The following is a 56,428-nucleotide window of genomic DNA, read 5'->3' as shown; positions in this document are numbered from 1 at the left end:
ACCGGCATGGTCGACCGGGCGGTGGCACCCAGCAGCTGGGGAGCGACCGGCACCTCGCGCCAGCCGAGGACGGTCAGGCCCTCGTCGGCGGCGATCGTCTCGATCTGCGAGACGGCGTCGGCGGTGGAGTCCTCCGGAAGGAAGGCGATGCCGACGGCGTAGGAACCGGCGTCGGGCAGTTCGAATCCGGCCACGTCACGGAAGAAGGCGTCCGGCACCTGCGACAGGATGCCGGCGCCGTCGCCGGAGTCGGGCTCGGAGCCGGTGGCGCCGCGGTGCTCGAGGTTGCGCAGGACGGTCAGAGCCTGCTCGACCAGGGTGTGGGACGCCTCGCCGGTGAGGGTGGCGACGAAGCCGACGCCGCAGGCGTCGTGCTCGTTGCGGGGGTCGTACATACCCTGCGCAGCAGGGCGAGCATCCATGAAGGACCAGTTCTGGCCATTCGCGGAATGCTGGGACGGCTGGCGCGGCGTACGCATCGGCTCTCCCGTCGTCGTCTGTGGCATATGCAAAAAGTGCCGAGGGACGACGTTGGCCCTCGCGTGATCGCAAAATTTCGTGCAGGTTACATGATGGAGCGGTTCTCGGGAACCGGGATAATCCGTTCCAGCATGCGGACACTGCGGGTTCGCGGCGGGGGTACCGCGCCAGCAGCGGAAGCTATGGAGGGACCGCACGAAACGATCGGGTCAGATCGGTTCTCGTCGGCCCGGGGAGCGGGACAGGCGTCTTCACCCACCCCGCTGGGGGTGCGCGGCGAGCGTCGTTGCCCGCAGCGCTTACGGCTCATGCCCGGTGATTGCGCATTCGAAACCAGTGAGTAACGGCTACCTATGCAGTCCCGTGCATAAGTCCGAGCCGCGCTATCCTACGGCCGTTCCGAACAAGGTGCCCAGGGCGTACGTCACACCGGCCGCCGCGCCTCCCAGGACCAGCTGCCGCAGCCCGCTGTACCACCAGGTGCGCGCCGTCACCTTGGCCACCAGCGCACCGCACAGGAAGAGCCCGAGCAGCGCCAGCATCACGGCCGGCCACATGCTGCCGGCGCCCAGCAGATAGGGCAGGACGGGAATCAGCGCGCCGAGCGCGAAGGAGCCGAAACTCGACACCGCGGCCACGGTCGGCGAGGGCAGATCGCCGGGGTCGATGCCCAGCTCCTCCCGGGCATGGATCTCCAGCGCCTGCTCGGGATCCCGCGACAGCTGCCGGGCCACCTCGCGGGCCAGTCGCGGCTCGACGCCCCTCGACTCGTAGAGCGCGGCGAGCTCGGCCTCCTCGTCCTTGGGGTGCTTGCGCAGCTGACGCCGCTCCACGTCCAGCTCGGCCTCGACGAGCTCACGCTGCGAGGCGACGGAGGTGTACTCGCCGGCGGCCATGGAGAAGGCACCGGCGGCCAGGCCCGCGAGCCCGCTGAGGACCACGGTCTGCTGGCCGACCGCTCCGCCCGCGACACCGGTCATCAGGGCGAGGTTGGAGACGAGGCCGTCCATCGCACCGAACACCGCGGGGCGCAGCCAGCCGCCGTTCACATCCCGGTGCGTGTGATTGTCCCGGTGCGCCTCGTGCAGCGTCGCCTCGGTCTCGATGATGGCCATGAAAGGAACCCCGCTCCCCGTCTGTCCGACCCGCGTTTTGGACGCGTTCCAGAGTTTTACAGCAACAAAACTACGCCTCGCATTCCGACCTCGCCAGCAAGGAAAGGCTGCGCTAACCTGCGGGTTTACCGTTTCGCGCTCACATGATCATCAGTCCGCGCAGATGTCGACCGGGTGATGCTGGGGCTCGCGAGGCTCGGCGGAGTCACCGGAGTGGGACACATGCCGTATGGCATCGATCGCCTGCATCCCCTCCGTCCCGGCGCCCGGGGACGCCACCGAACTCCGCGCACGGGCACGGGGCGCACTGCTGGGCCTGGCCGTCGGTGACGCCCTCGGGGCCCCGGCCGAGAACCTGAAGCCCTCCGAGATCCGCGCCCGGTGGGGCCGGATCACCGGGTACGTCGCCGAGAACCCGGCGGGCACGGACGACACCGAGTACGCGATCTTCTCCGGCCTCCTGCTGGCCCGGCACGGCTCCGCACTCACCCCCGCCCACGTGGAGGCGGCCTGGCACGAGTGGATCGCCGACCGCGACGAGGGCCCCTTCCGGGGCGCCGGGTTCAGCGAACGCGGCACCCTGGAGAACCTGCGCCGGGGCCTGGCCGCCCCGATCTCCGCGCAGCACCGGCACGCCTGGAGCGACGGCCTGGCCATGCGCGCGGCCCCTTTCGGGGTGTTCGCGGCGGGCCGCCCGGCGGAGGCGGCACGGCTGGTGGCGATCGACGGCTCGGTGAGCCACGACGGCGAGGGCATCTACGGCGGCCAGGCGGTGGCGGCCGGCGTCGCGGCGGCGATGGCCGGCGCCCCGTCGGTCGCGGTCGTGGCCGCGGCCCTCGCGGTGGTCCCCGACGACTCCTGGACGGCCCGCAGCCTGCGCCGCGCGGTGACCGTCGCCCACCGCGGCGAACGCGCGGTCCGCTCCGCGGTCGTCATCGGCGGCTACCCCTGGACCGACCTGGCCCCCGAGGCGGTCGCCCTCGCCTTCGGCGCGTACGCGGCGGCCGACGGCGACTTCGAGCAGTCCGTCCTGACAGCGGTGAACATGGGCCGCGACGCGGACACGACGGCGGCGGTGGCGGGAGCGCTGGCGGGTGCGACGCGGGGGGTGTCGGCGATCCCGGCGGCGTGGGCCACGGCCATCACCCCGGCCCGCGGGTCATGCCTCCCGGCGATGGCGGGCTACCACGTCCTGGACGTGGCGGACCTGCTGACACCTGCGGGGCCCGGCTCGACGGACTTCATCCTGGGGGGCGACGGACCGGAGGCCCCCGCATGACGACCCACGCACCCGCGGCCGCCGACGGCGAACGCGCCCCACGGGAGACCATGACCTCTCGGGTGACAGTTACGGGCGGTGCGCGGGCGGGAGACAAAAGGGCCGAAGGCGAAGCCGAGGCCAAGAGAAGGACCGAAGGCCTCCTGCTCGGGCTCGCCGCCGGCGACGCCGCCGGCTGGCCCGCCGCCCGCCACCGAGCCGCCCGGATGCCCGACTGGACCCGCCGCCTCACCCGCGAACTGGACACCTTCGCCGAGCACAACGCGACGACCACCCTCCCCGTCCCCATCGCCCTGAACCAGCCCCCCGAACCCCTGCGCCTCGGCCCCTCCGACGACGCCGAGTGGGCGGCCTTCGCCGCGGAAGCCCTCCTGCGCGCCGGCGACGACTCCGCCCTGGGCGACCTCAGCCGGGAACGCCGCACCCGGGCCGCGATCGACCTCACCTGGAACGCCATCGCCGGCGAGGTCGCCGCGGCAGCACAACGCGCCCCCGAGATCGAGTCCGCCGTCCTGCCCCTGCGGGCCCGCATCTCCGTACGTGCCGGCCTCGGCAACCTCGCCACCGGCCTGCGCCCGCCCGCCACCGGCCACGACAACCCGCACTACTTCGACGACGCCGCCTGCGTACGCGCCTGCGTCCTGGCCGTGGCCCACCCAGGGGACCCCCGCAGCGCCGCCGACCTCGCCGAGTTCGACGCCCGCTACACCCAGGACGGCGACGGCGTCCACGGCGCCCGCGCCATGGCGGCCGCGCTCGCCCTCGCCCTGGCCGGCGCCCACGTCGACGCCTGCGTCACGGCGGCCCTGGCCGAACTCCCCGAGGAGACGGAGATCGGCCGCAACGCCCGGCACGCCCTGCGGCTCGCCGCCGACGCCGGCAGCGCCTTCGCCCTGGTCCCGCCCCTGGAGCACCAGATCGTCGACCACGTCTACAGCTACGGCATCGCCGCCGCCGAGACGGTCCCGGTCGCCCTCGCCCTGGCCACCGCCGCCCGCGGCCGCGTCGCGGAGGCGATCCCCGCGGCGGCCTGCCTGTCCCGCGTCGCGGACTCCGCCCCCGCCCTGGTGGGCGCCCTGACCGGCGCCGTGGGAGGCGGCGCGTCGATCCCCGAGTCCTGGCGGGAGACCTGCCGCACCCTCTCCGGCTGTGTCCTCCCCCGTCTCACCGGCACCGACCTCGTCGAACTCGCCGGGCTCCTGGAAGCCGTACAACCGACCCGCCCGGGTGGATGATGCGGCCATGCAGCCCAAACCACACCAAAACGCCCCCCTGGACGAGCGGATCACCGGCGCCCTGGTCGGGGCCGCGGTCGGCGACGCGCTCGGCGGCCCCGTCGAGGGCTACTCGCCCGAGCAGATCCTCGAACGCCACGGCGGCCGCGTCCACGGCATCGTCGGCCCCTGGCACGGCGACGACTGGCGCACGGCCCGCCCTCTCGCCCCGTACCACAAGGGCGACGGCCACGTCACCGACGACACCTTGATGACGCACGCCCTGGTCCGCGTCTACGCCCGGGTCCGCGACCACCTCGACGCCTACGCGATCGCCGACCACCTGGTCCCGGACCTGATGACCGAGCCGCGCTGGATCCCGGAACTGGAGTCCGAGGCCCTCCCCCTCCAGCGGATCTTCCTGGCGGAGAAGTGGCTGGCGACGAGGATCCACTACGGCCATGCCGACCCGCGCGAGGCCGGCACCGGCAACATCGTCAACTGCGGTGCGGCGATGTACATGGCCCCGGTCGGCCTGGTCAACGCGGCCGGCCCGCGGGCGGCGTACGCCGAGGCCCTCGACATCGCCGGCGCACACCAGTCGTCGTACGGCCGCGAGGCGGCGGGCGTCCTGGCCGCGGCGGTGGCTGCGGCGTGCACCCCCGGCGCGACCCCGGACTCGGTCGTCTCGACGTGCCTCTCCCTCGCGAAGGACGGCACCCGGGCCTCGATCGAGCGGGTCTGCGAGGAGGCGTCCCGCCACCCGGACTTCGAGTCGGCACTCGGCCCGTTGCGCGAGGCGGTGACCCCCTACGACACGGTGGGACCCGACTACCGCGCCCCTTCGCTCGGCGCCCGCCGCCCTTCGCGCCTGCACGCGATCGAGGAACTGCCCATCGCGCTGGGCATGTTGCTCGTGGCACGGGGCGACTACCGCCACGCGGTCCTCGGCGCGGTGAACTACGGCCGCGACTGCGACTCCATCGCCACGATGGCCGGCGCCCTGGCGGGTGCCCTCGGCTCGCCGGTCCCGGAGGACTGGGCCAAGACGGTCGCGGAGGCCAGCCGCCTGGACCTCTGGGAACCGGCGACCACCCTCACGGCCGTGACCCGCGAGATCTTCGCCCGGGACGTGGCCCGCCGCCGCACCCACGAACACGCCTTCGCGTCCCTCGGAGGCCAGGAATGCTCCGACTGACCTGGGTCCAGCCGGAGGACCTGATCGGCCACGAGCTCCGCCAGGCGGCCCAGGACGGCCGCGAGCCGAAGGCGATCGCAGCCCGCTGGCGAGCGGCAGGCGGCCCGCAGGCTCCGGCCACCGCGGGCGCGTCCCCCACCCCGGCGTCCCGCTACCTCCGCCGACTGGCGGAAGACCTGCTGGACGAACTGGCCGATCTCCCGAGCGCCTTGGCGGACGACGAACCGACCGGCCTGGAGAGGATCAGGTCCGCCTGCCCCGAGTGGCCGGAGCCCGTCGGCACCCCGGTGACCACCCCGCACCACCTCGAAGCCGCCTGGCTCGGTCGAGCCACCGGCTGCCTCCTGGGCAAACCGGTCGAGAAGCTCCCCCTCACAGCCATCCGCCAACTCGCCCGGTCCACCGGCAACTGGCCCCTCACCACGTACTTCACCGCCCGGGGCGTCCCCGAGGACCTCCTCCGGCAGCACCCCTGGAACCGCCGCTCGGCACCCACCTCCCTCGCCGAGAACATCGACGGCATGCCCGAGGACGACGACCTCAACTACCCCCTGCTCAACCTCGTCCTCCTGCAGCGTCACGGCAGAACCTTCACCACCACGGACGTGGCCGGCACCTGGCTCGACGAACTCCCCGCCGGCCGCACGTTCACCGCCGAACGCATCGCCTACCGCAACCTCCTCACCGGCCTGGAACCCCCGCACACCGCCCGCCACCGCAACCCGTTCCGCGAATGGATCGGCGCCCTGATCCGCGCCGACGTCCACGGCTGGACCAACCCCGGTGACCCGCCCGCCGCCGCGGAACAGGCCCACCGCGACGCCACCCTCACCCACACCGCCAACGGCGTCTACGCGGCGATGTTCACGGCGGCCACCATCGCGACCGCCGCGACAGGCGAACACGACGTCCACACCTGCCTGCGCACCGGCCTCACCGTCGTCCCGCCACGCTCCCGCCTCGCCCGAGCCGTCCACCACGCCATCGAACTGGCCCGGGACCACGCCGACTTCGACACGGTCGTCGACGAACTGCACGCCACCCACGCCCCTACCCACCACTGGGTGCACGCCGTCCCCAACACCGCCCTGATCGCCGCCGCCCTCACCCACGCCGACGGCGACTTCTCCGGCTCGATCTGCCGGGCCGTGAGCGGCGGCTGGGACACCGACTCCAACGGCGCGACCGCCGGCAGCATCGCCGGCCTGCTGACCGGAGACCCCGCGGCCCTCCCCGACCGCTGGACGGCCCCCCTGAAGAACCGCCTGTCCACCTCCATCGGCGACTTCAACGGCATCGGCTTCGACACCCTCGCCCACCTCACGCACCGGGAGGCACACCGCCCATGACCGCGCCCACGACCGCGCCCCTCACCGGCCTCCGCGTCCTCGACCTCGCCACCCTCTTCGCCGGTCCGATGGCCGCCACCCTGCTCGGCGACTTCGGCGCCGAGGTCGTCAAGATCGAGCACCCGAGAAAGCCGGACCCCTCCCGCGGCCACGGCCCGTCGAAGGACGGCGTGGGCCTGTGGTGGAAGATGCTCGGCCGCAACAAGCGGACCATGACCCTGGACCTGTCGAAGCCCGGCGGCCGCGCCACCCTGCTGCGCCTGGCCGCCACCACCGACGTGATCATCGAGAACTTCCGCCCCGGCACCCTGGAGAAGTGGGACCTGGGCTGGCCCGAGCTGTCGGCCGTCAACCCCGGCCTGGTGCTGGCCCGCGTCACCGGCTTCGGCCAGTTCGGCCCCTACGCGCACCGCCCCGGCTTCGGCACCCTCGCCGAGGCGATGAGCGGCTTCGCCGCGATCACCGGCGAACCCGACGCGCCCCCGACCCTGCCGCCGTTCGGTCTGGCCGACTCCATCGCGGGCATGACGACGGCGTACGCGGTGATGACGGCGCTCGCCGCCCGCGACCGCACCGGCGAGGGCCAGGTCGTCGACATGGCCCTGATCGAACCGATCCTGGCCGCCCTCGGCCCCCAGCCCCTCTGGTACGACCAGCTCGGACACGTCCAGCCCCGCACCGGCAACCGCTCCCCCAACAACGCCCCGCGCGGCGTCTACCGCACCGCGGACGGCACCTGGGTCGCTGTCTCCACCTCGGCCCAGTCGGTCGCGGAACGCGTGATGCACCTGGTGGGCCGCCCGGAACTGATCGACGAGCCCTGGTTCGCCACGGGCGCCGACCGGGCCCGCCACGCCGACGTCCTGGACGAGGCGGTCGGCGGCTGGATCGCCGCGCGCACCCGCACCGACGTCATGGCCGCCTTCGAGAAGGCAGAGGCGGCGGTGGCCCCGGTCCAGGACGTCCGGGACGTGATGGCGGACCCGCAGTACCAGGCCCTGGACACCATCACCACCGTCGACGACCCCGAACTCGGCCCGCTGCGCATGCAGAACGTCCTCTTCCGGCTCTCCGCCACGCCCGGCGCGATCCGCTGGGCCGGCCGCCCGCACGGCGCGGACACCGAGGAGGTCCTGACCGAGCTGGGCCTGTCCCCGGACGACCTCACCGCACTGCGCGCGGAGGGCGCCCTGTGACGGCGTACCCGCTCACCTGGCTCTACGCCCCGGGCGACCGCCCCAAGGTGGTGGCGAAGGCCCTCACCTGCGGCGCCGACGTCGTCGTCATCGATCTGGAGGACGCGGTCGCCGCCGACCGCAAGGCCTACGCCCGCGCCATCACCGCCGACCTGCTCGAAGACCCGCCGGCCGTCCCGGTCCACGTCCGCGTCAACGCCCTGGAGGGCCCCTGGGGCGAGCAGGACCTCGCGGCCCTGGCCCCGGCTCCCGGGCTGTCCGGCCTCCGCCTCCCCAAGATCACCTCACCCGCCGAGGTCCACCACGTCGCACGCCGAGCCGCCCGGGCCGATCTGTACGCCCTCCTGGAGACGGCCCTCGCCGTGGAACAGGCGTACGCCATCGCCGGCGCCCACCCGAACCTGCGCGGCATCGCACTCGGCGAGGCCGACCTGCGGGCCGACCTCGGCGTGCGCGACGACACGGGCCTCGACTGGCCCCGCTCCCGGGTGGTCGTGGCCGCCAGGGCCGCCGGTCTGCCCCCACCGCCCCAGTCCGTCCACGCCGACACGCGCGACCTGGACGGGCTCGCCGCCTCCTGCGCCCACGGCCGCGCGCTGGGCTTCCTCGGCCGCGCCGCGATCCATCCCCGCCAGCTTCCGGTGATCGAACGCGCCTACCTGCCCACCGGGGCGGAGATCGAGCAGGCGGAGACGGTTCTCAAGGCGGCCGCCACGGAGCAGGGCGCCCAGGCCCTCCCGGACGGCCGTTTCATCGACGCGGCGGTGGTGACGGCGGCCCAGCGCACCCTGTCCCTGGCGCGCCGCCGCTGACACGCCGAGAGCGCCCGGGGGAATCCTCCCGGGCGCTCTCGGCGTGTCACTCAGGGCAGGCGTCAGGTCTTCTTGCCCGACCCGGCCTCGTCCTTGGCCGCGTTCTCGGCCGGGTCCTCGGCCGTGTCCGCCTCGGTCTCGGCCTCGTCCGCGACCTCGTCGTCCTTGCCGGCGTCCTCGGACTTCTCGCCGCTGTCGGCCGCGTCACCGGAGGCCACGGCAGCCGGCTCCACGACCTCTTCCCGGCCGGGCCGCTTCTTCGACGACACCACCAGGTACGCCACCGCGAGCAGGAACACCAGGATCGCGGTCCAGACGTTCAGCCGGAGACCCAGGATGTGGTGGGCGTCGTCGACCCGCATGTACTCGATCCACGCCCGGCCCGTGCAGTACGCGGCGACGTACAGCGCGAACGCCCGGCCGTGTCCGAGGCGGAAGCGGCGGTCCGCCCAGATGACCAGGAACGCCACGCCGATGCACCAGAGCGACTCGTACAGGAACGTCGGGTGGTACGTGCCCGGCACGCGCCCGTCCGACGAGGAGGTGATCTCCAGGGCCCACGGCAGATCGGTGGGCTTGCCGTACAGCTCCTGGTTGAACCAGTTGCCCCAGCGGCCGATCGCCTGGGCGAGGGCGATGCCCGGCGCGACGGCGTCGGCGTAGGCGGGCATCGGGATGCCCCGGCGCCGGCAGCCGATCCAGGCGCCCAGCGCGCCGAACGCGATCGCGCCCCAGATACCGAGGCCGCCCTCCCAGATCTTGAGGGCGTCCACCCAGTCGCGGCCCTCACTGAAGTACAGCTGGTAGTCCGTGATCACGTGGTAGAGACGGCCGCCGATCAGGCCGAAGGGAACGGCCCAGACAGCGATGTCGGCCACCGTGCCGGTCCGCCCGCCCCGGGCGATCCAGCGCTTGTTGCCGAGCCAGACCGCGACGAAGACGCCGATGATGATGCAGAACGCGTAGCCGCGCAGCGGAATGGGGCCGAGGTACAGCACCCCGCGCGACGGGCTGGGAATGAAGGCAAGTTCCATGGCAAGGTCGACGCTACCGTGCCGCACCGGGCCCGCGGCAGGCAGCCCGGCTACGGGTCCATAACGGGGGCGTGAGAATCACTCTTACCCCTTGTTCGCCTCCTGCACCATCTGCTTCAGCTTGTCCGGGGTCATCGTGCGGTCCTGGTAGATGTTCTTGCCGTCGAACAGCACGGTCGGCGTGCCCGAGAAGCCGCCCTTGTTGAAGGCCTGGTGGGACTTGGCGACCCAGCCGTTGTGCGTGCCGTCCTCGACGCAGGTGCGGAAGGCGGGGGTGTCCAGGCCGTCGACCTTGCCGGCCAGCTCGATCAGCTTGGCGTTGTCCGCGAAGGCGTCGTCGACTTCCGGGGGCTGGTTGTCGAAGAGCACGTCGTGGTACGCGGGGAACTTCCCGGCGTCCTGGGCGCAGGCCGCGGCGTTGGCCGCGTTGCGGGAGCCGGTGCCGCGCATGTTGCCGTCGATGAGAGTGACCAGGTGGTACTCGGTCTTCAGCTGGCCGGCGTTCGTCAGCTCGTGGATCACCGGCCGGTAGGCCGTCTCGAAGGACTTGCACGCGGGGCAGCGGAAGTCCTCCCACACCGTGAGCGTGGACTTGGCGCTGTCCTTGCCGACCGGGATGGCCAGGCTGTCCTTGCCCTGGGCTCCCGAGGGCGCCACGACCGGGCCCGAGGCCTCACTGTCGTCGTCCTTGCCGGCGTTGGCCGCGACGACGCCGATCACCGCCGCGAGTCCCAGGACGGCGACGACGGCCCCGCCCACGATCATCGCGCGCCGGCGCTTGTCCGCGGACTTCTGCTTCTCGCGCTCGGCCGCCAGCTTCTCCCGGGCGGTGCGCTTTTCCTCACGGTTCTTCTCGCTCACACCCCGGAAACGAACCGGGGAGGCGCACCGCGCCTCCCCGGCCCCAGGTCCACCCGTACGAGGGACCTGTATGACTTCCCGGCTTCTCACACCTGTCGGCGCACGCCCCTGGCGAGGTCGCCCGCGAGCGCGCGCACGGCTTCCAGACCGGCCGCGTCGTCCGGGGCGTCCAGCATCGCCTTGACGAAGGCCGAGCCGACGATCACGCCGTCGGCGAAGCCGGCGACCTCGGCGGCCTGGGTGGCGTTGGAGACACCGAGCCCGACGCAGACGGGCAGGCCGGTGCCGGTGGCCCGGGTGCGTTCCACCAGGTTCTCGGCCTGCGAGCTGACGGTCGCGCGGGTGCCGGTGACGCCCATGAGGGAGGCGGCGTAGACGAAGCCGCTGCCGGCCGCGGTGATCTGCGCGAGCCGCTCGTCCTTGCTGCTGGGCGCGACGACGAAGACGGTGGCGAGGCCGTGCTTCTCCGCGTGCTCCCGCCACAGCGCCGACTCCTGCACCGGCAGGTCGGGCAGGATGCACCCGGCGCCACCCGCCTCGGCGAGCTCGGCGGTGAACCGCTCGACGCCGTAGCGGTCGATGGGGTTCCAGTACGTCATGACGAGGATCGGCTTGCCGGTGGCGGCGTGGGCCTCGCGGACCGTGCGCATCACGTCGGCGATCCTGACGCCGCCGCGCAGGGCGATGTCGTCGGCGGTCTGGATGACGGGGCCGTCGAGGACCGGGTCGCTGTGCGGCAGGCCCACCTCGACGACGTCGGCGCCGCCGTCGATGACGGCCTTGATCGCCTCGATGCCGCCGTCCACGGTCGGGAACCCGGCCGGGAGGTAGGCGATGAGGGCGGAGCGTCCTTCGGACTTCGCCGCGGCGAGGGCGTCGCCCAACAGCTCGATGTTGCCGCTCACTTGGCGTCCCCCTCGATCTCGGCGGTGTCGGTGTCCGCGTCGGCGGCGACCTCGGCGTCGGTGTCGTACAGACCGAAGTAGCGGGCGGCGGTGTCCATGTCCTTGTCGCCGCGGCCGGACAGGTTGACCACGATCAGCCCGTCCTTGCCCAGCTCCTTGCCGACCTCCAGGGCACCGGCCAGCGCGTGGGCGCTCTCGATGGCCGGGATGATGCCCTCGGTGCGCGACAGCAGGCGCAGGGCCTGCATCGCCGCGTCGTCGGTGACCGCGCGGTACTCGCCCCGGCCGGAGTCCTTCAGGTACGAGTGCTCCGGGCCGATGCCCGGGTAGTCCAGACCGGCCGAGATCGAGTAGGGCTCGGTGATCTGGCCCTCGTCGTCCTGGAGGACGTAGGAGCGCGAGCCGTGCAGGATGCCGGGCTCGCCCGCGGTGAGGGTCGCGGCGTGCTCGCCGGTCTCGACGCCGTGCCCGGCCGGCTCGCAGCCGATGAGGCGGACGCCGGTGTCCGGGATGAAGGCGTGGAAGAGGCCGATGGCGTTGGATCCGCCGCCGACGCAGGCGACGGCCGCGTCGGGCAGGCGCCCGGCGCGCTCCAGCAGCTGGCGGCGGGTCTCGACGCCGATGACCCGGTGGAAGTCGCGGACCATCGCCGGGAAGGGGTGCGGTCCGGCGACGGTGCCGAAGAGGTAGTGGGTGTGGTCGACGTTGGCGACCCAGTCGCGGAAGGCCTCGTTGATGGCGTCCTTCAGCGTGCGGCTGCCGGACTTCACGGCGACGACCTCGGCGCCGAGCATGCGCATCCGGGCCACGTTGAGGGCCTGGCGCTGGGTGTCGATCTCGCCCATGTAGATCGTGCACTCGAGGCCGAAGAGGGCACAGGCGGTGGCCGTGGCGACGCCGTGCTGGCCGGCGCCCGTCTCGGCGATGACCCGGGTCTTGCCCATGCGCTTGGTGAGCAGGGCCTGGCCGAGGACGTTGTTGATCTTGTGGGAGCCGGTGTGGTTGAGGTCCTCCCGCTTCAGGAAGATCCGTGCACCGCCCGCGTGTTCGGCGAACCTCGGCACCTCGGTGAGGGAGCTGGGGCGGCCGGTGTAGTTGACCAGGAGGTCGTCGAGTTCCCTCGCGAACTCGGGGTCGTGCTTGGCCTTGTCGTACTCGACGGCCACCTCGTCGACCGCGGCGACGAGGGCCTCCGGGATGAACTTGCCGCCGAATGCCCCGAAGTAACCTTCGGGGTTGGGCGATTGACCCTCGGGGTCGGGGATGAAGAACTGACTGGGCATGCGGATACCTCACGGTGAGTGTGTGTTGATCACTAATCGCCGTGGGGGCGAGGATTGCCTGTCGGCTGCGGGCCCGTTGGGGCTGGTCGCGCAGTTCCCCGCGCCCCTAAAGGGCGCGCTGCCATCGCATGCCGTTGACCTGACCGGGTTCGTCACCGATGACGTACCGGACGCGGCGGCCGTGGACCCGGCGGGCCGGGGCGCGGCAGCCGCGGGGGCGGCAGCCGCGCGCGAGGCGGGCGTACCGGTCCACGGTCGTCAGGGTGAGAGTCATCGGGGCAAGCCTAGCGGGTGATCAGCTCCGGCCGTGCCGGAGTGCGGGGTGTTCGCCGGCCGCCACCAGGTCCGAGACCGCCGTCCTGGGGTCCTTGCCGGTGACGAGGGACTCGCCGACCAGGACCGCGTCGGCGCCGACGTTGGCGTAGGCGATGAGGTCGTGCGGGCCTCGGACACCGGACTCGGCGATCTTGATGATGTGGTCGGGGATCTCCGGTGCCACGCGCTCAAAGGTGCCGCGGTCGACCTCGAGGGTCTTGAGGTTGCGCGCGTTGACGCCGATCACACGGGCGCCGGCGTCGACCGCGCGCTCCACCTCGTCCTCGTCGTGCACCTCGACGAGCGGCGTGAGCCCGATGGACTCGGCGCGCTCGATGAGGGACTCCAGGGCGGGCTGGTCGAGGGCGGCGACGATCAGCAGCACGACGTCGGCGCCGTAGGCGCGAGCCTCCCACAGCTGGTACGACGTGACGATGAAGTCCTTGCGCAGCACGGGGATGTCCACCCGGGAGCGGACCGCCTCGAGGTCGGCGAGCGAGCCGCCGAAGCGGCGCTCCTCGGTGAGGACGGAGATGACGGCCGCGCCGCCCGCCTCGTAGTCCGCGGCGAGTCCGGCGGGGTCGGCGATCGCGGCCAGCGCGCCCTTGGACGGGCTGGAGCGCTTGACCTCGCAGATGACCTTGACGCCGTCGCCGCGCAGCGCGGCCGCGCCGTCCTTGGCCGCGGGAGCCTTCGCCGCGCGCTCCTTGAGCTCGTCGAGGCTGACGCGCGCCTGCCGCTCAGCGAGGTCGGCACGGACTCCGTCGATGATCTCGTCGAGCACACTCACGCGAGCGGCCCCCTTCCAGACTCTTGACAGTTCCAGCGACCGATCGAAAACCGATGGTCACTGCGATGGTATCCGCAGCGGGGCGTAGGCCTCACATCCGGTTGACGCCGGTCCCACTAGCTGGACATCCGCCCGTTGATCAAGGATGGAGCCAGCCACCGAAGGGCAGGTTCCGGACAACCGTGAAGACCAGCAGCAACGCTCCGAGGCTCCACACCAGCCCCGGGCGGGGGTCGATCCGCAGGGGGCGCCCGCGGAGCGCGTGGACCACCCATACGGTCCACAGCACGGCGAAGGCCAGATAGCCGAGGGTCGCGAGCGCGTTGGCGTGCAGAGCCGCCACGACGTCCCCGTGGACGAAGGCGTGCGCGCTGCGCAGGCCGCCGCAGCCGGGGCAGTAGAGGCCGGTGTAGTGCAGCAGCGGGCAGACGGGGTAGTGGCCGGGTTCGTTGGGGTCCACGGTGCCCACGTAGGCGAAGGCGGCGGCGACGGCCGCGAGCACGCCGGCGGGGACGGCAAGGCGGCTCGGGACGCTCGGCGTCACCCTTCGGCTCTCGGTGTTCACGGTATGCATTGTGCCCCGCACACGCGTGAGGGGCGGTCCCGGCACACGTGTGCCGGCCGCCCCTCACGTGAGGACGTGCTCCGCGGGTCGTGCCGCGGGGTCAGCTCCCGGCGCCGGCCGGCTCGCGGTCGCCCGTGGTCCGGTGCGGCTGGTGCGCCTCCTTGGGCTGGCCGAGGCCCATCATCCGCATGATGCCGCCGACGACACCGCCGAGCAGCACGACCACCATGCCCGCCCAGAAGCCCGCCGGCTGGTCCAACACCATGAACGCGCCCGAGACGCAGAAACCGATGAAGGCGATCGTGACACCGGTCCAGGCGGCCGGGGTGTGACCGTGGCTGCTGCCCGCCATTGCTTGCTCCTCGTTGCTGTGTGCGTGTCTGAGCAGGACGCTCGGGCTCATTGTCCCGCACGCCCGCCCGCGGGGTGAGCGGGGGTGCTCCCCCGGTCCCCCGTGTGGGCTCAGGCCCCGGTCGGGTCCTCGCCTCGGTCGAGCGCCTTCCACAGGTCCTCGGGGCGGTCGGGGTCGACGGCGGGGGTCTTGCGGCGCGGCTGGGGCGTGCCGCCCCGCTCGTAGCGGCCGGACATGGCGGGCCACAGTCGGCCGTAGCGCAGGGCGAGCAGCCCGGCCAGCAGGATCAGGACGCCGCCGACGGCCGCGACGTACGGCCAGGCGGTGTGGCTGAGGGCGTCGACGGAGGCCGAGGTGTCGCCGGAGGCCTGGGCGGCCTGCTCGTCGAGCGCGGAGCTGTCGGATGCGCCGAGCAGGGCCGCGACGACGATGCCGGCGCCGGAGAGCGCCAGCAGCGCGGCGACGACGAAGCGGCCGGCGCGGCGGACGGCGAAGACGGCGACGAGCGCGGCGAGGCCCACTATGGCGAGCGCCGCGGGAACGCCCGTGACGTCGCTGCCCTTGGCGGTCAGGGGGAAGGCGCCACCGGCCACCGTCGCGGTGCCCTCCGACCATCGCTGCCGGGTGGCGAGCAGCGCCACGGCCGCGCCGAGCGCGCCGCTCAGCAGCGCGACGGCGAGGCTCAGGCGGCCGGCCCGGGCCGGGCCGACCGCTTTGGAGCGTGGGTCAGGTACAGCAGTCATTACCCCACTATCGCCCCAACTGCCGGGCACCGAGACACCGGGGCTGCGCAACGAGCGCCACTGGCTGTGACACGGCGCGCGCATCCAGCTCCACACCAGTGGAGCAGGGGTGGCTCCGGGTCAGCTGCCCAACCGGTTCGCCGTGTGGACGGCCCGCAGCACCGCGGCCGCCTTGTTGCGGCACTCGGTGTCCTCGGCGACCGGGTCGGAGTCGGCGACGATGCCCGCGCCGGCCTGGACGTAGGCGGTGCCGTCCCGCAGGAGGGCCGTGCGGATGGCGATGGCGGTGTCGGAGTCGCCGGCGAAGTCGAGGTAGCCGACGCAGCCGCCGTACAGGCCGCGCCGGGACGGTTCGAGTTCGTCGATGATCTGCATGGCGCGGGGCTTCGGGGCGCCGGAGAGGGTGCCGGCCGGGAAGCAGGCGGTGAGGACGTCGAAGGCCGTGCGGCCCTGGGCGACGCGGCCCGTCACGGTCGAGACGATGTGCATGACGTGCGAGTACCGCTCGACGGACATGAAGTCGACGACCTCGACCGAGCCGGGTTCGCAGACCCGCCCCAGGTCGTTGCGGCCCAGGTCGACGAGCATGAGGTGCTCGGCGCGCTCCTTGGGGTCGGCGAGCAGCTCGTCGGCGAGGGCCTGGTCCTCCTGGGGGGTGGCGCCACGCCAGCGGGTGCCGGCGATGGGGTGCACCATGGCGCGGCCGTCCTCGACCTTGACCAGGGCCTCGGGGGACGAGCCGACGACATCGAACCCGTCGAAACGGAACAGGTACATGTACGGGGACGGGTTGGTGGCCCGCAGGACCCGGTAGACGTCCAGCGCGCTCGCCGTGCACGGGGTCTCGAAGCGCTGGGAGGGGACCACCTGGAAGGCCTCGCCGGCCCGGATGCGCTCCTTGATGTCCTCGACGGCCACCTGGAAGTCGGGGCCGCCCCACAGCGCGGTGTACTCGGGGAGCTCGGAGGGCGGGAGGACGGCCGGGGGCTGGGCGACCGCGCGGGAGAGGTCGGCCTCCATGGCGTCGAGGCGGGCGACGGCGTCGGCGTAGGCCTCGTCGACCCCCGTCTCCAGGTCGTTGTGGTTGATCGCGTTGGCGATCAGCAGGACCGAGCCCTCCCAGTGGTCCATGACGGCCAGGTCGCTGGTGAGGAGCATGGTCAGCTCGGGCAGCTTCAGGTCGTCGCGCTCGCCGGGGCCGATCTTCTCCAGGCGGCGGACGATGTCGTAGCCCAGGTAGCCGACCATGCCGCCGGTGAAGGGCGGCATGCCCTCATGGTGAGGCGTGTGCAGGGCGTCGATGGTGGCGCGCAGGGCGGCGAGGGGGTCGCCGTCCGTGGGGACGCCGACGGGCGGGGCGCCGAGCCAGTGGGCCTGCCCGTCGCGCGCGGTCAGCGTCGCCGCGGACCGCACGCCCACGAAGGAGTACCGGGACCACGAGCGGCCGTTCTCCGCGGACTCCAGCAGGAAGGTGCCGGTGCGCTCGGCGGCGAGCTTGCGGTAGAGCGCGACCGGGGTGTCTCCGTCGGCGAGGAGCTTGCGGGTGACGGGGATGACCCGCCGGTCGGTGGCGAGCTTGCGGAAGGTCTCGAGGTCCATGGCCGCTGACCTTACTGATCCGCGGCGGAGCCGTCGCAGCCGCCGTCCTTGAGCAGCACGTCGGTGTCGAAACACGTGCGCGCGCCGGTGTGGCAGGCGGCGCCGACCTGGTCGACCTTGACGAGCACGGTGTCGGCGTCGCAGTCCAGGGCGACGGACTTCACCCACTGGAAGTGGCCGGAGGTGTCGCCCTTGACCCAGTACTCCCGGCGGCTGCGCGACCAGTACGTGCAGCGGCCGGTGGTCAGGGTGCGATGCAGCGCCTCGTCGTCCATCCAGCCGAGCATCAGCACCTCTCCGGTGTCGTACTGCTGGGCGATGGCGGGCAGGAGGCCGTCGGGGCTGCGCTTGAGGCGCGCGGCGATCTCCGGGGCTAGGCGACTGGGCGTGCTGGTCATGCCGACCATTGTGCCGCGCGCCACCGACAGCCCAGGTGGAGTGTCCACTGGGCGGACCCGGCAGCCGGCCGTAGGCTGGGCCGTATGTCGACCCATGCCAAGCGTGAACGACTCCTCCTCGCCGATCTGTTGGAGACCGCGGGCCCGGACGCCTCCACCCTGTGCGAGGGCTGGACGACCCGGGACCTCGCCGCGCACGTGGTGGTGCGCGAGCGCCGTCCGGACGCCGCCGGCGGGATACTGATCAAGCAGCTCGCGCCGCGCCTGGACAGGGTGATGGCGGAGTACACCGACAAGCCGTACGAGGAGCTGATCCAGCTGATCCGTACGGGCCCGCCGCGTTTCTCGCCCTTCTCCCTCAAGCCGGTCGACGAGGCGTCGAACATCATCGAGTTCTACGTCCACGCCGAGGACGTCCGCCGCGCCCAGCCCGACTGGTCGCCGCGCGACCTCGACCCGGTCTTCCAGGACGCCCTGTGGTCCCGCCTGGAGCGCACCGCCCGCCTGATGGGCCGCGGTGTCCCGACGGGCCTGGTCCTGCGCCGCCCCGACGGCCAGACGGCGGTCGCCCACCGCGGCACCCCCGTGGTCACCGTGACCGGCGAACCGTCCGAACTGGTCCTGTTCTGCTACGGCCGCCAGAGCGCGGCCAAGGTCGACCTGGACGGCGACGAGAACGCGATCGCGAAACTGCACGAGACGAAGCAGCTCGGGATCTGACAGAGCCCCGGCCGCACCGCGCGGCCGGGGCTCTCTCAGCAGACGGGGCGTCACCGCACCGGGTGCCCCGCCTCCCGCAGCGTCTCCTTGACCTGGCCGATGCGCAGATCCCCGAAGTGGAACACCGAAGCCGCCAGCACCGCGTCCGCGCCCGCCTCGACGGCCGGGGGGAAGTCCATGAGCTTGCCGGCGCCGCCCGAGGCGATGACCGGGACCGTGACGTGCCCCCGCACCGCCCGGATCATCTCCAGGTCGTAGCCGTCCTTGGTGCCGTCCGCGTCCATCGAGTTGAGCAGGATCTCGCCCGCGCCGAGTTCCGCGGCCCGGTGGGCCCACTCGACGGCGTCGATGCCGGTGCCCTTGCGGCCTCCGTGGGTGGTGACCTCGAAGGAGCCGGACTCCGTGCGGCGGGCGTCGACCGACAGGACCAGGACCTGGCGGCCGAAGCGCTCGGCGATCTCGCGGATCAGATCGGGGCGGGCGATGGCGGCGGTGTTGACGCCGACCTTGTCCGCGCCGGCGCGCAGCAGCTTGTCCACGTCCTCGGTCGTGCGGACGCCGCCGCCGACCGTGAGTGGGATGAACACCTGCTCGGCCGTGCGGCGCACCACGTCGTACGTGGTCTCGCGGTTGCCCGACGAGGCGGTGATGTCCAGGAACGTCAGCTCGTCGGCGCCCTCGGCGTCGTACACCTTGGCCATCTCGACGGGGTCGCCCGCGTCGCGCAGGTTCTGGAAGTTGACGCCCTTGACGACCCGGCCGTTGTCCACGTCCAGGCAGGGGATGACTCGGACCGCCAGGGTCATGAATCCTGCTCCTCCACTGTCCCTCTGATTGCTTCCACTTCCACCGACACCAGGACCCGGGAGTCGATGAAGCCCTGTACGACCAGCAGGGTCGTGACCGGGCGTACGGTGTCGAACAGTTCCTTGTGGGCCCGGCCCACGGCGTCGACATCCCGGGCGTGTGCCAGGTACACACGGGTGCGGATCACCGACTCGGGTGCGAGCCCGAACTCGCCGATCGCCTCCAGGGCGGAGGTGAAGGCCACCTTGGCCTGCTCGTACGGGTCGCCGTCGCCGTAGAGCACATCGCCCTTGAAGGCGGTCGTGCCCGCGACCAGCACACGGTCGCCCGCCGCGACGGCGCGTGCAAAACCGAAGGACTCTTCCCAGGGACTTCCGCTCTGCACACGCCGCACGGTCATGACGACACAGCCTCCAAGGCCTCTTCCAGGGTGAACGCCTTCGCGTACAGCGCTTTCCCGACGATGGCGCCTTCGACACCGAGCGGGACGAGGTCGGCGATGGCCCGCAGGTCGTCGAGCGAGGAGACACCGCCGGAGGCCACGACCGGGCGGTCGGTGGCGGCGCACACGTTGCGCAGCAGTTCCAGGTTCGGGCCCTGGAGCGTGCCGTCCTTGGCGATGTCGGTGACGACGTACCGCGCACAGCCCTCCTTGTCGAGGCGCGCCAGCGTCTCGTAGAGGTCGCCGCCGTCGCGGGTCCAGCCGCGCCCGCGCAGGGTCGTGCCCCGGACGTCCAGTCCGACCGCGATCTGGTCGCCGTGCTCGGCGATGACCTTGGCGACCCACTCCGGGGTCTCCAGGGCTGCCGTGCCCAGGTTGACGCGCTTGCAGCCGGTGGCGAGGGCTGCGGCGAGGGTGTCGTCGTCGCGGATACCGCCGGACAGCTCCACCTTGATGTCCATGGCCTGGGCGACCTCGGCGATCAGCTCGCGGTTGTTCCCGGTGCCGAACGCGGCGTCCAGGTCGACCAGGTGCAGCCACTCGGCTCCGGAGCGCTGCCAGGCGAGGGCGGCCTCCAGCGGGGAGCCGTACGAGGTCTCCGTGCCGGACTCGCCGTGCACCAGGCGCACGGCCTGGCCGTCACGGACGTCGACGGCGGGGAGGAGTTCGAGCTTGCTCACAGGGTTCCGATCCAGTTGGTGAGGAGCTGGGCTCCGGCGTCGCCGGACTTCTCGGGGTGGAACTGCGTGGCCCACAGGGCGCCGTTCTCGACGGCCGCGACGAACGGCTTGCCGTGCGTGGACCAGGTGACCTTGGGGGCTTCCAGCGTCGGGTTGTGCGTCTCCAGCGACCAGTCGTGGACGGCGTAGGAGTGCACGAAGTAGAAGCGGGCGTCCGGGTCGAGGCCGGCGAACAGCTGCGAACCGGGCGCCGCCTCGACGGTGTTCCAGCCCATGTGGGGCACGACGTCGGCCTGGAGCGGCTCGACCGAGCCGGGCCACTCGTCCAGGCCCTCGCTCTCCACGCCGTGCTCGATGCCGCGCGCGAAGAGGATCTGCATGCCGACGCAGATGCCCATCACCGGGCGGCCGCCGGACAGCCGACGGTCGACGATCCAGTCGCCGCGCGCCTCGCGCAGGCCCGTCATGCAGGAGGCGAAGGCGCCGACGCCGGGCACCAGCAGGCCGTCGGCGTTCATGGCCTTGTCGTAGTCACGCGTGATCTCGACGTCGGCTCCCGCGCGCGCGAGGGCCCGCTCGGCGGAACGGACGTTGCCGAAGCCGTAGTCGAAGACGACGACCTTCTTCTGCGGGGCGCTCAATTCCACACCTCCAGCCTCACCACGCCGGCTGCCAGGCACATCGCGGCGCCGATCGACAGCAGGACGATCAGGCCCTTGGGCATCTGCTGCTTGGCGAAGGAGTAGATCCCGCCGACGAGGAACAGGCCGACGACGATCAGCATGGTCGAGATGCCGTTCACAGGGCGCCCTTCGTGGACGGGAGGATGCCGGCGGCGCGCGGGTCGCGCTCGGAGGCGTACCGCAGGGCCCGGGCGAGCGCCTTGAACTGGCATTCCACGATGTGGTGCGCGTTGCGCCCGTAGGGCACGTGCACGTGCAGCGCGATCTGTGCCTGGGCCACGAAGGACTCCAGGATGTGCCGGGTCATGGTGGTGTCGTACTCGCCGATCATCGGCGCCATCTTCTCGGGCTCGGTGTGCACGAGGTAGGGGCGGCCGGACAGGTCGACGGTGACCTGGGCGAGGGACTCGTCCAGCGGGACCGTGCAGTTGCCGAAGCGGTAGATGCCCACCTTGTCGCCGAGGGCCTGCTTGAAGGCGGCGCCCAGGGCGAGGGCGGTGTCCTCGATGGTGTGGTGCGAGTCGATGTGCAGATCGCCCTCGGTCTTCACGGTCAGGTCGAACAGACCGTGCCGGCCGAGCTGGTCGAGCATGTGGTCGTAGAAGCCGACGCCGGTGGAGATCTCCGTCTTGCCGGTGCCGTCGAGGTCGATCTCGACGAGAACCGAGGTCTCCTTGGTCGTCCGCTCCACGCGTCCGGTGCGGCTCATGAACTCTGCTCCTTCTTCAGTGCACGTACCGCGTCGAGGAACGCGTCGTTCTCTTCGGGGGTTCCGGCGGTGACCCGGAGCCAGCCGGGCACGCCGTTGTCCCGGACCAGGACGCCCCGGTCGAGGATCTTCCGCCAGGTCGCGTGGGAGTCCTCGAACCGGCCGAACTGCACGAAGTTCGCGTCCGAGGCGGTCACCTCGTAGCCGATCGCGAGCAGTTCGGTGACCAGGCGGTCCCGTTCGGTCTTGAGCTGCTCGACGTAGCCCAGCAGCGTGCCGGTGTGCTCCAGGGCGGCCAGGGCGGTCGCCTGGGTGACGGCCGACAGGTGGTAGGGCAGCCGGACCAGCTGGACGGCGTCGACGACGGCCGGGTGCGCCGCGAGGTAGCCGAGGCGCAGGCCCGCCGCGCCGAACGCCTTCGACATCGTGCGGGAGACGACGAGGTTCGGGCGGCCCTCCAGCAGCGGCAGCAGCGAGTCGCCGTGGCTGAACTCGATGTACGCCTCGTCGACCACCACCATCGACGGCTTCGCGGACTGTGCGGCCTCGTACAGCGCGAGGACCGTCTCGGGCGGGACGGCGGTGCCCGTGGGGTTGTTGGGGGTGGTGATGAAGACGACGTCCGGCTGGTTCTCGGCGATCGACTTCTCGGCGGCGGCGAGGTCGATCGTGAAGTCCTCGTTGCGGGGGCCGGAGATCCAGCCCGTGCCGGTGCCGCGCGAGATGAGGCCGTGCATCGAGTACGACGGCTCGAAGCCGATGGCCGTGCGGCCCGGTCCGCCGAAGGTCTGCAGCAGCTGCTGGATGACCTCGTTGGAGCCGTTGGCCGCCCAGACGTTGGCCGGACCGACCTCGTGGCCGGAGGTCTCCGTCAGGTACTCGGCGAGCTTCGTGCGCAGCTCGACCGCGTCCCGGTCCGGGTAGCGGTTGAGGTTCCTGGCAGCCTCACGGACCCGCTCGGCGATGCGCTCGACCAGCGCTTCGGGGAGGGGGTAGGGGTTCTCGTTGGTGTTCAGCCGTACGGGGACGTCCAGCTGGGGCGCGCCGTAGGGGGACTTGCCGCGCAGCTCGTCCCGTACGGGGAGATCGTCGATGCCTGTCACTTGCCCTGCGGAACCTTCCAGTCGAACCTTGCCTTGATCGCCGCGCCGTGCGCCGGCAGGTCCTCCGCCTCCGCCAGCGTCACCACGTGGTGCGCGACCTCGGCCAGGGCGTCCTGCGTGTAGTCGACGATGTGGATGCCGCGCAGGAAGGACTGGACGGACAGGCCGGAGGAGTGGCAGGCGCAGCCGCCGGTGGGCAGGACGTGGTTGGAGCCGGCCGCGTAGTCGCCGAGGGAGACCGGGGCCCAGGGGCCGATGAAGATCGCGCCGGCGTTCCTGACCCGGTCGGCCACGGCGGTGGCGTCGGCCGTCTGGATCTCCAGGTGCTCGGCGCCGTACGCGTCGACCACCTTGAGGCCCTCGTCGACTCCGTCGACCAGCACGATCGCGGACTGCCTGCCGGACAGGGCCGGGACGATCCGGTCGTCGACGTGCTTGGTGGCCGCGACCTGCGGCTCCAGCTCCTTCTCCACCGCGTCGGCGAGCTCGACGGAGTCCGTGACCAGGACGGCGGCGGCCAGCGGGTCGTGCTCGGCCTGGCTGATCAGGTCGGAGGCGACGTGCACCGCGTCGGCCGTGTCGTCGGCGAGGACCGCGATCTCGGTCGGGCCGGCCTCGGCGTCGATGCCGATCCTGCCGGTGAAGTAGCGCTTGGCGGCGGCGACCCAGATGTTGCCGGGGCCGGTGACCATGTTCGCGGGCGCGCAGGACTCGGTGCCGTAGGCGAACATCGCGACGGCCGTGGCGCCGCCGGCCGCGTACACCTCGTCGACGCCGAGCAGCGCGCAGGCGGCGAGGATCGTCGGGTGCGGCAGTCCGCCGAAGTCGGCCTGGGCGGGAGAGGCGAGCGCGACGGACTCGACGCCGGCCTCCTGCGCGGGCACCACGTTCATGATCACGGAGGACGGATACACGGACCGGCCGCCGGGCGCGTAGAGCCCGACGCGCTCGACCGGCACCCACTTCTCGGTCACGGTGCCGCCGGGGACGACCTGGGTGGTGTGCGTCTCACGGCGCTGCTCGCGGTGGACGATCCGGGCGCGGCGGATGGATTCCTCCAGGGCCGCGCGCACGGCCGGGTCGAGTTCCTCCAGCGCGCGCGTGAGCGCGGCGGCCGGCACCCGCACCTGGTCGAGCCTGACCCCGTCGAACCGCTCGGCTGCGTCGATCAGCGCCGCGTCGCCCCGATGATGCACGTCCTCGCAGATCGGACGCACCTTCTCGAGGGCGGCCGCAACGTCGAAGTCGGCTCGGGGCAGCAGGTCGCGCAGGGCGGGGCCCTCGGGAAGGGCGTCGCCGCGCAGATCGATTCGGGAGATCACGTGCTCAATTCTCTCAGACCCGGGTGAGGCACCGTCCGCGCGTATCAATGGCTGATACAGAACGCCGCAGGAACCCGGAAGATCACCTTCACTTCTTGTGTTCGGGGCGTCACACAGCGGGCATGAACTGGTGTACGAGGCAAGTGACCCGCGAGTACCTGGGGAGGACGGAAGAGCTGTGACCGAGGGGGCCGGCCACCGTGCCGGGGATCTGCCCGAAGAACTGACCGCGGCCGAGGCCGGCATGTGGCAGGCCTTCCGCAACGGCACCGTGTACGACCTGAGCAGCGGCGACGCCGTGGTGGACGATCCGCACGGCGGGCACCCCTGGGGCGAGGAGCGGACCGTGCGGGCCCGGATCGTGTGCTGGCTGCTCCTCGACGGCCCGCCCGCCCTGGCCGGCCGGGTGTCGTCGCTGAAGCTGATCGGCGTGCAGGTCAGCGGCTCGCTGGACATCGCGGGCGGCACGGTGGTGCCGTACGTCGAGATGCGCCGGTGCCGGTTCGAGCAGGACGTGCTGCTGCCGGAGGCCCGCTTCACCACCCTGCGGATGGTGGACTGCTCGATACCCCGGCTGGAGGCGGCCCGGGTGCACACCGAGGGCGATCTGCATCTGCCGCGCTGCCGCTTCCACCACGGCATCCGGCTCACGGACGCGCAGATCGGCACGGACCTGATGCTCAACCAGGCGATCGTGCACCGGGACCGCAGCGGCCGGTCGATCGCCGCGGACGGCCTGACCGTCGGACAGGACTTACAGGCGGAGCTGCTGGAGTCGCACGGCGAGCTGAGCCTGCGCGCCGCCACCATCGGCGTGTCCCTGAGTCTGCGCGGGGCGCGTCTGTCCAACCCCTTCGAGCGGCTGGCGCTGAACGCCCCGCAGCTGACCGTCGAGCGCAGCCTGTATCTCACCCCGGCGGGGGTCGGCGCCCAGGCGATGAGCGGGATGACCCCGGCGCAGGGGACCCGCATCCAGCGCTTCGCGTGCGAGGGCGGGATCCGGCTGGACGACGGCCGGTTCGGCGACGCCGCCGACTTCGAGCGGGCCCGGTTCACCCTCACCGACGACCAGGAGCTGTCGCTGCGCCGGGTGCAGACACCGGAGCTGCGGTTCCTCGGGGAGCAGCCGGTGCGCGGGCGGGTGGTGCTGTCCGGGGCGAAGGTCATCAACCTGATGGACCGGGCGGACGCCTGGCCGGGCCCGGGGCGGCTGCACATGGGCGGCTTCGCCTACGAGAACCTGGTGCCGCGCGGGCCGTTCCCGCTGGCCGAGCGGCTGGACTGGGTGGCCGCGGCGACCGCCGAGTACAACCCGGAGCCGTACGAGCGGCTCGCGGCCGTGCTGCGGTCCGGCGGGGAGGACCAAGACGCCCGCGAGGTGCTGCTCGCCAAGCAGCGCCGGCATCGCGAGAGCCTGCCGATGGCGGCCAAGCTGTGGGGCTACGTGCAGGACTGGACGGTCGCCTACGGATACCGGCCGGGGCGGGCCGCGGTGTGGATGGCGGTGCTGTGGGCGACGGGCTCGTTCGCCTTCGCGCAGGTCGGCCATCCGCCGATGAGGCGGGGCGAGCATCCGGAGTGGAACCCCACGCTGTTCACGCTCGATCTGCTGCTGCCGGTCATCGATCTGGGCCAGGTGGGTTTCTGGCAGTTGCGGGGGGCCTGGCAGTGGCTGGCGGCGGCGATGATCCTGCTGGGCTGGATCCTGGCTACGACGGTGGCGGCGGGGGCGACGCGGCTACTGCGGCGCAACTGATGGTGCTGGTGTGACCACAGTTATTGAACTGTCACGGTTTTACGTTCTCTTGACCATCGGATGTACAACTTTCCGTAGGTTCCATGAACGGTCTGGCGCCGTCATGACCAGCGGACTTTCAATGGTCGGCACCATGGCAATGCAGCTCCCGTTCATCCGCACGAGCCGGATGGCAAGGACCACCCCCCACCCCGTCGGTGCGCCGTGCGCCGACGACGAGGTGCTGCTCGACGCGCCCGACGCGCGGCTGAGTCCGGCGCTGGTCGCCGCCGCCCGTGGCGACCACGGGCCGGCCGCCGCCTTGCTCCTGGCCACCCGCGCGGCGTCCGAGTGGGAGCGGCGCGACCGGTACGTGACCCGGCTGGCCGCCTTCGCCCGCTCACGGCCCGAGTGGCTGGACGCCTGGCTCGCCACCGCCCCGCTGGACCCCGACGCGCTGCTGGTCGGGGCCCAGCTGGCGGTGGACCGCGCCTGGCAGTCACCGGCCCGGGCCGAGCTGCTGCGCGAGGTGAGCCCGCTGATCACGGCCGCGGCCCGGGGCGACCAGCGGGACCCGGTGCCGTGGCGGCTCGCGCTCGACCACGCCCGGGGCGCACAGGCCGGGCACACGTACTTCGAGGAACTGTGGGCGGCGGCCGTACGCCGTGCCCCGCACCACTACGGCTGCCATGTGGCGGCCCTGCGCTACCTGGCCACCTCCTGGCACGGTTCGCACCACGAGTGCTTCGACTTCGCCGACCGGGCCGCGCAGGACGCTCCGGCCGGCGCGCTCGTCCAGGCCCTGCCGCTGCGGGCGGCCTTCGGCTACCTCACCGACGACTGCGGGCCCGAGGTGCCGCGCGAGCGGCTGGACGCGGCCGCCGACCGGGCGATCGCGCTGTCCCCGCGGCTGCCGGCGGCCGACCCCTGGCCGGCCCGGATGCGGAACCTGCTGATCTTCGTCCTGGTGTGCCTGGAGCGCTGGCAGGACGCCACCGAACAGCTGCGCCTGAACGGCCCGTACGCCACCTCCTTCCCCTGGGACCAGGTGTCGGACGACCCGCTCGGCCACTTCCTGCGGGTACGCGAGGACATCCGTGCCGCGGCGGCCGGGGACCCGTCCTGGCATCCACGGAGTGAACGGGGCGGACGAGTCCGTCCCGGCGACCATTAGGCTTTTACGTCGTGACCACCGTCCGGCTCCCCCTCTTCCCCCTGAACTCGGTGCTGTTCCCGGGGCTCGTGCTCCCGCTCAACGTCTTCGAGGAGCGGTATCGCGCCATGATGCGCGAGCTGCTGAAGACGCCCGAGGACGAGCCGCGCCGGTTCGCCGTCGTGGCGATCCGCGACGGCCACGAGGTGGCCGCGACCGCACCCGGCATGCCCGACCCGACGGCCGTGCCCGAGCGGGGACCGTCGGCCGGTTTCGGCGCGGACCCGGCCAAGGCGTTCCACAAGGTGGGCTGTATCGCGGACGCGGCGACGATCCGGGAGCGCACCGACGGTTCCTTCGAGGTGCTGGCGACCGGCACGACCCGGGTGAAGCTGCTGTCGGTCGAGGCGTCCGGGCCCTTCCTGACGGCCGAGCTGGAGCCGCTGGCGGAGGAGCCGGGCGACGAGGCCGCGCCGCTGGCCGAGGGGGTGCTGCGGTCCTTCCGCCAGTACCAGAAGCGGCTGGCCGGGGCGCGGGAACGGTCCGTGGCGACGGGGGCCGACCTGCCGGACGAGCCGGGCGTGGTGTCGTACCTCGTGGCGGCCGCGATGATGCTGGACACCCCGGCCAGGCAGCGCCTGCTCCAGGCCCCCGACACGGCGTCCCGCCTGCGCGACGAGCTGAAACTCCTTCGCTCCGAGACGGCGATCATCCGTAGTCTGCCGTCATTGCCGGCGTCGGAGCTGACGCGCGGCCCGATGAGCCTCAACTGAGCGGATCCGCATGGCGAAGAAGTCGAAGAAGCAGCACCAGCCGGGCGGCACCCCGGCGACGGTGGCCCTCACGGCGGCGGGCGCGACGTACACGGTCCACACCTACGACCACGACCCCGGGCACCCCTCCTACGGCGAGGAGGCGGCCGAGGCCATGGGCGTCTCCCCCGACCGTGTCTTCAAGACCCTGGTCGCGGACGTCGACGGCGCCCTGACGGTCGCGGTGGTCCCGGTGGCGGGCCAACTGGACCTCAAGGCCCTGGCCGCGGCCGTGGGCGGCAAGCGGGCGGCGATGGCCGACCCGGCACTGGTGGAACGCACCACGGGCTACGTCCGGGGCGGCATCTCGCCCCTGGGCCAGCGCAAGAAGCTGCCGACGGTCCTCGACGCCTCGGCATCGGCGCACGCGACGATCTGCGTGTCGGCGGGCCGCAGGGGCCTGGAGGTGGAGCTCGCCCCGGAGGACCTGCAGAAGCTCACGGAGGCGGTCCTGGCGCCTATCGGCCGTTAGCTGCCAGGGGGCGGTGCCTCTATCGGCCGTTGGCGGCGGGCGTTCCGGACGCGCCCCCACGAGCCGCACAGCGCCCAGCGGCCGTTGGCGGCGGGCGGCCCCGGTTGCGCCCCGGCCACGAGCCGCACGGCGCCCAGCGGCCACTACCAGCAGCGGCCCCGGTTGCGGCCCGGCCGTGAGCCGGGCGGCGCCTATCGGCCGTTGGCGGCAGGCGGTTCCGCATACGGCCCCGGGCCGAACTCCGGCTCCGGGTCGCGAGGTCCGAACAGCGCCATGAGCCCGAGATGCAGCACCAGTGCGGCAAGCGGCCAGGCCAGCAACGCCCCCTTCGCGCCCAGCTGCAACGGCGCGGTGACCGTCACGCCCCGCCCGACCTCCCGGGCGTGCGCGATCACGTCCTCGGTGGGCCCGAGCCACACCCCGACCCGCCAGGCGAGCAGCGACCCGAGCAGCCCTCCGAGGGCCAGCCCCACCACCAGCGGCACACCCCCGCGCCGCCGCAGGAGGAAGACGACCAGCGCACTGACGGCACCGAAGCCCAGCCCGAGCAGCGTGAACGTGCCGTCGACACCGATGGCCTGCTCCCCCTCGGTGTCCTTGAGGTAGACCACCCAGCTCTTCTCCACCACGTCACCGACCAGCGGCACGTGCGGCGCGAGCCACCACCACAGCACTCCGAGCAGCACCCCGCCGAGCGCCACGGCCACCGCGATCACGGCGGCCTCCCGCAGTTCCGTCTTCATCCCGGGGCCGTCCTGTCCGTACCAGCCGTGCCCGGCGTACTCGGCGTGCTGGGACCCGGGAGCCGCAGGCCCGGCGTCCGGCGGCTGCCACGCCTCCTGAGCGGAGCGTTCATGCGGCGGCGGTGGCGGAGTCAGCGGTGCGGTCACCCTGCCATCGTGCCAGGCCCGCTTGTGTGCTGCGTCACCGGACGACCGCTGCGCGCTCAACGGACAGCCGCCCGGCGGTACGCCCAGGTCGCCACGGCCAGCGAGACGACGCCCACGACCCCGCACACGGCGAGGTCACCGAGCACGAAGGCCCAGTCGGGGCGCGGTCCGAACGTCCGCGCGAAGGCTTCCACGCCGTACGTCGACGGCAGCAGGTCCCGCGTGAAGCGCACGGCCTCCGGCATCCGGTCCGCCGGCAGCACGCCCAGCAGCAGCGCCGCCGACATGCCCAGCTGCCCGAGCAGCGTGGCCAGTTCCGGCCGGGGCGCGAGCAGCCCCAGCGCCGCACCGAGCCCGGCGAGCGCGGCGCCCGCGAGCGGGATCACGGCCATGAGGACCCACAGATGGGCCATCGGCAGCCCGAACAGTACGCAGCCGAACACCGCGGTCACGACGGTCCCGGGCACGGTGAACGACGCGTACGCGCCCGCCGCCCCCAGCACCACGGCCGCCGGCGGCACCGGCAGCGTCGCGTAGTGGTCGAGCCCGCCGCTGGCCCGCAGCTGCCCGAAGTACTGCGCGAGCAGGTTCAGCGCGACGAAGGCGACCACCAGGACCGACGACCCGGCCACGACGGCCTGCGCCTCCGTCCCGTCGTCCACGACGCCGCGCATCAGGATCATGATCCCGATCGACTGGAAGGTCGCCACGAACAGCAGCGGGATCCGCGCCACCCTCGCCCGGGACAGCTGGGCCCGGTACACGGCCGCCAGCGACGGCCACAGCCGCGCCCGAGGTCCGAGCTCGGCCGCACGCGCGGCGGGCTCCTCCACGGCCAGGGCACTGCCCGGCAGGACATCGGCGGGTACGACACTCACGTCGCGCTGCTCCCCTTCGCTCGGGTCCACTGCGGCAGTCGTCTGTTCGGTACGTATGCGGCGGCCGGTGTGCTCACACCTTCACCAGCCCCTGCTGCACGGCACCGCCGAGGGCGAGGTACACGTCCTCCAGGCTCGGCGTGGCCAGGGTGAAGTCGTCCAGGGCGGCGAAGGCGGCCCCGCCGGTGACGGTCGCGACGACCGCCCGGGCCTCCTCGGGCCCGAGCCGGAGCGTCCAGCGGCGGCCCGACTCCACGACGCGGTCCTTCAGCGCGGCCACCTCGGGCACGTGCAGCGGAGCCGCGTCCCGCCACACCAGGTCGACGCGCACCTCACCGGCGACCTGCTCCTTGAGCCCGGCGGGGGTGTCGCAGGCGATCACCCGCCCCCGGTCGAGGACGGCCACGCGGTCCAGCACCGTCTCGGCCTCGATGACGTTGTGGGTGACGAGCAGCACGGTCGTCCCGCGGTCGGCCCGGCGCCGGTCGACGGCCGACCACACGGCCCGCCGCGCCACCGGGTCCATGCCGGAGGTCGGCTCGTCCAGCACGAGCAGCGGCCGCTCCCCCACCAGGGCCGCGGCGAAGCACGCCAGGCGCCGCTGGCCCCCGGAGAGCTTCTTCAGCGGGCGTCCGGCGAGCGGCGCGAGCCCCAGCTCGTCGAGGACGGCGTCCCGCTCGGCCCGCGCCTTCCGTACGTCCAGACCGCGCAGCCGCCCGGTGGTCTCGGCGGCGAGCGACACGGTCAGCTCGTCGAGGGCGGTCGACTCCTGCCCGAGGTAGGCGAGGATCCGCGCGGCCCGCTCGGGGTGGCGCACGATGTCGTGCCCGAGGATCTCCACACTGCCGCAGTCGGGCCGCATCAGCCCGGTCAGCTGGCGCACGAGAGTGGACTTGCCGGCGCCGTTCGGGCCGAGCAGGCCGAAGATCTCGCCGCGGCGGATGTCCAGGGTCACGTCGTCCGTGGCCCGGACCTCGGGTGTGCCGGGGGCGCCGCGCCGGCCCCGGACCGCCGGATAGGTCTTGGTCAGCCCGCGCACCGCGCACACGACGTCACCGTCGTGCCGAAATGCCTGTGCCGCGCGCTTACTCACAAGGGACGAGACTACGGGGTCGGCGACCCCGGTCCACTCTCGGGTCGGTCCGTACCGGGAAATCCGCCGGCAAGGATCTCAGTCGTCGACGGGTGAGTGCTCCACGCCCGTGCGCACGCTGATCTCCCGCCAGAAGCCCGCCCGGATGGCGTACCGGTCCCGCTCGTCGATCTGGTCGTCCTTGTGGGCGAGCAGGCCGAAGCGGGCGGCGTAGCGCAGCAGCTCGCCGTCGACGCGATGCGGGATGCGCGGGTACATCCCGGACAGTTTCTGCAGGTGGTTCTGGTCGCCGAGGCGCTCGACCCAGCGCCGGGCGAAGACCTGCCCCACCTCGAAGGGGTCACCGCCGACGGTGGTGATGTCCTCCTCGCGGTCGGCCCACCGCTGCTCGGCCGTGGTCAGCTGGGCGAGCGTCGGCATCGAGGCGGCCTCGGGGGGCTCGGCTGTGGGCCGGTCGACCCAGCCTTTGTCGGAGGACCACCGGAGGGTGGCGGAGGCGGGGGGCTGGGCCGGCTGGGTGCCGGGGGCGCGCAGGGCGGCCAGGTCTTTGGGCGTGGGGACTCCTTTGGCGGCGGGCACCCGCTCCTCGGTGCCGTTCTGCCCGGGGCCGGCCGCCGGGTGCCGGTGCTGCGGGGCGGGCCGTTCGGTCGCGGCGCCGAGCGCGGACTCGGGCAGCGGCGCGGAGAGGATCGCGGCGATCTCGGGCCGGGGCGCGGGCTGCGGCGCGCACACCCCGGTGTAGTCCTTGGCGCGGACGGCCTTGGTGATCCACGTACGGTCCAGGACGCGCCGCTCGTCGGCCTCGGCGACCAGGTCCTCGGACTGGTTGTAGTCGCCGTCGGCGGCCTGGACGGCCCACAGGTGGACGGCGACGCCGTGCTCCTTGGCGGCCATCATGCCGGGCAGCAGATCGCCGTCGCCGGTGACGAGGACGACGTCGGAGCAGGCGCGGTTGCGGGCCAGTTCGGTGAGCTCGGCGTGCATCGCGGCGTCCACGCCCTTCTGCGCCCAGCGGCCGTCGCTGCGGGTCAGGGCGCCGAGCCGGACGGTGACCCGGGGCATCACGCGCAGCCTGCGGTGCTCGGGTTGCGGGACGCGGTCGGGGGCGCCGTCGAACCAGTAGATGCGCAGCAGCGGCTGCTGTGTGTCGGATTCGGCGCGCTCACGCAGCCCCTGGATGAGGGCGGTGTGGTCGACGGTGATGCGGGACCGCGAGGGCTCCCCGGCGAGGAGACTCGCCGCGGCTCCCAGCAGATACCCAGCGTCCACCAGGACGATGCAGCGGTCCACGCGACTCACCCTCTTCCCAGGAGGCTTGCTTCGGGCTTGCTTCGAGTCTGCCCGACGGCGCGGAGGTTAACGGCCGGAACTCGATCTTCGGCGTGGCGTTTCGGGACTTCCCGCTCCGACCAGCCCTGTCACGCACGGTAATTGTCCGACATGCGATCGTTGTCGGCCTGTGTGAATCTGGTCCCGGCCCTGGCCCCTAGTCCCCCACAGGAGGCATCACCATGGCCAAGAACAAGAACCGTGACCGTAAGCAGCAGCGTCCCACCGAGCGTGGCCAGCGGGCGGACCGCAGCCCCGCCTCGCAGACGGAGCCCCAGACCGAGGTCGAGGTGACCCCCGGCGAGATGGCCCCGTCCGGCAAGCGAAAGCGCAGCTTCGGCCACAACTGACATCTGCGTGACGGGTTGTTGAGCCCACGCACATGCACGAGGGGCGTACCCGCGACCGGGTGCGCCCCTCAAGCGCATCGAGATCCCCGCGTCACCCGGCCAGGCAGGACGGTCCGAGCAGCACCTTCAGGTCGCCGAAGAGCGCCGGGTCGGGCTTCACCCGGTGCCGGTCCAGCCGCAGCACGGTCGTCTTGGTCGGTCCCTGGAGCTTGATCCGGACCTCGCTGTCGCCCTTGTGGTGGCTGAGGACCTCACCGAGGCGGCTGACCAGCGGCGGGGTGACCCGGGTGGCCGGGATGGTGAGGACCACGGGCGCGTTGGTGCCCGCGTTCGACAGGTCCGGGACCATCAGCTCCATCGCGACGAGCCTCGGGATGTCCTCACGCTTGTCGAGGCGGCCCTTGACGAACACCACGGCGTCCTCGACCAGTTGGGTCGACACGAGCTGGTAGGTCGCGGGGAAGAACATGCACTCGATGGAGCCGGCGAGGTCCTCGACGGTGGCGATGGCCCAGGCGTTGCCCTGCTTGGTCATCTTGCGCTGCAGGCCCGAGATGATGCCGCCGATGGTGACGACCGCGCCGTCGGAGTGCTCGCCTCCGGTCAGCTGGGAGATGCCCGCGTCGGCCTTGTCGGACAGGATGTGCTCCAGGCCGAACAGCGGGTGGTCGGAGACGTACAGACCGAGCATCTCCCGCTCCTGGGCGAGCAGATAGGTCTTGTCCCACTCGTCGGGGGAGAACTCCACGTCGAGCCCGAAGCCCGGCTCGCTGGTCTCGGCCTCGCCCATGCCGCCGAAGAGGTCGAACTGGCCCTCGGCCTCCTTGCGCTTGACCGCGACCACGTTGTCGATCATCGGCTCGTAGTGCGCGGTGAGGCCCTTGCGGGTGTGGCCCATGGCGTCGAAGGCGCCGGCCTTGATCAGCGATTCGGTGGTGCGCTTGTTGCAGACCACCGCCTCCACCTTGTCGAGGTAGTCCGGGAAGGAGACGTACTTCCCCTTGGCCTTGCGGCACCTGATGATCGACTCGACCACGTTCGTACCGACGTTGCGGACGGCGGAGAGGCCGAAGAGGATCACGTCGTCGCCCTGGGCCGCGAAGTTGGACATCGACTCGTTGACGTCCGGCGGGAGCACCTTGATGCCCATGCGGCGGCACTCGTTGAGGTAGACGGCCGACTTGTCCTTGTCGTCCTTCACGGACGTGAGCAGCGCGGCCATGTACTCGGCGGGGTGGTTCGCCTTGAGGTACGCCGTCCAGTACGAGACGAGTCCGTAGGCGGCGGAGTGCGCCTTGTTGAACGCGTAGCCGGCGAAGGGGACCAGCACGTCCCACAGGGCCTGGATGGCCTCGTCGCTGAAGCCCTTCTTGCGGGCGCCCTCCTGGAAGAGGACGAAGTTCTTCGCCAGCTCCTCGGGCTTCTTCTTGCCCATCACGCGGCGGAGGATGTCGGCCTCGCCGAGCGAGTAGCCGGCGATGATCTGGGCGGCCTTCTGCACCTGCTCCTGGTAGACGATCAGGCCGTGGGTGACGTCCAGGACCTCCTTGAGCGGCTCCTCCAGCTCGGGGTGGATCGGCGTGATGTCCTGCTGGCCGTTCTTGCGCAGCGCGTAGTTCGTGTGGGAGTTCATTCCCATCGGGCCCGGGCGGTACAGGGCCGACACGGCGGAGATGTCTTCGAAGTTGTCCGGCTTCATCAGCCGGAGCAGGGAGCGCATGGGGCCGCCGTCGAACTGGAAGACGCCGAGGGTGTCGCCGCGCTGGAGCAGTTCGAAGGTCGTGGGGTCGTCGAGCGGGAGGCTCAGGAGGTCGATGTCGACCCCCTTGTTGGACTTCACCATCTTGACGGCGTCGTCCATGATCGTCAGGTTGCGCAGGCCCAGGAAGTCCATCTTCAGCAGGCCGAGCGACTCACAGCTCGGGTAGTCCCACTGCGTGATGGTGACCTTGTCCGTGTGCCTGACCCAGACCGGGACGTGGTCCGTGATGGTCTCGCTGGACATGATCACGCCGGCGGCGTGCACGCCCATCTGCCGGACCAGGCCCTCGACGCCCTTGGCGGTGTCGATGACCTTCTTCACGTCCGGCTCGTTCTCGTACATCGCCCGGATCTCGCCCGCCTCCGAGTAGCGGGGGTGCTCGGGGTTGGTGATGCCGTCGAGGTTGATGCCCTTGCCGAGGACGTCGGCGGGCATGGCCTTGGTGAGGCGGTCGCCCATCGCGTAGGGGTAGCCCAGCACGCGCGCGGAGTCCTTGATCGCGTTCTTGGCCTTGATGGTGCCGTACGTGCCGATCATGGCGACCTTGTCGGCGCCGTACTTCTCCGTCACGTACCGGATCACCTCGACGCGCCGGCGCTCGTCGAAGTCGATGTCGACATCGGGCATGGAGATGCGCTCGGGGTTGAGGAACCGCTCGAAGATCAGTCCGTGCGGGATGGGGTCGAGGTCGGTGATGCCGAGGGCGTAGGCGACGATCGAGCCGGCCGCGGAGCCTCGGCCGGGGCCGACCGCGATGCCCTGCTTCTTGGCCCACATGATGAAGTCGGCGACCACGAGGAAGTAGCCCGGGAAGCCCATCGAGATGATGGTGTCCATCTCGTACTCGACCTGCTTCATGCGGTCGTCCGGGATGCCGTCCGGGAAGCGGCGGTGCATGCCGCGCAGGGTCTCCTCGCGGAACCAGCTGACCTCCGTGTACCCCTCGGGGATGTCGAACTTGGGCATGAGGTCGCGCTTCTCGAACATGCCCGTGGTGTCGACCATCTCGGCGATCAGGCGGGTGTTGGCGCAGCCCTCCTGCCAGGCGTCCGAGGAGTCGATGGCGTACATCTCGTCGGTGGACTTCAGGTAGTAGCCGGTGCCGTCGAACCTGAAGCGGTCGGGGTCGGAGAGGTTCTTGCCGGTCTGGATGCACAGCAGGGCGTCGTGGGCGACCGACTCGTGCGCGTACGTGTAGTGCGAGTCGTTGGTGACCAGCGGGGGGATGCCGAGCTTCTTGCCGATCTCCAGGAGGCCGTCGCGGACCCGGTGCTCGATCTCGATGCCGTGGTCCATCAGCTCCAGGAAGTAGCGGTCCTTGCCGAAGATGTCCTGGTAGTCGGCGGCGGCCTTGAGGGCCTCGTCGAAGTGGCCGAGGCGCAGCCGGGTCTGGACCTCGCCGGAGGGGCAGCCGGTGGAGGCGACGATCCCCTCGGACCACTGGGCGATGGTCTCCTTGTCCATCCGGGGCCACTTCTGGAGCCAGCCCTCGGCGTAGGCGTCGGAGGACAGCCGGAAGAGGTTGTGCAGGCCGGTCGAGTTCACCGCCCACATCGTCTTGTGGGTGTAACCACCGGAACCGGAGACGTCGTCCCGCTTCTGGTGCGGCTGGCCCCACTGGATCTTGCGCTTGTTGCGCCGGGACTCGGGGGCGACGTAGGCCTCGATCCCGATGATCGGGGTCACACCGGCCTTCTGGGCCGTGTGGAAGAAGTCGTACGCGCCGTGGAGGTTGCCGTGGTCGGACATGGCGATGTGCGTCATGCCCATCTCGTTGCACGCGTTGAACATGTCCTTCAGCCGCGCGGCACCGTCCAGCAGCGAGTACTGGGTGTGGACGTGCAGGTGCGTGAACGGCGGCTTCGACATGCGGCGGCCTCCAGAGAAAACAGACGGCGAATGGGGCCCGGCAGGCTGCGGACAGTCTGGGGGACAGCGTCGAAGTCTATGCCTCGGCACTGACACCCGGAGGGCTGACCCGCGTACCTTCATGCGAGGGTTCGCGGGCACTCCCGCGGACCGCCGCACGTTAGGCAGAGGGCGGACCAGCCGCCCCGAAACGCATGCACCAGGAGGCACCCAGCGATGTCGTTCCCGCAGCTCGACGACGAGCACCGCGGTGAGGAGATCCTCGCCGTCTTCGACACCGCCTTCGGCCAGCTGCTGGCCGCCGACCCGGCCGCGTTCCGCGTGAAGTTCCGGAAGATGGCGACCTCGGCCTTCGCCTTCTACCGGGGCACGGCGTGCCTCTTCTACCACGACCTCGACGAGGAGAAGCGGGGCGGCCCGTACCTGGACGACCGCACCTCGCGCGTGTGGATCCACGGCGACCTGCACGCGGAGAACTTCGGCACGTACATGGACGCCAACGGCCGCCTGATCTTCAACGTCAACGACTTCGACGAGGCCTACGTCGGCCCCTTCACCTGGGACCTGAAGCGCTTCGCCGCGTCCATCGCGCTGATCGGCTACGCGAAGGCGCTCAGCGACGAGCAGATCTCGGAGCTGGTGACGATCTACGCGGTCGCGTACCGGGAGCGGATCCACGCCCTGGCCACGGGTGCGAAGAGCGACGAGGTGCCGCCGTTCACGCTGGACACGGCGCAGGGCCCGCTGCTGGACGCGCTGCGTGACGCCCGCTCGCTGACCCGCTTCGGCCTGCTGGACTCGATGACGGAGATCCGTGACTTCGAGCGCCGCTTCGCCCCGGGCGGCGGCTCCGTCGAGCTGGACGCGGCCACGCGCTACAAGGTCCTCGCCGCCTTCGACGGCTACCTGGAGACGCTCCCGGACAGCTCGCTGGCCCGCCCGGACTCCTACCGTGTGAAGGACGTCGTCGGACGGCGCGGCATCGGTATCGGCTCGGCCGGGCTGCCGTCGTACAACATCCTGCTGGAGGGGCACAGCGACGCCCTGGAGAACGATGTCGTGATCTACATCAAGCAGGCCCAGACCCCGGCCGTCTCCCGGCACATCGCGGACCAGGCGATCCGCGGGTACTTCCAGCACGAGGGGCACCGCACGGTGATCTCCCAGCGAGCCCTCCAGGCGCACGCCGATCCGTGGCTGGGCTGGACCGAGCTGGACGGCGCGGGCCAGCTGGTCGCCGAGGTCTCGCCGTACGCGGTGGACCTCGACTGGGGCGACATCGACGAACCGGAGGAGATCGCCCTGGTGGTGGCCGACCTCGGCCGGGCGACGGCCACGATGCACGCCGCGGCGGACGACCAGTCCGGCGAGTCCCTGGTGCCGTTCTCCACGGAGCGGGCCATCGACGCGGCGCTCGCGGCCGACGAGGAGGGCTTCGCCCCCGTGCTGGTCGACTTCGCGCACCGCTACGGCGCACGCGCGCGTGCCGACCACCAGACCTTCGTGGACCTGTTCCGCAACGGACGGATTCCGGGTCTGTAAGCGGCTTTGGCCATCCCGCTCACTCACAGGCATCCTTTAGGGGTCCCTTACAGGCCCCCATGACAGACTCTCCTTTCGCTATGGACATATCCGGGATCCAGCTCAGAGCCGTACGCGCGGCGCTGTTCACGACGGTGGTCGTGACGCTCAGCACCGCGTCGCACGTGCTGCTGTCCCGGGCCCCGCTGCCGGTGAGCACGGTGGCCGCGGTCGCCGCCACCGTGTTCGTGATCGCGTTCGCCCTGGCGGGCCGCGAGCGCTCCTTCGGGAGGATCGCGGCCCTGCTGATCCCGCTGGAACTGGCCGCCGACACGGTGTTCACCACGGGCCAGCACGCCTGTTACGGCCGGGCGGGCGGCCCGGTCACCGGTCCCCTGCGCTCGGTCGGCCTGGACGTGCTCTGCGGCGGCGGCGAGGTCGGCACGCCCCTGGCCCGGATGGCCGGGGCCACGGGCACCGACCGGCTCGCTGCCGCGGTCGCCCATGCCGACCCGGCCACCGCCTGGCTGCTGCTCGGCGCGCACATCGGCGTCGGGCTCCTCGCCGCCGCCTGGCTGCGCCGCGGCGAGCGCGCCCTGGCCCAGCTGCTGCGGGCGGTGACGGCGACCACCTTCCGGCCGCTGCTGCTGGCGGTCGCCGCGGTCGCGGTGGAGCGGCCCCCGGCCGGGCGGCGCCTGCCGGCGCGCGCCGCCGACCGCACGCCCACCGCCCGCGAGCGGATCCTCGCGTACTCGCTGGGACGGCGTGGACCGCCGTGCTCACCCGCCCTTGCGTAAGGCCCTCGCCTTCGCATGAGGCACCCGCCGTCGCGGGAGGCTCCTGCTTCCGCCTGCGGCACTTCGAGCACATGCAGTCCCCCATACGTATTCCGCACACGCAGGTGTGCGCGTCCCCCACGGAGAACATCACCATGAGCAAGCGGAACAGCCAGGCGGCGAAGACGGCGGCCCGCGAGCGGCTGCGCATCGAGCGCGAGCGCGAGGCCAAGCGCGCGAAGGTCAAGCGGCAGGTCATCGTGGCCTGCTCCATCGTCGGCGTCCTGGCGATAGCCGGCGGCATCGGCTACGCCGTCGTCCAGGCCAACAAGCCCACCTACTGGGAGGCGGTCAAGGACGAGAAGGTCGTCACCCCGGCCAACACCACGGGCACCGACGGCACCACGGTCGTCCTCGGCAAGGACTCGGCCAAGAAGACCCTGAAGATCTACGAGGACCCGCGCTGCCCCGTGTGCGCCCAGTTCGAGCAGACCGTCGGCCCGACCGTGAAGAAGGACATCGACGACGGCAAGTACAAGATGCAGTTCATCGGCGCCACGTTCATCGACAACAAGGACAACGGCGAGGGCTCCAAGAACGCCCTGAGCGCCATGGGCGCCGCGCTGAACGTCAGCGACAAGGCGTTCCTCGACTACAAGGCCGCGCTGTACTCGGCGAAGTACCACCCGGAGGAGACGACCGACAAGTTCAAGGACGACAGCTACCTCATCAAGGTCGCCGACACCGTCCCCGAGCTGAAGAACAACAAGAAGTTCCAGGACGCCGTCGAGAAGGGCACCTACGACGCCTGGGCGATGGCCATGTCGAAGACCTTCGACGACAACAAGGAAGGCGTCAAGGGCACCCCGGGCTTCGCCATGGACGGCAAGCAGCTCACCGCCGACAACCAGGGCACGCCGCTGATGACCGTGGCCGACTTCAACAGGGTCGTGGGCGAGGCACTCAAGAAGTGACGGCCGGCCGGGTACCGGCCACCACGTGAAGAGCGGGCGAACTTCGCGAGTTCGCCCGCTCTGGCGCGTACCGATCAGTAACCTGATCGGTCGTGACCAGTCGATACAGATCATCGAAGACGTCAGAGGGCCTCAACTCCCTCACCCCGCGCCGCCGTACGGTCGTCAAGGCCGCGGCGGCGAGCGCTGTCCTGGCCGGGCCGCTGACGGCAACCCTGCCCGCGCGCGCCGTCGACCAGGCTCCCGCCTTCCTGCACGGCGTCGCCTCGGGTGACCCGCTGCCGGACGGCATCCTGCTGTGGACCCGCGTCACCCCGGTCCCGGAGGCGATACCCGGCTCCGGAGTGGGCCCGGACACCGAGGTGAGCTGGGTCGTCGCCAGGGACAAGGCGTTCGCCGCCGTCGTCGCCAAGGGCTCCACCACCGCGACGGCCGCCTCCGACCACACCGTGAAGGCCGACATCCGCGGCCTGCAGCCGGGCACCGACTACTGGTTCCGCTTCTCCGCCGGCGGCACCGACTCCCCCGCCGCGCGCACCCGCACCGCCCCGGCGAACGACGCGGCCGTCACGGGCCTGCGCTTCGGCGTCGTCTCCTGCGCCAACTGGGAGGCCGGGTGGTTCTCCTCGTACCGCCATCTCGCGGCCCGCGGCGACCTGGACGCCTGGCTGCACCTCGGCGACTACATCTACGAGTACGGCACCGGCGAGTACGGCACCCGGGGCAAGGTCGTCCGCCCGCACGCCCCGGCCCACGAGATCGTCACTCTCGCCGACTACCGCATCCGGCACGCGCGGTACAAGACCGACCCGGACCTCCAGGCGCTGCACGCCACGGCCCCGGTCGTCGCGATCTGGGACGACCACGAGCTCGCCAACGACGCCTGGTCGGGCGGCGCGGAGAATCACACGGAGGGCGCGGAGGGCGCCTGGTCCGCCCGTCAGGCCGCCGCCAAGCAGGCCTACTTCGAGTGGATGCCGGTGCGCCCGGCGATCGCGGGCACCACCTACCGCCGGCTGCGCTTCGGCAAGCTGGCCGACCTCTCGCTGCTGGACTTGCGCTCCTTCCGCTCGCAGCAGGTCAAGGTGGGCAACGGCGAGGTCGACGACCCGGACCGCACGCTCACCGGCCGCGCCCAGCTCGACTGGCTCAAGGCGGGCCTGAAGGCCTCCGACACCACCTGGCGGCTGGTCGGCAACTCGGTGATGATCTCGCCGTTCGCCGTCGGCTCGCTCTCCGCCGACCTGCTGAAGCCCCTCGCCAAGCTGCTGGGCCTGCCGCAGGAGGGCCTCGCCCTCAACACCGACCAGTGGGACGGCTACACCGACGACCGCCGCGAGATCCTGGCGCACCTGCGGACCAACGCGATCCGCAACACGGTCTTCCTCACCGGCGACATCCACATGGCCTGGGCCAACGACGTGCCGGTGGACGCCGGTACGTATCCGCTGTCCCCGTCGGCCGCCACGGAGTTCGTCGTCACGTCGGTCACCTCCGACAACCTCGACGACATCGTCAAGGTCCCTGAGGGCACGGTCTCCGCGGTCGCCTCGCCCGTCATCCGAGCCGCCAACCGCCATGTCCACTGGGTCGACACCGACCGGCACGGCTTCGGCGTCCTGGACATCACGGCCGAGCGCGCGCAGATGGACTTCTACGTCCTCTCCGACCGTACGAAGCGCGACGCGACGGCCAAGTGGTCCCGCTCGTACCGCACCCGCAGCGGCACACAGAAGGTCGAGCGCGTTTACGCCCCGGTCTGAGCCGGCCCTCTCAGAGGGTGTCGAGGAAGCCGAGTGCCACCCGCCAGGTGGCCTCGGCGGCCTCCTCGTCGTAGTCCGGCAGGTCGGGGTCGGTGTAGAGGTGGCCGGCCCCGGCGTACCGGTACACCTCGACGTCGGCGCCGGTGCGGCCCATCTGGAGGTACCAGGCGTTGAGCCAGTCGTCCGTCTCGAAGGGGTCCGGCTCCGCCACGTGCAGCTGGACCGGCAGGTCCTGAGCCGTGACATCCGGCGCGATGTCCGACGTGCCGTGCAGGAGCAGCAGGCCGCGCGCCTTGTCGTCGCCGAGGGCGAGGGTCTGGGCGATGGAGGCGCCGAGCGAGAACCCGGCGTACACCAACCCTCGCTCGGAGTAGGGAGCGGCGGCCAGCACGGCCCGCTTCAGCAGCTCCTCCTTGCCGATCTTCTCCTTGTGCTCCATGCCCTCCTCGACCGACTCGAACGTGCGCCCCTCGAAGAGGTCGGGCGTCCACACCTCGTGTCCGGCCGAACGCAGCCGGTCAGCGGCCTGGAGCACCGCGGGCCGCCGTCCATGGGTCGAGTGAAAGAGCATGATGTTCATGAGGCCATGGTGCCAGCCGGGTGTGACAACCCGAGGTCACGGCACTACCCACGACGCAACGGAAGTCACATGTTCATGCCCCCCGCGAGCCGGTTAGGTTCGGGGGCATGGAGAACCTGCTACGACCGCTGATCGTGGTCGGTGGCTCGGTCATGCTCACGCTGGTGATCGGCTGGGCGACCGACTTCCTACTGCGCAAGGCCGACGAACGGCACCACGAGACCCCCTTGTGGGGTCTGCTCCGCCGTGGCCGCATTCCCTACATGCTCGTGCTGTGCGCGGCCCTGCTGAGAGGGTCGTACGACGAGGCACAACTGCTTCCGAGCCGCGACGAGGCCGTCGGCCGGGTGCTGACCCTGGTGCTGATCGGGTCGGCCGCCTGGCTGGTCATCCGGATCGCGGCGGCGATCGTCGAGACGTCGTACAGCCGGTACGCCAGTGCCCGGGCCCACCGCGACCCGGCCAGGGTCCGCCGGGTGCGCACCCAGGTGACGCTGATCATGCGGGTGGTGTCCGCGATCGTCGGCGTGGTGGCCGCGGCGAGCATGCTGCTGACGTTCCCGGCGTTCCGCGCGGCGGGCGCCTCGCTGCTGGCCTCGGCCGGAATCCTCGGCATCGTCGCCGGTGTCGCCGCGCAGTCCACGCTGAGCAACATGTTCGCGGGGTTCCAGATCGCCTTCGGCGACATGGTGCGCATGGGGGACACCGTGGTCGTGGACGGCGAGTGGGGCACGGTCGAGGAGATCACCCTGACGTACCTGACCGTCCACACCTGGGACGAGCGCCGGATCACCATGCCGGTGTCGTACTTCACGTCCCAGCCCTTCGAGAACTGGTCGCGCGGAGGCCCGCAGATGACCGGCACCGTCTTCTGGCACGTCGACCACACGGCTCCCCTGGACGCGATGCGCGAGAAGCTCCGCGACATCCTGCGCGAGTGCCCGGCCTGGGACGGCCGCGCCTACAACCTGTCGGTCACGGACACCACCCCGAACACCATGCAGGTACGGGCCCTGGTGACCGCCAAGGACGCGGACGACATCTGGACGGTGCGGGTCACGGTCCGCGAGCAGATGGTCGGCTGGCTGGCCGACGAGCACCCGTACGCCCTGCCCAGGGTCAACACGGCGGACGCGATCCTGCCGCCGTCCTTCGACGGCAACGGCCAACACCCCTCCTCCGAGGCCATACCGACCCAGCAGCGCCGCTACCACGGCAACGGCTCGGGACGGCCCGAGCGCTGACGACAGCACGCACGACAGGAGGGCTGCCCGCGGTGCGGGCAGCCCTCCTGTCGTCTCCCGGGTCAGTGGCCGCGCTCGGCGCCGCCGTTGACCTGGATGATCTGCGACGTGATGTGCCCGGCGCCCGGGGAGGCCAGCCAGTGCAGGGTCTCGGCGACGTCCCCCGGGGTCCCGGCCCGGCCGTTCGAGGTCTCGTCGATGAGCCGCGCCCGCCGCTCCTCGGCCATCGCGTCCCCGAAGAACTCGGTGTCCTCGATGTACCCGGGCGCGACCACGTTCACGGTGATGCCGCGCGGCCCCAGCTCCCGGGCCAGATCATGGGCGTACGGATGCAGCCCCGCCTTGGCCGCCGCGTACGCCCCGCTCCCGGACCCCCGGTAGGCGGCGATGGAGCTGAGGAACAGCACCCGTCCGCCGGGCTCGGCGAGCCGCGGCTTCAGCGCCTCGGTGAGCAGGACGGCGGTCAGGGTGTTGAGCCGGAAGTTCACGCTCCAGGTGTGCGCGACGGCCGCGAGCGGATCGTCACCCGGGGCATCCGGTTCGAGCAGCCCGCTGCCCCCGGCGCTGTGCACGAGCACGTCCACAGCGCCCAACTCCCGCTCCACGAAGGCGGCGACCGCGCGCACGTCCTCCGGCTCGGCGAGATCGGCCGCGTAGGTCAGCGCGCCGGGCACCTCGGCCTTCTCCAGCACCCCGGCCCGCCGCCCGAGCAGCAGCACCCGATCCCCGCCGGCGGCGAACACCCGGGCCGCCGCGAGCCCGATTCCCGTTCCTCCACCACTGATCACTACGTTCCGTGCCATACCGACGACCCTACGACGCCCCGGCCGCCCGCCGTCAAACCGGCAGCAGCAGCCGGCTCACCGCAGGCTACGGACGTCGAGGTGCCGCAGAATCCGGTCCACCACCTCGGGATCCGCCCCCGGCTCACTGCGCGCCGCCAGCACCTCGTGCCGCGCCGCACTCAGCATCTCCTGCTGGATCCGCCGCACCCGCTTCACCCGCCGGGCCCCCTCCCGGTAGGCCTCCCGCCGCTCGTCCTCCGCCAGTTCGGGACTGATCCGCACCCCGATGTCGTAGGCGCGCCGCAGCATCTGCTCGGACAGTTCCTCCGGCAGCTCCTCGTCCCCCTCGAGCTCCCGCAGCCTGCGCTTGGCGGCCTTGGCCGCCCGGATCGCCAGCGCCTTCGCGAACTCCTTCTCCCGGTCCGTGTCGGCCTTGACCCCGAGCCGCCGCACCAGCCACGGCAACGTCAGCCCCTGCAGCACCAGCGTCGTCATGATCACCCCGAACGCGATGAAGATGATCTCGTCCCGGCTGGGGAACGGCGCGCCCGCATCGGTCTCCAGCGGAATCGCCAGCACCAGCGCGACCGAGGCCACCCCGCGCATCCCCGACCACCACATCACCACGGTCTCGCGCCAGCTGACCGGGATGTCCTCGTCGTAGTCCCGCCGCGCGTGCAGCCGTTTGGTCAGCCAGGTCGCCGGCAGCAGCCACAGCAGCCGGGCGAACACGACGACGCCCACCACGACCGCCGCCCACCCGAGCAGTTCGCCCCACCGCCCGGACGCCGTGCGGATCGCGTTGTGCAACTCCAGCCCGACCAGCCCGAACGCGACGCCGGTGACGAGCGTGTCGACGATGTTCCAGAACGTGTGCCCGGCCAGCCGTGTCATGACGTCGTCGGCGTCGGAGCCGTACTCCGCGAGGAACAGCGCGGTGGTGAGCACGGCGAGCACGCCGGACCCGTGCAGTTCCTCGGCCATGACGTACGAGGCGTACGGCACCAGCAGGGTCAGCCCGATCTGCAGGGTCGCGTCGCCGAGCACGTCCATCAGCTTGTTCGCGCCCCAGCCCAGCGCGAGTCCCACGGCCACCGCCACGACGGCCGACAGCACCAGATCGAGCCCGGCCTGCCAGGGGGAGAACGTCCCGCTGACGGCGGCGGCGATCGCCACGTGGTAAAGGACGATGGCCGTCACGTCGTTGAAGAGCCCCTCGCCCTCCAGGATCGACACCAGGCGGCGCGGCAGCCCCAGCTGACCGGCCACGGCCGTCGCCGCGACCGGGTCCGGCGGTGCCACCAGCGCGCCCAGCGCGAACGCCGCGGCGAGCGGCAGCCCCGGCACGATCGCGTCGGCCGCGGCGGCCACGCAGGCCATGGTGACGAACACCAGCGCCACGGCCAGCAGGAAGATCGGCCGCTTGTTCGCCGCGAACTGCCGCCAGGACGTGCGCCGTACGGCGGCGTACAGCAGGGGCGGCAGCAGCAGCGGCAGGATCAGGTCCGGCGGGATCTCGACGTTCGGTACGAACGGGAGCAGCGCGAGGACTATCCCCAGGAGCGTCATCAGCACCGGCGCGGGCACCGCGAGCCGGTCGCCCACGGGGACACTGATCACGGCCCCGAGCAGCAGCACGAACAGCAGGGCCAACTGATCCACGGTCAGCGCTCCGGGAGGTCACATGTTCACACGACAGACCTCAAGCCTGCCACGCGACTCCAGGGACAAACCGTTTCGGCACCCGCCCTGAGGGGCTAGAGCGAGCGCCGCATCCCCTGGTGCGGAATGCCCGCCTCCAAGTACTCGGGCCCGTACGGCTCATAGCCGAGCCGCTGGTAGAAGCCGAGCGCGTGCGTCTGCGCGTGCAGGTCGACGGCCGCGAGCCCGCGCGCGCGTGCCGCGTCCTCGATGGCCCGCACCAGGGCGGCACCGACACCGAGCCCGCGCGCGGAGCCCGTCACGGCGAGCCGGCCGAGGGAGCCCACGGACGGGTCGGCGCCGGTCTGCGCCACGGCCGCCTCCCCGTGCAGCAGCCGCCCGGTGCCGAGCGGCACACCGTCCTCCCCGACCGCCAGCACATGGACCGCGCCGGCGTCGTACGCGTCGTACTCGAGGTCCTCCGGCACGCCCTGCTCGCCGACGAAGACCTCCTTGCGCACCGTGAAGCACGCCTCACGATCGGCAGGGTCCCCGGCGACCCGCACCACGTACGGAGTGCTCACGCGTAGGTCTCCTCGCGGACCTGGTCCAGGGCCTGCTGCAGGTCCTCCGGGTAGTCGCAGGAGAACTCCGCCCACTGCCCGTCCCCGGGGTGCTCGAAGCCGAGCCGCACCGCGTGCAGCCACTGCCGGGTCAGGCCGAGGCGCTTGGCGAGCGTCGGGTCGGCGCCATAGGTGAGGTCGCCGACGCAGGGGTGCCGGTGGGCGGCCATGTGGACGCGGATCTGGTGCGTGCGGCCGGTCTCCAGCTTCACGTCGAGCAGCGAGGCCGCGCGGAACGCCTCGATGAGGTCGTAGTGCGTGACGGACGGTTTGCCCTCGGCGGTGACGGCCCACTTGTAGTCGTGCTGCGGGTGCCGGCCGATGGGCGCGTCGATGGTGCCGCTGGTGGGGTCGGGGTGGCCCTGGACGAGCGTGTGGTACCGCTTGTCGACCGTGCGCTCCTTGAACTGGCGCTTGAGCGAGGTGTAGGCGCGCTCCGACTTGGCGACCACCATGAGCCCCGACGTGCCCACGTCGAGCCGGTGCACGATGCCCTGGCGCTCGGCGGCGCCGGAGGTGGAGATCCGGTACCCGGCGGCGGCCAGGCCCCCGATGACGGTCGGCCCGGTCCAGCCCGGCGACGGGTGCGCGGCCACGCCGACCGGCTTGACGATCACGACCACGTCATCGTCGTCGTGCACGATCTCCATGCCCTCGACCGGTTCGGCCACCACCTGCACGGGGGCGGGCGCCTGCGGCATCTCGACCTCCAGCCAGGCGCCGCCGTGCACGCGCTCCGACTTGCCGACCACCGACCCGTCGACCGTGACCTTCCCCGCGGCGGCGAGCTCGGCCGCCTTGGTCCGGGAGAAGCCGAACATGCGGGAGATGGCGGCGTCGACGCGCTCGCCCTCCAGGCCGTCGGGCACGGGCAGGGTACGGATCTCGGGAATCGTGCTCACCCGTCGAGTATGCCGGACGGCACTGACGGGTCTGTACGCGCGCTCAGTCCTTGTGGACGGTCCCGTCCGGGTCGAGGCCCCTGAACGACAGCAGCACGATCAGGATGCCGCCGCACACGATCGCCGAGTCGGCCAGGTTGAAGACGGCGAAGTGCTTGGGCGCGATGAAGTCCACGACCGCGCCCTCGAAGACGCCCGGCGCCCGGAAGATCCGGTCGGTGAGGTTGCCCAGCGCACCGCCGAGCAGCAGGCCGAGCGCGATCGCCCAGGGCAGGCTGTAGAGCTTGCGGGCGAGGCGGGCGATCACCAGGATCACCGCCGCCGCGATCATGGTGAAGATCACGGTGAAGGCCTCGCCGAAGCCGAAGGCCGCGCCCGCGTTGCGGATCGCCTCGAACTTCAGCCAGTCCCCGATGATCTCGATGGGCGGGTGGTGCTCCAGCTTGGCCACCACGAGCAACTTGCTGATCAGGTCGAGGGCGTACGCGAACGCGGCGACGGAGAACAGCACCGCGATCCGGCGCCTGCCGCGGGGCTGCCCGGCGGTGGCCTCCGGCTCGCCGGTGCCGGACGCTCCCGCCGCGGCCGCCGGGCCGGTGCCGGACTCCCCGGCCGGGGTGCCCTCGGAGTCGGGCCGCTCCTTGCCGCCCCCGGCCGCGTCCGGTGTGTCCGGCGTACCGATGATGCGCTCCGCCTCTGCCACGTGAGTCCCTCAACCTAGGTGCCTGACTGAGGACGAGGGTACGACACACCCCGCACGTCGCACGTGCTCAGGAGGCATTCGGCGGCCGGTCAGTACCGGCGCTCCTGCTTCTGCTTGCACTCCACGCAGAGCGTGGCCCGCGGGAAGGCCTGCATGCGGGCCTTGCCGATGGCGTTGCCGCAGTTCTCGCACAGGCCGTAGGTACCCGCGTGCAGGCGTTCCAGGGCGCGCTCGGTCTGGAGGAGCATCTCGCGCGCGTTGGCGGCCAGGGCCAGCTCGTGCTCGCGGGTGATGTTCTTGGTGCCGGTGTCCGCCTGGTCGTCGCCCGCGCCGTCCCCGGAGTCCCGCATCAGGCCGGCGAGCGACCGCTCCGACGACGTGATCTCCTCGCGCAGCCGGGTTTCCTCGGACGTCAGCTCGGACCGCGCCTCCTCGACCTCCTCCGCCGTCCAGGGGTCCTCGCCCGGGCGTACCGCGAGCTCATCGGGCTCCGCCGCGGCGACCCGTGCCTTCGGAAGGGCGGTCTTCGCCGCTGTGGCCGTGCCAGGCGTCTTCTTCGCAACCACCGTCGTCGCTCCCGTCTGCTGCGCGGCCTCGGCCGCACCCGCCTTTGTGGCCGTGCTGCTCGCGGCCGTGTCCTGTGTGACCGCGCCGGTCCGGGCAGCGCCCTTCCCGGTCGCGCTCTTGGTGGTGGTGCTCTTGCCGCCGGCGACCTTCTCGGCCGGGGCCTTCTTGGCGGCGGTCTTCTTCACGGCCGCCTTCCTGCCCGCCGTCTTCCTGACGGTGGCCTTCTCGACCGGGGCGGTCTTCCTGGCCGCCGCCTTCTTCCCTGCCGCCTTCCCGGCCGGTGCCTTCTCCGCCGTTGCCTCGGCCGGTGCCTTCTCCGCCGACGCCTCGGCCGTGGCCTTCCCGGCCGCTGCCGCCTTGGCCGGCGCCTTCCCTGCCGGTGACTTCCCGGCCGTCGCTGCCTTCGCCGGTGCCTTCTCCGCCGACGCCTCGGCCGTGGCCTTCCCGGCCGCTGCCGCCTTGGCCGGCGCCTTCCCGGCAGCTTCCTTGACCTCGGCTTCCTTGACCTCGGCTTCCTTGACCACGGCCTTCTTGGCCGTCGCCTTCTTGGCCGGCGCCTTCTTCTCGGCCGCCTTCGCCCCCTCGGCCGCCCTCCCCCTACCCTCCTTCGCCGCCCGCCCCGCCGAGCCCCCCTGCGTGGACTTCTTCCCGCTCACGTCCTTGGCCGCACCGCCGGAGGCCTCTGCGGACCTGCCGGACGCCGGCTGCTGTACGGCGGTCTTCTTCGCCACCATGGCCGCGGCCCCTTCACATATTGTGATCTTGCTCGCGAATCGTGCTGGGACGATAAATCGACTCGAGTCCCGCGGCAACGGGGCACACCGCCTGATTCGCCCGCCACGCGCACGCCGCGCGGCGAACCTGCATCCGTTGTGCCCAGCTCCCCGTCCGGTAATCCGTCGAGCCGGACGTCCCAGGATCCGAACACCTATACCGCGCTATTCGGGTCATCAAACCCATTTCGCACCCCATGGGGCTCCCCACCCCCGGCAGCCCCGAAATCCGGTCGGCCGCTGTCCGCCCGGCGCCGTACACTGGGCGGAGCGAAAAGCATGGATGGGGACGAGTAGCGGCGTACGCAGCCCAGAGCGACCCGGGGACGGTGGAAGCCCGGGGGCGAGCGCGACGCGAAGATCACCCCGGAGCCGCCGGAAGAACGTCCTGGACAGTGGGATCCGCCCACGGGCCGCAGGGGCCAGTAGAACCGGCATCGCGACCCCAATGAGGGGGCTCGCCGGCGCACACCCCGCGCTGGAGAGCCAAGGAGGGTGGTACCGCGGGAGCGCGCCGAAGGCGGCGCAGGCAGATGTAGCTCTCGTCCCTCCGGACGGAAGGCAGCAAGTCCGCCGGAGGAAGCCCGCTGATGACATCGCCGACGTACCGCCAGGTGCCCGCCCAGGTCGACCTGCCCGCCCTCGAGCACGCCGTGCTCGACTTCTGGCGCGAGCAGAAGATCTTCGCCAAGAGCCTGGAGCAGTCCGAGGGCCGCCCCGAGTGGGTGTTCTACGAGGGCCCGCCCACCGCCAACGGCATGCCCGGTGCCCACCACATCGAGGCGCGCGTCTTCAAGGACGTCTTCCCCCGCTTCCGCACCATGCGCGGCTACCACGTGGCCCGCAAGGCCGGCTGGGACTGCCACGGCCTCCCGGTGGAGCTCGCCGTCGAGAAGGAGCTCGGCTTCTCCGGCAAGCAGGACATCGAGGCGTACGGCATCGCGGAGTTCAACGCGAAGTGCCGCGAGTCGGTGACCCGGCACACGGACGCCTTCGAAGAGCTCACGACCCGCATGGGCTACTGGACCGACCTGACCGACCCGTACCGCACGATGGACCCCGAGTACATCGAGTCGGTCTGGTGGTCGCTGAAGGAGATCTTCAACAAGGGCCTGCTGGTCCAGGACCACCGGGTCGCCCCCTGGTGCCCCCGCTGCGGCACGGGCCTGTCGGACCACGAGCTGGCGCAGGGCTACGAGACGGTCGTCGACCCGTCGGTCTTCGTCCGCTTCCCGCTCACCTCCGGCCCGCTGGCCGGCGAGGCCGCGCTCCTGGTGTGGACGACCACGCCCTGGACCCTGGTCTCCAACACGGCGGTCGCCGCGCACCCCGAGGTCAGGTACGTCGTCGCGACCGACGGCGAGGAGAAGCTCGTCGTCGCCGAGCCCCTCGTCGCGAAGGCCCTCGGCGAGGGCTGGGAGACCACCGGCCAGTCCTTCACGGGCGCCGAGATGGAGCGCTGGACGTACCAGCGCCCGTTCGAACTCGTCGAGTTCCCGGCCGAGGCGCACTTCGTCGTCAACGCCGAGTACGTCACCACCGAGGACGGCACGGGTCTGGTCCACCAGTCCCCCGCCTTCGGTGAGGACGACCTCAAGGTCTGCCGCTCCTACGGCCTGCCGGTCGTGAACCCGGTCCGCCCGGACGGCACCTTCGAGGAGGACGTCCCCCTCGTCGGCGGCGTCTTCTTCAAGAAGGCCGACGAGAAGCTCACCGAGGACCTCGGCAGCCGCGGCCTGCTCTTCAAGCACATCCCGTACGAGCACAGCTACCCGCACTGCTGGCGCTGCCACACCGCGCTGCTCTACTACGCGCAGCCTTCCTGGTACATCCGCACCACGGCCCTCAAGGACCGCCTCCTCGCGGAGAACGAGGGCACCAACTGGTACCCGGACACCGTCAAGCACGGCCGGTACGGCGACTGGCTGAACAACAACATCGACTGGGCGCTGTCCCGCAACCGCTACTGGGGCACCCCGCTGCCCATCTGGCGCTGCGAGGACGACCACCTCACCTGTGCCGGCTCCCTCGCGGAACTGACCGAGCTGACCGGCACGGACCAGTCGGGCCTGGACCCGCACCGCCCGTTCATCGACGAGGTCACCTTCGCCTGCCCGCAGGACGGCTGCGGGAAGACGGCCACGCGCGTGCCCGAGGTGATCGACGCCTGGTACGACTCGGGTTCGATGCCGTTCGCGCAGTGGGGCTACCCCTACAAGAACAAGGAGCTGTTCGAGGCCCGTTACCCGGCGCAGTTCATCTGCGAGGCCATCGACCAGACCCGCGGCTGGTTCTACACGCTGATGGCCGTCGGCACCCTCGTCTTCGACAAGTCGTCGTACGAGAACGTGGTCTGCCTCGGTCACATCCTGGCCGAGGACGGCCGCAAGATGTCCAAGCACCTGGGCAACACCCTGGAGCCGATCCCGCTCATGGACCGGCACGGCGCCGACGCGGTCCGCTGGTTCATGGCGGCCGGCGGCTCCCCGTGGGCGGCCCGCCGCGTGGGCCACGGCACGATCCAGGAGGTCGTCCGCAAGACGCTCCTGACGTACTGGAACACGGTCGCCTTCCAGGCCCTCTACGCCCGTACGTCGAACTGGGCCCCGTCCGAGGCCGACCCGGCCCCCGCCGACCGCCCCGTCCTGGACCGCTGGCTGCTGTCCGAACTGCACGCGCTCACCGACCAGGTCACCCAGGCGCTGGACGCCTACGACACCCAGCGCGCCGGCAAGCTGCTGTCCGCGTTCGTCGACGACCTGTCCAACTGGTACGTGCGCCGCTCCCGTCGCCGCTTCTGGCAGGGCGACAAGGCGGCCCTGCGCACGCTGCACGAGGTCGTCGAGACGGTCACGCAGCTGATGGCCCCGCTGACCCCGTTCATCACCGAGCGGGTCTGGCAGGACCTGATCGCCCCGGTCACCCCGGGTGCTCCGGAGTCGGTCCATCTGTCGTCCTGGCCGAAGGCGGACCTGGGCGCCATCGACCCGGAGCTGTCGAGGCAGATGGTGCTGGTGCGTCGGCTGGTGGAGCTGGGCCGGGCCACGCGCGCGGAGTCGGGCGTCAAGACGCGTCAGCCGCTGTCCCGCGCGCTGATCGCGGCGACGGGCTTCGAGACGCTGGACTCCGAACTGCGCACGCAGATCACGGAGGAGCTGAACGTCGAGTCCCTGGCGACACTGAGCGAGGTCGGCGGCAGCCTGGTCGACACCACGGCGAAGGCCAACTTCCGTGCGCTGGGCAAGCGGTTCGGCAAGCGCGTCCAGGACGTGGCCAAGGCCGTCGCGAACGCGGACGCGGCCGCCCTGTCCCTCGCCCTGCGCGAGGGCACGGCGTCGGTCGAGGTCGACGGCGAGACCATCACGCTGGCTCCCGACGAGGTCATCATCACGGAGACTCCGCGCGAGGGCTGGTCGGTGGCGTCCGACTCGGGCGCGACGGTCGCCCTGGACCTGGAGATCACCGAGGAGCTCCGCCGGGCGGGCCTGGCCCGTGACGCGATCCGCCTGATCCAGGAAGCCCGCAAGAACAGCGGCCTCGACGTGGCCGACCGCATCGCGCTGCGCTGGACGGCCACGGACCAGGCGACGGTCGCCGCCCTGACCGACCACGCCGGCCTGATCGCCGACGAGGTCCTGGCTGCGTCCTTCCTGGATGAGCACAGCGCCCAAGGCGAGGAGGACGCCTACGGCGAGCCCTTCACCGACGAGGGTCTGTCCCTGACGTTCCGCCTGCGCAAGGCGTAACCCTCGGGCCGAAGGCCCGGACCCGCCAAAGATCTTGGCGGGTCCGGGCCTTCGGCGTTGCGTACGCACGAACGCGCGTGGCAAAAGGGCGAGGCCCCGGGTGGGAACCCGGGGCCTCGCCCTGAACGCTGCCGACGTCTATGCCGTACTACTGGCCATCAGGCCGTCAGTTGTCATCCTCGTCGATCAGGAAGCCCCGCATCGGCGAGGGCGCCTGACCCATCTGGGACGGGCCCTGCGGACGGACCGGCGCCATCGGCTGGGTCATCGCCGGCGACATCTGCTGCTGACCGCCGTAGGACGGAGCGGACGGCGACGGGGCGCCGCCCATCGTCTGGTTGCCGCCGCCGTACGACGGGGCGCTCGCGCCGGCCGGAGCCATGGAAGGCGCCGGGGACGGCGGGAGGGACGCGGTCGCCGGAGTGCGCGGCGGGGCCAGCGAGTCGTCGGCCTGGGTCTCCAGCTGACGCAGCTGCGACTCCAGGTACGACTTCAGGCGCGTGCGGTACTCGCGCTCGAAGCCGCGCAGGTCCTCGACCTTGCGCTCCAGCGTGGCGCGGGCGGACTCCAGGGAGCCCATCGCGACGCGGTGCTTCTCCTGCGCGTCCCGCTCCAGGGCGTCGGCCTTGGCACGGGCGTCACGCTCCAGACCCTCGGCACGCGAACGCGCCTCGCCGACGATCTTGTTGGCCTCGGAACGAGCCTCGGCGATCGCCTGGTCGGCGGTCTGCTGGGCCAGCGAGAGGACACGGGCGGCGCTGTCGCCACCGGGGCCTCCCTGACCGGGGCCGCCCATCGGACCGCCCATGGGGCCGGGGCCGCCCATCGGGCCGCCCATCTGCTGCTGCATCGGGGGCTGGCCCATCGGACCCGGACCCTGGCCCATCGGACCGGGACCCTGAGGTCCACCCTGACCGCCGGGACCGGCGGGCAGCTGCGGGGCACCGCTCGGCAGCTGGGGCGGGCCACCCATGGGGCCACCCATCTGCTGCTGCGGCGGGCCCGATATGCCGGCGGGTACGGGACCACCAGGACCGCGCATGCCCTGCTGCTGCTGTTGCTGCTGCTGATCCTGCTGCGGCTCCGGAGGCTTGCGCATGTTCTGCTGGTTCTGCGCAGCAGCGCGCGTGGCCGCGGCCAGTTTGGCGCGCAGGTCCTCGTTCTCACGGAGCAGGCGGGTCAGTTCGGCTTCGACCTCATCGAGGAAGGCATCGACCTCGTCCTCGTCATAGCCTTCTCGGAGGCGGACGGTCGTGAACTGCTTGTTCCGCACGTCCTCGGGGGTCAACGGCATCTCTTCACCTCAACGTAGTCGTCGGCATTCGGCAAGACGGTAGGTCACATCGCTCATCACAGCCGGCTCACGATCGAGATCAGGATGTAGACGATGATCATCAGTACGAAGAAGGACAGGTCGAGCGCCACGCCCCCGAGACGCAGCGGCGGAATGACCCGCCGCAGAAGCTTGAGCGGTGGATCAGTGACAGTGTAGGTGGCCTCCAGAACGACCACCATCGCCTTGCCGGGTTGCCATGAGCGGGCGAACTGGAAGACATAGTCCATGACCAACCGGAAGATGAGCACGATGAGGAAGCACATCAGCGCGATGTAGACGACATCCAAAACCACGCTCATGATCTCTTGCTTCCCTCTCCCCTGTGCCTTACTCGGTACTGCTGTTCCGGTGGTGCGTCTCAGCTCTGGTTGAAGAACCCGCCCTCTGCGATGCGGGCCTTGTCCTCCGCCGTGACATCGACGTTAGCAGGCGACAACAGGAACACCTTCTGCGTCACCCGCTCGATACTGCCGTGAAGACCAAACACCAAACCTGCCGCAAAGTCGACAAGTCGCTTCGCATCTGTGTCATCCATCTCAGTCAGATTCATGATCACCGGGGTGCCTTCACGGAAGTGTTCCCCGATGGTACGGGCCTCGTTGTAGGTCCGCGGGTGAAGCGTGGTGATCCGGTAAGGCTCTCGTTCGGACACGACCTTGGGCATGATCACCGGTGCGTTCTTCTCCAGACTTGCGCGTTCTTGTGTGATGGACGCCACGGGTGCGATGCGCGCCGGGCGGCTGGATTCCGCGGGTAGCGAAGCGGAGCGGGCGGCCGGTTCGCGAGGCGCGGGCGGCTGTACGACTCGTACCTCTTCGTCCCTTTGGGGCTGATGTGATACGTGCGGCTGGTGGGACGGCTCGTGCCGTCGGTGGTCCCGCTCGGGCTCCGGGTCCAGTTCGGGTTCGAAGTCGTCGTCGGGGTCGAATCCGCGGCCGTCGTACCCATCGTCCTCCACGAGGCCGAGGTAGACCGCCATCTTGCGCATCGCGCCGGCCATGCTCTGAGTCCTCCGCTCTGTGGTGGATCGGCTGACGACTGCCAAGTGCCCGCGATCCACGTGGTCCTTGAATCCGCCTATCGGCGGCAATGACCATATTTTCTGCTGTGGTCCGACTTCTTGGCGACGTTACCCGAGCCTGGGGCGGACTCCGAGTACCGCGCTGCCGACGCGCACATGTGTCGCTCCGACCGCCACGGCCTGTTCGAGGTCCGTACTCATCCCTGCCGAGACCATGGTGGCAGCCGGATGACTCCGGCGCAGGTCGGTCGACAAAACCATCAACCGCTCGAAGGCCGCCCGTTCGCGTCCCGCGTATTCGCCGGTGAGCGGTGCGACGGTCATCAGTCCGTCGAGCCGGAGCCCCGGTGCCCCGGCCACGAGATCAGCCAACTCCCCGATTCCGCCGGGCCCGACACCGCCCCGCTCGCCCCGGCCGCTCTCACCGGCGTCGAGTGCGACCTGGAGAAGGCATCCCAGTTCGCGCCCGGCCCGGACGGCCTCCTTCGACAGAGCGGTGACGAGCTTGGAACGATCGACGGACTGCACGAAATCCGCGTATCCGACCACCGACCGCACCTTGTTGGTCTGGAGTTGACCCACGAAGTGCCATGTCAGGGGCAGATCCGAGCAGGCCTCGGCCTTGGGGGCCGCGTCCTGGTCGCGGTTCTCGGCGACGTGCCGCACGCCGAGTTCCGCGAGGATCCGCACATCGCTCGCGGGGTAGGTCTTGGTGACCACGATCAGGGTCACCTCGTCGCGTGCCCGCCCCGCGGCCGCGCACGCGTCGGCGATGCGCCGTTCCACTTTCGCCAGATTCGCGGCGAGTTCGTCCTTACGGTCCGTCATGTCCTGTCAGTCCAGCCACACATAACCCGCGAGCCGACCCGTGGTGCGGTCGCGGCGGTACGAGAAGTGATCGCGCGACTCCAGCGTGCACACCGGCGACTGCTCCCGGTCGCGCACCCCGAGCCGTTCCAGCTGGGCGTGCACTCCGGCACTCACGTCGACCGCCGGTGTGCCCCAACTCGTCTCGGCGTACGCCGCCGGCTCGACGGCGGACACCTCGGCGCGCATCGCCTCGGGCACTTCGTAACACCGGCCGCAGACGGTGGGCCCGGTGCGGGCGATGATCCGGGAGGGCTCGGCGCCCAGTTCCGTCATCGCGCGTAGCGCGGCCGGGACGACTCCGGCGAT

General features: G+C 71.5%; 55 protein-coding genes and 1 pseudogene (2 of these 56 running past the window's edge). 18 read left to right on the top strand and 38 right to left on the bottom strand.

The window, feature by feature from the left end; genetic code table 11:
• Nucleotides 1–479, bottom strand: the 5' portion of a protein-coding gene (gltB, locus tag G3I77_RS04885; protein WP_248501298.1) for a glutamate synthase large subunit. The gene continues 4,129 nt to the left of window position 1, outside the view; the window shows 479 of its 4,608 coding nt (coding positions 1–479); its start codon is at nt 477–479; the stop codon falls past the left edge of the window.
• Nucleotides 480–863: 384 nt separating this feature from the next.
• Nucleotides 864–1,595, bottom strand: coding sequence for a VIT1/CCC1 transporter family protein (locus G3I77_RS04880; protein WP_248501297.1), 732 nt, complete (start codon nt 1,593–1,595; stop codon nt 864–866).
• Between the two features lie 229 nt (nt 1,596–1,824).
• On the opposite strand from G3I77_RS04880, the gene G3I77_RS04875 reads away from it, so the two are divergent.
• From G3I77_RS04875 to G3I77_RS04850, 6 genes are read left to right on the top strand one after another with little or no spacing between them, the layout of a single operon-like run.
• A complete protein-coding gene (locus G3I77_RS04875) occupies nt 1,825–2,874 on the top strand; it encodes an ADP-ribosylglycohydrolase family protein (protein ID WP_248501296.1) in 1,050 nt (349 codons plus the stop codon).
• Nucleotides 2,871–4,109, top strand: a complete 1,239-nt coding sequence (locus G3I77_RS04870) for an ADP-ribosylglycohydrolase family protein (protein WP_248501295.1) — start codon at nt 2,871–2,873, stop codon at nt 4,107–4,109. The genes G3I77_RS04875 and G3I77_RS04870 overlap by 4 nt, the downstream gene beginning before the upstream one ends.
• 7 nt (nt 4,110–4,116) lie before the next feature.
• A complete protein-coding gene (locus G3I77_RS04865) occupies nt 4,117–5,286 on the top strand; it encodes an ADP-ribosylglycohydrolase family protein (RefSeq protein WP_248501294.1) in 1,170 nt (389 codons plus the stop codon).
• Complete coding sequence (locus G3I77_RS04860; RefSeq protein ID WP_248501293.1) at nt 5,274–6,635, top strand: ADP-ribosylglycohydrolase family protein; 1,362 nt, start codon at nt 5,274–5,276, stop codon at nt 6,633–6,635. The genes G3I77_RS04865 and G3I77_RS04860 overlap by 13 nt, the downstream gene beginning before the upstream one ends.
• Nucleotides 6,632–7,831, top strand: coding sequence for a CaiB/BaiF CoA-transferase family protein (locus tag G3I77_RS04855; RefSeq protein ID WP_248501292.1), 1,200 nt, complete (start codon nt 6,632–6,634; stop codon nt 7,829–7,831). The genes G3I77_RS04860 and G3I77_RS04855 overlap by 4 nt, the downstream gene beginning before the upstream one ends.
• Nucleotides 7,828–8,643, top strand: coding sequence for a CoA ester lyase (locus tag G3I77_RS04850; protein WP_248501291.1), 816 nt, complete (start codon nt 7,828–7,830; stop codon nt 8,641–8,643). Before G3I77_RS04855 ends, G3I77_RS04850 begins: the two co-directional genes overlap by 4 nt.
• Before the next feature lie 62 nt (nt 8,644–8,705).
• Here G3I77_RS04850 and lgt read toward each other — a convergent pair whose 3' ends face one another.
• From lgt to hisI, 11 genes are all read right to left on the bottom strand, one after another.
• The gene (gene lgt, locus G3I77_RS04845; protein ID WP_248501290.1) at nt 8,706–9,677 is read right to left on the bottom strand and encodes a prolipoprotein diacylglyceryl transferase; all 972 of its coding nucleotides are present in this window, start codon (nt 9,675–9,677) and stop codon (nt 8,706–8,708) included.
• Between the two features lie 84 nt (nt 9,678–9,761).
• On the bottom strand, nt 9,762–10,538 hold the full coding sequence (locus tag G3I77_RS04840) for a thioredoxin domain-containing protein (protein WP_248501289.1): 777 nt from the start codon (nt 10,536–10,538) through the stop codon (nt 9,762–9,764).
• 86 nt (nt 10,539–10,624) lie between these two features.
• Nucleotides 10,625–11,443: a tryptophan synthase subunit alpha gene (gene trpA, locus G3I77_RS04835; RefSeq protein WP_248501288.1), complete on the bottom strand. Its 819-nt coding sequence runs from the start codon at nt 11,441–11,443 to the stop codon at nt 10,625–10,627.
• Complete coding sequence (gene trpB / locus G3I77_RS04830) at nt 11,440–12,726, bottom strand: tryptophan synthase subunit beta (RefSeq protein WP_248501287.1); 1,287 nt, start codon at nt 12,724–12,726, stop codon at nt 11,440–11,442. The genes trpA and trpB overlap by 4 nt, the downstream gene beginning before the upstream one ends.
• A gap of 106 nt (nt 12,727–12,832) precedes the next feature.
• Nucleotides 12,833–13,000 carry a tryptophan biosynthesis modulator TrpM gene (gene trpM / locus G3I77_RS04825; RefSeq protein WP_248501286.1) on the bottom strand — a complete coding sequence of 56 codons (168 nt, stop codon included), beginning with the start codon at nt 12,998–13,000 and terminating at the stop codon, nt 12,833–12,835.
• A gap of 21 nt (nt 13,001–13,021) precedes the next feature.
• Nucleotides 13,022–13,831: an indole-3-glycerol phosphate synthase TrpC gene (gene trpC / locus G3I77_RS04820; RefSeq protein ID WP_248501285.1), complete on the bottom strand. Its 810-nt coding sequence runs from the start codon at nt 13,829–13,831 to the stop codon at nt 13,022–13,024.
• A 139-nt stretch (nt 13,832–13,970) separates the two neighbouring features.
• A complete protein-coding gene (locus G3I77_RS04815) occupies nt 13,971–14,405 on the bottom strand; it encodes a DUF2752 domain-containing protein (protein WP_248501284.1) in 435 nt (144 codons plus the stop codon).
• Nucleotides 14,406–14,496: 91 nt separating this feature from the next.
• A complete protein-coding gene (locus tag G3I77_RS04810; protein ID WP_248501283.1) occupies nt 14,497–14,748 on the bottom strand; it encodes an HGxxPAAW family protein in 252 nt (83 codons plus the stop codon).
• 110 nt (nt 14,749–14,858) lie between these two features.
• Nucleotides 14,859–15,491 (bottom strand): TIGR02234 family membrane protein, encoded by a 633-nt coding sequence (locus G3I77_RS04805; RefSeq protein ID WP_248501282.1) that lies wholly within the window; start codon nt 15,489–15,491, stop codon nt 14,859–14,861.
• Nucleotides 15,492–15,611: 120 nt separating this feature from the next.
• Entirely contained in the window at nt 15,612–17,090 is a 1,479-nt protein-coding gene (locus tag G3I77_RS04800; RefSeq protein ID WP_248501281.1) for an anthranilate synthase component I, read from the bottom strand.
• An 11-nt stretch (nt 17,091–17,101) separates the two neighbouring features.
• Entirely contained in the window at nt 17,102–17,488 is a 387-nt protein-coding gene (gene hisI, locus G3I77_RS04795; protein ID WP_248501280.1) for a phosphoribosyl-AMP cyclohydrolase, read from the bottom strand.
• 84 nt (nt 17,489–17,572) lie between these two features.
• On the opposite strand from hisI, the gene G3I77_RS04790 reads away from it, so the two are divergent.
• Nucleotides 17,573–18,208 carry a TIGR03085 family metal-binding protein gene (locus G3I77_RS04790; protein WP_248501279.1) on the top strand — a complete coding sequence of 212 codons (636 nt, stop codon included), beginning with the start codon at nt 17,573–17,575 and terminating at the stop codon, nt 18,206–18,208.
• A 50-nt stretch (nt 18,209–18,258) separates the two neighbouring features.
• On the opposite strand, the gene hisF is transcribed toward G3I77_RS04790, so the two are convergent.
• From hisF to hisD, 8 genes are read right to left on the bottom strand one after another with little or no spacing between them, the layout of a single operon-like run.
• A complete protein-coding gene (gene hisF, locus G3I77_RS04785; RefSeq protein WP_248501278.1) occupies nt 18,259–19,014 on the bottom strand; it encodes an imidazole glycerol phosphate synthase subunit HisF in 756 nt (251 codons plus the stop codon).
• A complete protein-coding gene (locus G3I77_RS04780; protein ID WP_248501277.1) occupies nt 19,011–19,415 on the bottom strand; it encodes a RidA family protein in 405 nt (134 codons plus the stop codon). Before G3I77_RS04780 ends, hisF begins: the two co-directional genes overlap by 4 nt.
• On the bottom strand, nt 19,412–20,137 hold the full coding sequence (priA, locus tag G3I77_RS04775) for a bifunctional 1-(5-phosphoribosyl)-5-((5-phosphoribosylamino)methylideneamino)imidazole-4-carboxamide isomerase/phosphoribosylanthranilate isomerase PriA (protein WP_248501276.1): 726 nt from the start codon (nt 20,135–20,137) through the stop codon (nt 19,412–19,414). The genes G3I77_RS04780 and priA overlap by 4 nt, the downstream gene beginning before the upstream one ends.
• Entirely contained in the window at nt 20,134–20,778 is a 645-nt protein-coding gene (hisH, locus tag G3I77_RS04770) for an imidazole glycerol phosphate synthase subunit HisH (protein ID WP_248501275.1), read from the bottom strand. The genes priA and hisH overlap by 4 nt, the downstream gene beginning before the upstream one ends.
• Nucleotides 20,775–20,939, bottom strand: coding sequence for a hypothetical protein (locus G3I77_RS04765; RefSeq protein WP_248501274.1), 165 nt, complete (start codon nt 20,937–20,939; stop codon nt 20,775–20,777). Before G3I77_RS04765 ends, hisH begins: the two co-directional genes overlap by 4 nt.
• Entirely contained in the window at nt 20,936–21,529 is a 594-nt protein-coding gene (hisB, locus tag G3I77_RS04760; protein ID WP_003989586.1) for an imidazoleglycerol-phosphate dehydratase HisB, read from the bottom strand. Before hisB ends, G3I77_RS04765 begins: the two co-directional genes overlap by 4 nt.
• A complete protein-coding gene (locus G3I77_RS04755) occupies nt 21,526–22,632 on the bottom strand; it encodes a histidinol-phosphate transaminase (protein WP_248501273.1) in 1,107 nt (368 codons plus the stop codon). The genes hisB and G3I77_RS04755 overlap by 4 nt, the downstream gene beginning before the upstream one ends.
• Entirely contained in the window at nt 22,629–23,954 is a 1,326-nt protein-coding gene (gene hisD / locus G3I77_RS04750; RefSeq protein WP_248501272.1) for a histidinol dehydrogenase, read from the bottom strand. The genes G3I77_RS04755 and hisD overlap by 4 nt, the downstream gene beginning before the upstream one ends.
• 178 nt (nt 23,955–24,132) lie before the next feature.
• Between hisD and G3I77_RS04745 the strand changes: the two genes are divergently transcribed.
• The 4 genes from G3I77_RS04745 to ybaK all read left to right on the top strand — a co-directional run bounded on the left by G3I77_RS04745 (nt 24,133) and on the right by ybaK (nt 28,126).
• On the top strand, nt 24,133–25,710 hold the full coding sequence (locus tag G3I77_RS04745) for an oxidoreductase (RefSeq protein WP_248501271.1): 1,578 nt from the start codon (nt 24,133–24,135) through the stop codon (nt 25,708–25,710).
• A 121-nt stretch (nt 25,711–25,831) separates the two neighbouring features.
• Nucleotides 25,832–26,863, top strand: a complete 1,032-nt coding sequence (locus G3I77_RS04740) for a hypothetical protein (protein ID WP_248501462.1) — start codon at nt 25,832–25,834, stop codon at nt 26,861–26,863.
• Nucleotides 26,864–26,874: 11 nt separating this feature from the next.
• On the top strand, nt 26,875–27,615 hold the full coding sequence (locus tag G3I77_RS04735; RefSeq protein WP_248501270.1) for an LON peptidase substrate-binding domain-containing protein: 741 nt from the start codon (nt 26,875–26,877) through the stop codon (nt 27,613–27,615).
• Nucleotides 27,616–27,625: 10 nt separating this feature from the next.
• On the top strand, nt 27,626–28,126 hold the full coding sequence (gene ybaK, locus G3I77_RS04730) for a Cys-tRNA(Pro) deacylase (protein WP_248501269.1): 501 nt from the start codon (nt 27,626–27,628) through the stop codon (nt 28,124–28,126).
• 191 nt (nt 28,127–28,317) lie between these two features.
• Here the strand turns inward: ybaK and G3I77_RS04725 are convergent, their stop codons facing one another.
• From G3I77_RS04725 to G3I77_RS04710, 4 genes are all read right to left on the bottom strand, one after another.
• Complete coding sequence (locus G3I77_RS04725) at nt 28,318–29,016, bottom strand: AAA family ATPase (protein WP_248501268.1); 699 nt, start codon at nt 29,014–29,016, stop codon at nt 28,318–28,320.
• Between the two features lie 56 nt (nt 29,017–29,072).
• On the bottom strand, nt 29,073–29,894 hold the full coding sequence (locus G3I77_RS04720; protein ID WP_248501267.1) for an ABC transporter permease: 822 nt from the start codon (nt 29,892–29,894) through the stop codon (nt 29,073–29,075).
• Between the two features lie 73 nt (nt 29,895–29,967).
• Nucleotides 29,968–30,942 (bottom strand): ABC transporter ATP-binding protein, encoded by a 975-nt coding sequence (locus tag G3I77_RS04715; protein WP_248501461.1) that lies wholly within the window; start codon nt 30,940–30,942, stop codon nt 29,968–29,970.
• A gap of 123 nt (nt 30,943–31,065) precedes the next feature.
• The gene (locus G3I77_RS04710) at nt 31,066–32,277 is read right to left on the bottom strand and encodes an NYN domain-containing protein (protein ID WP_248501266.1); all 1,212 of its coding nucleotides are present in this window, start codon (nt 32,275–32,277) and stop codon (nt 31,066–31,068) included.
• A gap of 221 nt (nt 32,278–32,498) precedes the next feature.
• On the opposite strand from G3I77_RS04710, the gene G3I77_RS04705 reads away from it, so the two are divergent.
• Complete coding sequence (locus G3I77_RS04705) at nt 32,499–32,666, top strand: hypothetical protein (protein ID WP_167455405.1); 168 nt, start codon at nt 32,499–32,501, stop codon at nt 32,664–32,666.
• A gap of 91 nt (nt 32,667–32,757) precedes the next feature.
• Here G3I77_RS04705 and dnaE read toward each other — a convergent pair whose 3' ends face one another.
• A complete protein-coding gene (gene dnaE / locus G3I77_RS04700; RefSeq protein WP_248501265.1) occupies nt 32,758–36,297 on the bottom strand; it encodes a DNA polymerase III subunit alpha in 3,540 nt (1,179 codons plus the stop codon).
• A 216-nt stretch (nt 36,298–36,513) separates the two neighbouring features.
• Between dnaE and G3I77_RS04695 the strand changes: the two genes are divergently transcribed.
• From G3I77_RS04695 to G3I77_RS04680, 4 genes are all read left to right on the top strand, one after another.
• Nucleotides 36,514–37,839: a DUF2252 domain-containing protein gene (locus G3I77_RS04695; protein WP_248501264.1), complete on the top strand. Its 1,326-nt coding sequence runs from the start codon at nt 36,514–36,516 to the stop codon at nt 37,837–37,839.
• 80 nt (nt 37,840–37,919) lie between these two features.
• Nucleotides 37,920–38,615: a hypothetical protein gene (locus tag G3I77_RS04690; protein WP_248501263.1), complete on the top strand. Its 696-nt coding sequence runs from the start codon at nt 37,920–37,922 to the stop codon at nt 38,613–38,615.
• A gap of 134 nt (nt 38,616–38,749) precedes the next feature.
• Nucleotides 38,750–39,568, top strand: a complete 819-nt coding sequence (locus G3I77_RS04685) for a thioredoxin domain-containing protein (RefSeq protein WP_248501262.1) — start codon at nt 38,750–38,752, stop codon at nt 39,566–39,568.
• Nucleotides 39,569–39,660: 92 nt separating this feature from the next.
• Nucleotides 39,661–41,331, top strand: coding sequence for an alkaline phosphatase D family protein (locus G3I77_RS04680; protein WP_248501261.1), 1,671 nt, complete (start codon nt 39,661–39,663; stop codon nt 41,329–41,331).
• Nucleotides 41,332–41,341: 10 nt separating this feature from the next.
• On the opposite strand, the pseudogene G3I77_RS04675 reads toward G3I77_RS04680, so the two are convergent.
• Nucleotides 41,342–41,920, bottom strand: a pseudogene (locus G3I77_RS04675) (dienelactone hydrolase family protein); the annotation flags it as partial.
• Nucleotides 41,921–42,018: 98 nt separating this feature from the next.
• Between G3I77_RS04675 and G3I77_RS04670 the strand changes: the two are divergent.
• Nucleotides 42,019–43,155 carry a mechanosensitive ion channel family protein gene (locus G3I77_RS04670; protein ID WP_248501259.1) on the top strand — a complete coding sequence of 379 codons (1,137 nt, stop codon included), beginning with the start codon at nt 42,019–42,021 and terminating at the stop codon, nt 43,153–43,155.
• Between the two features lie 62 nt (nt 43,156–43,217).
• On the opposite strand, the gene G3I77_RS04665 is transcribed toward G3I77_RS04670, so the two are convergent.
• From G3I77_RS04665 to G3I77_RS04640, 6 genes are all read right to left on the bottom strand, one after another.
• Complete coding sequence (locus G3I77_RS04665; protein WP_248501258.1) at nt 43,218–43,958, bottom strand: SDR family NAD(P)-dependent oxidoreductase; 741 nt, start codon at nt 43,956–43,958, stop codon at nt 43,218–43,220.
• 57 nt (nt 43,959–44,015) lie between these two features.
• Nucleotides 44,016–45,602 (bottom strand): Na+/H+ antiporter, encoded by a 1,587-nt coding sequence (locus G3I77_RS04660; RefSeq protein WP_248501257.1) that lies wholly within the window; start codon nt 45,600–45,602, stop codon nt 44,016–44,018.
• A 95-nt stretch (nt 45,603–45,697) separates the two neighbouring features.
• Nucleotides 45,698–46,165 (bottom strand): GNAT family N-acetyltransferase, encoded by a 468-nt coding sequence (locus G3I77_RS04655; protein ID WP_248501256.1) that lies wholly within the window; start codon nt 46,163–46,165, stop codon nt 45,698–45,700.
• Nucleotides 46,162–47,106 (bottom strand): RluA family pseudouridine synthase, encoded by a 945-nt coding sequence (locus tag G3I77_RS04650; RefSeq protein WP_248501255.1) that lies wholly within the window; start codon nt 47,104–47,106, stop codon nt 46,162–46,164. The genes G3I77_RS04655 and G3I77_RS04650 overlap by 4 nt, the downstream gene beginning before the upstream one ends.
• A 43-nt stretch (nt 47,107–47,149) precedes the next feature.
• Nucleotides 47,150–47,809: a signal peptidase II gene (gene lspA / locus G3I77_RS04645; RefSeq protein ID WP_248501254.1), complete on the bottom strand. Its 660-nt coding sequence runs from the start codon at nt 47,807–47,809 to the stop codon at nt 47,150–47,152.
• An 89-nt stretch (nt 47,810–47,898) separates the two neighbouring features.
• Nucleotides 47,899–49,110, bottom strand: a complete 1,212-nt coding sequence (locus G3I77_RS04640; RefSeq protein ID WP_248501253.1) for a TraR/DksA family transcriptional regulator — start codon at nt 49,108–49,110, stop codon at nt 47,899–47,901.
• 629 nt (nt 49,111–49,739) lie between these two features.
• On the opposite strand from G3I77_RS04640, the gene ileS reads away from it, so the two are divergent.
• The gene (ileS, locus tag G3I77_RS04635; RefSeq protein WP_248501252.1) at nt 49,740–52,895 is read left to right on the top strand and encodes an isoleucine--tRNA ligase; all 3,156 of its coding nucleotides are present in this window, start codon (nt 49,740–49,742) and stop codon (nt 52,893–52,895) included.
• A 166-nt stretch (nt 52,896–53,061) separates the two neighbouring features.
• Here ileS and G3I77_RS04630 read toward each other — a convergent pair whose 3' ends face one another.
• The 5 genes from G3I77_RS04630 to pgeF all read right to left on the bottom strand — a co-directional run.
• Nucleotides 53,062–54,189, bottom strand: coding sequence for a DivIVA domain-containing protein (locus G3I77_RS04630; RefSeq protein ID WP_248501251.1), 1,128 nt, complete (start codon nt 54,187–54,189; stop codon nt 53,062–53,064).
• 56 nt (nt 54,190–54,245) lie between these two features.
• Nucleotides 54,246–54,530 (bottom strand): YggT family protein, encoded by a 285-nt coding sequence (locus G3I77_RS04625; protein ID WP_030248691.1) that lies wholly within the window; start codon nt 54,528–54,530, stop codon nt 54,246–54,248.
• Nucleotides 54,531–54,589: 59 nt separating this feature from the next.
• Nucleotides 54,590–55,231, bottom strand: a complete 642-nt coding sequence (locus G3I77_RS04620; protein ID WP_102907744.1) for a cell division protein SepF — start codon at nt 55,229–55,231, stop codon at nt 54,590–54,592.
• 129 nt (nt 55,232–55,360) lie between these two features.
• On the bottom strand, nt 55,361–56,080 hold the full coding sequence (locus G3I77_RS04615; protein WP_248501250.1) for a YggS family pyridoxal phosphate-dependent enzyme: 720 nt from the start codon (nt 56,078–56,080) through the stop codon (nt 55,361–55,363).
• A 6-nt stretch (nt 56,081–56,086) separates the two neighbouring features.
• Nucleotides 56,087–56,428, bottom strand: the final stretch of a protein-coding gene (gene pgeF / locus G3I77_RS04610; protein WP_248501249.1) for a peptidoglycan editing factor PgeF. It continues 390 nt past the right edge of the window; 342 of the gene's 732 nt are visible here — the last part of the coding sequence; the start codon falls outside the window, past its right edge; the stop codon is at nt 56,087–56,089.

This window comes from Streptomyces sp. D2-8, from assembly GCF_023184515.1.
Lineage (GTDB): Bacteria > Actinomycetota > Actinomycetes > Streptomycetales > Streptomycetaceae > Streptomyces.
This window is presented reverse-complemented; position numbering and strand designations above follow the sequence as displayed.

Excerpts from the sequence above, each read along its gene's own strand:
- G3I77_RS04880 (WP_248501297.1), bottom strand. The coding sequence starts at position 1,595 with ATGGCCATCATCGAGACCGAGGCGACGCTGCACGAGGCGCACCGGGAC.
- G3I77_RS04875 (WP_248501296.1), top strand. The coding sequence starts at position 1,825 with ATGGCATCGATCGCCTGCATCCCCTCCGTCCCGGCGCCCGGGGACGCC.
- G3I77_RS04870 (WP_248501295.1), top strand. The coding sequence starts at position 2,871 with ATGACGACCCACGCACCCGCGGCCGCCGACGGCGAACGCGCCCCACGG.
- G3I77_RS04865 (WP_248501294.1), top strand. The coding sequence starts at position 4,117 with ATGCAGCCCAAACCACACCAAAACGCCCCCCTGGACGAGCGGATCACC.
- G3I77_RS04860 (WP_248501293.1), top strand. The coding sequence starts at position 5,274 with ATGCTCCGACTGACCTGGGTCCAGCCGGAGGACCTGATCGGCCACGAG.
- G3I77_RS04855 (WP_248501292.1), top strand. The coding sequence starts at position 6,632 with ATGACCGCGCCCACGACCGCGCCCCTCACCGGCCTCCGCGTCCTCGAC.
- lgt (WP_248501290.1), bottom strand. The coding sequence starts at position 9,677 with ATGGAACTTGCCTTCATTCCCAGCCCGTCGCGCGGGGTGCTGTACCTC.
- trpB (WP_248501287.1), bottom strand. The coding sequence starts at position 12,726 with ATGCCCAGTCAGTTCTTCATCCCCGACCCCGAGGGTCAATCGCCCAAC.
- trpM (WP_248501286.1), bottom strand. The coding sequence starts at position 13,000 with ATGACTCTCACCCTGACGACCGTGGACCGGTACGCCCGCCTCGCGCGC.
- G3I77_RS04815 (WP_248501284.1), bottom strand. The coding sequence starts at position 14,405 with ATGCATACCGTGAACACCGAGAGCCGAAGGGTGACGCCGAGCGTCCCG.
- G3I77_RS04810 (WP_248501283.1), bottom strand. The coding sequence starts at position 14,748 with ATGGCGGGCAGCAGCCACGGTCACACCCCGGCCGCCTGGACCGGTGTC.
- G3I77_RS04805 (WP_248501282.1), bottom strand. The coding sequence starts at position 15,491 with ATGACTGCTGTACCTGACCCACGCTCCAAAGCGGTCGGCCCGGCCCGG.
- G3I77_RS04800 (WP_248501281.1), bottom strand. The coding sequence starts at position 17,090 with ATGGACCTCGAGACCTTCCGCAAGCTCGCCACCGACCGGCGGGTCATC.
- hisI (WP_248501280.1), bottom strand. The coding sequence starts at position 17,488 with ATGACCAGCACGCCCAGTCGCCTAGCCCCGGAGATCGCCGCGCGCCTC.
- G3I77_RS04790 (WP_248501279.1), top strand. The coding sequence starts at position 17,573 with ATGTCGACCCATGCCAAGCGTGAACGACTCCTCCTCGCCGATCTGTTG.
- hisF (WP_248501278.1), bottom strand. The coding sequence starts at position 19,014 with ATGACCCTGGCGGTCCGAGTCATCCCCTGCCTGGACGTGGACAACGGC.
- G3I77_RS04780 (WP_248501277.1), bottom strand. The coding sequence starts at position 19,415 with ATGACCGTGCGGCGTGTGCAGAGCGGAAGTCCCTGGGAAGAGTCCTTC.
- hisB (WP_003989586.1), bottom strand. The coding sequence starts at position 21,529 with ATGAGCCGCACCGGACGCGTGGAGCGGACGACCAAGGAGACCTCGGTT.
- G3I77_RS04740 (WP_248501462.1), top strand. The coding sequence starts at position 25,832 with ATGGTCGGCACCATGGCAATGCAGCTCCCGTTCATCCGCACGAGCCGG.
- ybaK (WP_248501269.1), top strand. The coding sequence starts at position 27,626 with ATGGCGAAGAAGTCGAAGAAGCAGCACCAGCCGGGCGGCACCCCGGCG.
- G3I77_RS04705 (WP_167455405.1), top strand. The coding sequence starts at position 32,499 with ATGGCCAAGAACAAGAACCGTGACCGTAAGCAGCAGCGTCCCACCGAG.
- dnaE (WP_248501265.1), bottom strand. The coding sequence starts at position 36,297 with ATGTCGAAGCCGCCGTTCACGCACCTGCACGTCCACACCCAGTACTCG.
- G3I77_RS04695 (WP_248501264.1), top strand. The coding sequence starts at position 36,514 with ATGTCGTTCCCGCAGCTCGACGACGAGCACCGCGGTGAGGAGATCCTC.
- G3I77_RS04690 (WP_248501263.1), top strand. The coding sequence starts at position 37,920 with ATGGACATATCCGGGATCCAGCTCAGAGCCGTACGCGCGGCGCTGTTC.
- G3I77_RS04685 (WP_248501262.1), top strand. The coding sequence starts at position 38,750 with ATGAGCAAGCGGAACAGCCAGGCGGCGAAGACGGCGGCCCGCGAGCGG.
- G3I77_RS04670 (WP_248501259.1), top strand. The coding sequence starts at position 42,019 with ATGGAGAACCTGCTACGACCGCTGATCGTGGTCGGTGGCTCGGTCATG.
- G3I77_RS04665 (WP_248501258.1), bottom strand. The coding sequence starts at position 43,958 with ATGGCACGGAACGTAGTGATCAGTGGTGGAGGAACGGGAATCGGGCTC.
- G3I77_RS04640 (WP_248501253.1), bottom strand. The coding sequence starts at position 49,110 with ATGGTGGCGAAGAAGACCGCCGTACAGCAGCCGGCGTCCGGCAGGTCC.
- ileS (WP_248501252.1), top strand. The coding sequence starts at position 49,740 with ATGACATCGCCGACGTACCGCCAGGTGCCCGCCCAGGTCGACCTGCCC.
- G3I77_RS04630 (WP_248501251.1), bottom strand. The coding sequence starts at position 54,189 with ATGCCGTTGACCCCCGAGGACGTGCGGAACAAGCAGTTCACGACCGTC.
- G3I77_RS04625 (WP_030248691.1), bottom strand. The coding sequence starts at position 54,530 with ATGAGCGTGGTTTTGGATGTCGTCTACATCGCGCTGATGTGCTTCCTC.
- G3I77_RS04620 (WP_102907744.1), bottom strand. The coding sequence starts at position 55,231 with ATGGCCGGCGCGATGCGCAAGATGGCGGTCTACCTCGGCCTCGTGGAG.
- G3I77_RS04615 (WP_248501250.1), bottom strand. The coding sequence starts at position 56,080 with ATGACGGACCGTAAGGACGAACTCGCCGCGAATCTGGCGAAAGTGGAA.